Origin of the sequence: Cellulophaga sp. BC115SP (assembly GCF_009905545.1) — a bacterium.
In the GTDB taxonomy this organism is placed as follows: Bacteria; Bacteroidota; Bacteroidia; order Cytophagales; family Spirosomataceae; genus Flectobacillus; species Flectobacillus rivi.
Map to the genome: position 1 here is coordinate 230,686 of NZ_JAAALB010000001.1, position 57,671 is coordinate 288,356.

42 protein-coding genes (1 of these 42 running past the window's edge) are annotated in these 57,671 nt (G+C 37.4%); 31 read left to right on the top strand and 11 right to left on the bottom strand.

Translation table 11 applies throughout. The annotated features are described in order from the left end of the window. The 3 genes from GVN22_RS01005 to GVN22_RS01015 all read left to right on the top strand — a co-directional run. Positions 1-515 carry the 3' portion of a hypothetical protein gene (locus GVN22_RS01005; protein ID WP_166549201.1) on the top strand. It extends 25 nt beyond the left edge of the window, so 515 of the gene's 540 nt are visible here — the last part of the coding sequence; its start codon lies off the left edge, out of view; its stop codon occupies positions 513-515. Position 516: 1 nt separating this feature from the next. Continuing rightward, positions 517-1,080 (top strand): Crp/Fnr family transcriptional regulator, encoded by a 564-nt coding sequence (locus GVN22_RS01010; RefSeq protein WP_166549202.1) that lies wholly within the window; start codon positions 517-519, stop codon positions 1,078-1,080. A 78-nt stretch (positions 1,081-1,158) separates the two neighbouring features. Then, positions 1,159-1,485, top strand: a complete 327-nt coding sequence (locus GVN22_RS01015; RefSeq protein ID WP_166549203.1) for a multidrug efflux SMR transporter — start codon at positions 1,159-1,161, stop codon at positions 1,483-1,485. Positions 1,486-1,678: 193 nt separating this feature from the next. On the opposite strand, the gene GVN22_RS01020 is transcribed toward GVN22_RS01015, so the two are convergent. Further along, on the bottom strand, positions 1,679-1,966 hold the full coding sequence (locus GVN22_RS01020; RefSeq protein WP_166549204.1) for a hypothetical protein: 288 nt from the start codon (positions 1,964-1,966) through the stop codon (positions 1,679-1,681). Positions 1,967-2,015: 49 nt separating this feature from the next. Here GVN22_RS01020 and GVN22_RS01025 point away from each other — a divergent pair, with 49 nt between their 5' ends. From GVN22_RS01025 to GVN22_RS01085, 13 genes are all read left to right on the top strand, one after another. Continuing rightward, positions 2,016-2,399, top strand: coding sequence for a hypothetical protein (locus GVN22_RS01025; protein ID WP_166549205.1), 384 nt, complete (start codon positions 2,016-2,018; stop codon positions 2,397-2,399). A gap of 31 nt (positions 2,400-2,430) precedes the next feature. Beyond that, positions 2,431-2,895: a hypothetical protein gene (locus GVN22_RS01030; protein ID WP_166549206.1), complete on the top strand. Its 465-nt coding sequence runs from the start codon at positions 2,431-2,433 to the stop codon at positions 2,893-2,895. Positions 2,896-2,992: 97 nt separating this feature from the next. Continuing rightward, positions 2,993-3,346, top strand: coding sequence for a DUF2200 domain-containing protein (locus GVN22_RS01035; protein WP_166549207.1), 354 nt, complete (start codon positions 2,993-2,995; stop codon positions 3,344-3,346). A gap of 112 nt (positions 3,347-3,458) precedes the next feature. Further along, positions 3,459-3,830: a hypothetical protein gene (locus tag GVN22_RS01040; protein WP_166549208.1), complete on the top strand. Its 372-nt coding sequence runs from the start codon at positions 3,459-3,461 to the stop codon at positions 3,828-3,830. Positions 3,831-3,841: 11 nt separating this feature from the next. After that, a complete protein-coding gene (locus GVN22_RS01045) occupies positions 3,842-4,420 on the top strand; it encodes a Crp/Fnr family transcriptional regulator (protein ID WP_166549209.1) in 579 nt (192 codons plus the stop codon). Between the two features lie 65 nt (positions 4,421-4,485). After that, positions 4,486-4,851, top strand: a complete 366-nt coding sequence (locus GVN22_RS01050) for a DUF4260 domain-containing protein (protein ID WP_240915540.1) — start codon at positions 4,486-4,488, stop codon at positions 4,849-4,851. Positions 4,852-5,080: 229 nt separating this feature from the next. After that, positions 5,081-6,256, top strand: coding sequence for a DUF3667 domain-containing protein (locus GVN22_RS01055; protein ID WP_166549210.1), 1,176 nt, complete (start codon positions 5,081-5,083; stop codon positions 6,254-6,256). A 273-nt stretch (positions 6,257-6,529) separates the two neighbouring features. Further along, positions 6,530-6,967, top strand: coding sequence for a hypothetical protein (locus GVN22_RS01060; RefSeq protein ID WP_166549211.1), 438 nt, complete (start codon positions 6,530-6,532; stop codon positions 6,965-6,967). A gap of 151 nt (positions 6,968-7,118) precedes the next feature. Then, positions 7,119-7,748, top strand: coding sequence for a nicotinamide riboside transporter PnuC (pnuC, locus tag GVN22_RS28360; RefSeq protein WP_166549212.1), 630 nt, complete (start codon positions 7,119-7,121; stop codon positions 7,746-7,748). After that, positions 7,745-8,719, top strand: coding sequence for an AAA family ATPase (locus GVN22_RS01070; protein WP_166549213.1), 975 nt, complete (start codon positions 7,745-7,747; stop codon positions 8,717-8,719). The genes pnuC and GVN22_RS01070 overlap by 4 nt, the downstream gene beginning before the upstream one ends. A gap of 401 nt (positions 8,720-9,120) precedes the next feature. Beyond that, positions 9,121-10,029, top strand: coding sequence for an alpha/beta hydrolase (locus tag GVN22_RS01075; RefSeq protein ID WP_166549214.1), 909 nt, complete (start codon positions 9,121-9,123; stop codon positions 10,027-10,029). Positions 10,030-10,088: 59 nt separating this feature from the next. Next, positions 10,089-11,192, top strand: coding sequence for an acyltransferase (locus GVN22_RS01080; protein WP_166549215.1), 1,104 nt, complete (start codon positions 10,089-10,091; stop codon positions 11,190-11,192). A gap of 247 nt (positions 11,193-11,439) precedes the next feature. Further along, the gene (locus GVN22_RS01085) at positions 11,440-12,870 is read left to right on the top strand and encodes an amidohydrolase (RefSeq protein WP_166549216.1); all 1,431 of its coding nucleotides are present in this window, start codon (positions 11,440-11,442) and stop codon (positions 12,868-12,870) included. Positions 12,871-13,019: 149 nt separating this feature from the next. On the opposite strand, the gene GVN22_RS01090 is transcribed toward GVN22_RS01085, so the two are convergent. The 5 genes from GVN22_RS01090 to GVN22_RS01110 form a co-directional block, all read right to left on the bottom strand. Beyond that, positions 13,020-14,348: a DUF1593 domain-containing protein gene (locus tag GVN22_RS01090; RefSeq protein ID WP_166549217.1), complete on the bottom strand. Its 1,329-nt coding sequence runs from the start codon at positions 14,346-14,348 to the stop codon at positions 13,020-13,022. A 451-nt stretch (positions 14,349-14,799) separates the two neighbouring features. Further along, the gene (locus tag GVN22_RS01095; protein WP_166549218.1) at positions 14,800-15,837 is read right to left on the bottom strand and encodes a DUF11 domain-containing protein; all 1,038 of its coding nucleotides are present in this window, start codon (positions 15,835-15,837) and stop codon (positions 14,800-14,802) included. A 745-nt stretch (positions 15,838-16,582) separates the two neighbouring features. Next, on the bottom strand, positions 16,583-19,015 hold the full coding sequence (locus GVN22_RS01100; RefSeq protein ID WP_166549219.1) for an Ig-like domain-containing protein: 2,433 nt from the start codon (positions 19,013-19,015) through the stop codon (positions 16,583-16,585). Positions 19,016-19,033: 18 nt separating this feature from the next. After that, positions 19,034-25,333 carry a hypothetical protein gene (locus GVN22_RS01105; protein WP_166549220.1) on the bottom strand — a complete coding sequence of 2,100 codons (6,300 nt, stop codon included), beginning with the start codon at positions 25,331-25,333 and terminating at the stop codon, positions 19,034-19,036. Between the two features lie 1,064 nt (positions 25,334-26,397). Next, entirely contained in the window at positions 26,398-27,117 is a 720-nt protein-coding gene (locus GVN22_RS01110) for a LytTR family DNA-binding domain-containing protein (protein WP_166549221.1), read from the bottom strand. Between the two features lie 251 nt (positions 27,118-27,368). Here GVN22_RS01110 and GVN22_RS01115 point away from each other — a divergent pair, with 251 nt between their 5' ends. From GVN22_RS01115 to GVN22_RS01160, 10 genes are all read left to right on the top strand, one after another. Continuing rightward, positions 27,369-27,977, top strand: coding sequence for an RNA polymerase sigma factor (locus GVN22_RS01115; RefSeq protein WP_166549222.1), 609 nt, complete (start codon positions 27,369-27,371; stop codon positions 27,975-27,977). A gap of 449 nt (positions 27,978-28,426) precedes the next feature. Beyond that, entirely contained in the window at positions 28,427-29,524 is a 1,098-nt protein-coding gene (locus GVN22_RS01120) for a FecR family protein (protein ID WP_166549223.1), read from the top strand. Between the two features lie 184 nt (positions 29,525-29,708). Beyond that, complete coding sequence (locus tag GVN22_RS01125) at positions 29,709-33,218, top strand: TonB-dependent receptor (protein WP_205690740.1); 3,510 nt, start codon at positions 29,709-29,711, stop codon at positions 33,216-33,218. 35 nt (positions 33,219-33,253) lie between these two features. Then, the gene (locus GVN22_RS01130) at positions 33,254-34,678 is read left to right on the top strand and encodes a RagB/SusD family nutrient uptake outer membrane protein (protein ID WP_166549224.1); all 1,425 of its coding nucleotides are present in this window, start codon (positions 33,254-33,256) and stop codon (positions 34,676-34,678) included. A 354-nt stretch (positions 34,679-35,032) separates the two neighbouring features. Continuing rightward, positions 35,033-35,476 (top strand): aminoglycoside 6'-N-acetyltransferase, encoded by a 444-nt coding sequence (gene aac(6') / locus GVN22_RS01135; protein ID WP_166549225.1) that lies wholly within the window; start codon positions 35,033-35,035, stop codon positions 35,474-35,476. A 221-nt stretch (positions 35,477-35,697) separates the two neighbouring features. Continuing rightward, complete coding sequence (gene yiaA / locus GVN22_RS01140; RefSeq protein ID WP_166549226.1) at positions 35,698-36,087, top strand: inner membrane protein YiaA; 390 nt, start codon at positions 35,698-35,700, stop codon at positions 36,085-36,087. 115 nt (positions 36,088-36,202) lie between these two features. Next, the gene (locus GVN22_RS01145) at positions 36,203-36,682 is read left to right on the top strand and encodes an SRPBCC family protein (RefSeq protein ID WP_166549227.1); all 480 of its coding nucleotides are present in this window, start codon (positions 36,203-36,205) and stop codon (positions 36,680-36,682) included. A gap of 127 nt (positions 36,683-36,809) precedes the next feature. Further along, positions 36,810-37,646 (top strand): VOC family protein, encoded by an 837-nt coding sequence (locus GVN22_RS01150; RefSeq protein WP_166549228.1) that lies wholly within the window; start codon positions 36,810-36,812, stop codon positions 37,644-37,646. A 357-nt stretch (positions 37,647-38,003) separates the two neighbouring features. After that, positions 38,004-38,750, top strand: coding sequence for an FKBP-type peptidyl-prolyl cis-trans isomerase (locus tag GVN22_RS28060; RefSeq protein WP_166549229.1), 747 nt, complete (start codon positions 38,004-38,006; stop codon positions 38,748-38,750). 69 nt (positions 38,751-38,819) lie between these two features. Beyond that, positions 38,820-40,970, top strand: a complete 2,151-nt coding sequence (locus GVN22_RS01160) for a carboxy terminal-processing peptidase (RefSeq protein ID WP_166549230.1) — start codon at positions 38,820-38,822, stop codon at positions 40,968-40,970. A 313-nt stretch (positions 40,971-41,283) separates the two neighbouring features. Here GVN22_RS01160 and GVN22_RS01165 read toward each other — a convergent pair whose 3' ends face one another. From GVN22_RS01165 to GVN22_RS01180, 4 genes are all read right to left on the bottom strand, one after another. Further along, a complete protein-coding gene (locus GVN22_RS01165; protein ID WP_205690741.1) occupies positions 41,284-43,797 on the bottom strand; it encodes an endonuclease MutS2 in 2,514 nt (837 codons plus the stop codon). A gap of 254 nt (positions 43,798-44,051) precedes the next feature. Continuing rightward, on the bottom strand, positions 44,052-44,930 hold the full coding sequence (locus tag GVN22_RS01170; protein WP_166549231.1) for a hypothetical protein: 879 nt from the start codon (positions 44,928-44,930) through the stop codon (positions 44,052-44,054). Between the two features lie 34 nt (positions 44,931-44,964). Then, entirely contained in the window at positions 44,965-45,768 is an 804-nt protein-coding gene (locus tag GVN22_RS01175; RefSeq protein ID WP_166549232.1) for a hypothetical protein, read from the bottom strand. A 346-nt stretch (positions 45,769-46,114) separates the two neighbouring features. After that, positions 46,115-49,975, bottom strand: a complete 3,861-nt coding sequence (locus tag GVN22_RS01180; RefSeq protein WP_166549233.1) for a pyruvate carboxylase — start codon at positions 49,973-49,975, stop codon at positions 46,115-46,117. Between the two features lie 400 nt (positions 49,976-50,375). Between GVN22_RS01180 and GVN22_RS01185 the strand changes: the two genes are divergently transcribed. The 5 genes from GVN22_RS01185 to GVN22_RS01205 all read left to right on the top strand — a co-directional run bounded on the left by GVN22_RS01185 (position 50,376) and on the right by GVN22_RS01205 (position 56,218). After that, complete coding sequence (locus GVN22_RS01185; RefSeq protein ID WP_166549234.1) at positions 50,376-51,596, top strand: DUF418 domain-containing protein; 1,221 nt, start codon at positions 50,376-50,378, stop codon at positions 51,594-51,596. A 140-nt stretch (positions 51,597-51,736) separates the two neighbouring features. After that, a complete protein-coding gene (pdxA, locus tag GVN22_RS01190) occupies positions 51,737-52,765 on the top strand; it encodes a 4-hydroxythreonine-4-phosphate dehydrogenase PdxA (RefSeq protein WP_166549235.1) in 1,029 nt (342 codons plus the stop codon). Between the two features lie 140 nt (positions 52,766-52,905). After that, positions 52,906-53,787: a TIM barrel protein gene (locus tag GVN22_RS01195; protein ID WP_166549236.1), complete on the top strand. Its 882-nt coding sequence runs from the start codon at positions 52,906-52,908 to the stop codon at positions 53,785-53,787. Between the two features lie 553 nt (positions 53,788-54,340). Beyond that, positions 54,341-55,282, top strand: coding sequence for an NAD(P)-dependent oxidoreductase (locus GVN22_RS01200; protein WP_166549237.1), 942 nt, complete (start codon positions 54,341-54,343; stop codon positions 55,280-55,282). Between the two features lie 150 nt (positions 55,283-55,432). Further along, positions 55,433-56,218, top strand: coding sequence for a sterol desaturase family protein (locus tag GVN22_RS01205; RefSeq protein WP_205690742.1), 786 nt, complete (start codon positions 55,433-55,435; stop codon positions 56,216-56,218). 61 nt (positions 56,219-56,279) lie between these two features. On the opposite strand, the gene GVN22_RS01210 is transcribed toward GVN22_RS01205, so the two are convergent. Further along, positions 56,280-57,107 (bottom strand): septal ring lytic transglycosylase RlpA family protein, encoded by an 828-nt coding sequence (locus GVN22_RS01210; protein WP_166549238.1) that lies wholly within the window; start codon positions 57,105-57,107, stop codon positions 56,280-56,282. Positions 57,108-57,671: the final 564 nt, after the last annotated feature.

The following is a 57,671-nucleotide window of genomic DNA, read 5'->3' on the forward strand; positions in this document are numbered from 1 at the left end:
TGATATTATTTGTGGTTTCTTTATCCGCCATTCTTTTGATTACATGGTTCATAACAGGGAAAAACCATTGGGGGAAAACCATTGGTTTCTTGTGGTTAGGTCTTTTGGCGATGGCTATGTTTTTATCTGGTCTAAAGTGGATATTAGGAAAACCCAATCTAGAAAAAGATGATTACTATGGGCAGTACATTGTAGATAGAACCTATTTTTCGGGAAAACAAGCCGATTGGCAATACAATCATTTTCGATTTGAAATAAAGGATAACGACTCTCTCTATTTTTACCTTACCGAAAAAGAGAAAATCATGAGGACTTATGTGGGCAAAATCAAGGTTACTGAAAACTATATTTCTGAGCATTTACTGATAAACATGCCTCAACCAACACATCATATCCTTAGTTCTAATCCTACAACTTATCGTTATCCTTGGTACTTTCATTTAGTTTTTTACTCTCCTAAATTCAATAATCTCTATTTCAAAAAAGGAAAATGGGAGGCAATCGACTCCAACTGATATGATTCTATCACAAATTTCAAATACAATTTACCCTTTACCTGAGGCTTCCATGCAAAAGCTGGAAGAACATATTTCTGAGGTTAGTTTCCCAAAAGGTCATATTCTACTGCGAGCCAATAAAGTGGAAAGTAGTATTTATTTTATCAAAAAAGGAATTGCAAGACTCTATACTCAAACGCCTGACAATGAAATTACTTTTCTGTTTTGCAAAGAAGGGGATACTTTAATGTCTTTAAAAAGCTATGTCACTGGACAAAAAGGCTATGAAGATGTAGAGTTATTGGAAGACTGTGAACTGTACCAATTAAAGGCTGAAGTGTTGGAAAATCTTTATCAAAGTGATATTCATATCGCTAATTGGGGACGAAAATTGGCAGAACTAGAGCTCGTCAAAACGGAAGAAAGATTTATTGCCCGACAATTCAGAACCGCCAGCGAACGCTATCATGAACTTCTGCAATTACATCCTGACCTAATTCAGCGAGTCCAACTGGGGCATATTGCTTCGTACCTTGGCATAAGCCAAGTAAGTCTGAGTAGAATTAGAGCTGAGATTCGATAAAAAGTATTTTTTAACATTTGTAAAATTTATTTCCCTCTCCGATTCAGAACTTTGCTGGTGAATTTTAACACAAAAAATATGAATTGGATTGTATTGATTATCGCAGGATTGTTTGAAGTAGCCTTTACATTTTGTTTGGGCAAAGTAAAAGAAAGTACAGGAAACGAAGTATATCTTTGGTACGCAGGATTTATCATGGCTTTGATTATCAGCATGGGGCTTTTGATGAAAGCCATTGAATCGCTTCCTATTGCTACAGCTTATGCTGTTTGGACGGGCATTGGTGCCGTTGGAACGGTACTTTTGGGAATCCTTGTGTTCAATGAACCTGCTACTTTTTGGCGCTTATTCTTTATCAGCACCTTAATTGGCTCTATTATTGGATTGAAAATGATGTCACATTAGTATCGAATATCTAAAAAGCATTTATGACAGAAAGACCTTCCTTGATTTACCACCTATAGAAGTATTAAGCATTCCCGATGATTACGAATTTATGGATGTGGAGTTGAAGAAATACTTGAGGACAAAATCAATGCTATTTTCAATGAGGTTTTTGGGAATTAGTTTTTCTTGGGCACTCATTTACTCGTCCCGATTACCAAAATTTCCACCAAGGTTTTTTTTGCAAAACAGGCTCAAAGATTCCGCTTTGAATTGTTTTGATAATTTTTTTATTTTCATCATAAATACTAATCTCTATATTCGAATGAGTTGCTAAATACCTGGCAACTGTCTCCTCTACAGCTTCATAGCTTTCCAATTCGATATATGGATACTCCTGAAATTCTGTATTTGAATTATTGCAATAGAAAGTCTGTCCATCAGTATTTAAAATGATTCCCGTTGAAAGCTGATTAAGCAATAAATAGTATGTGTTTTTCATTTCAAAGTATAATTTGATAAGACGAATACCGAATAATTTCTTCAATATTATGAGAATACCCAAAGAGAGTTTAATCGAACTATTAGATGCCACAAAACAAGATAATATTTGTTCTGCACTCATTGCGTGTATTATAGATGAGCAGAGATTAAATTTACGTTTTGCCATCTCACTACAGGATTTTGGGCATCTAAGAAGAATCCTTGAGTTTCGTCCATTTGAGCATACAGGAGTTGGACCGTATAGATATTTTTTTACGCTTAGCTATACCGCCTCTATTAAAGAAGACCCTTTAATTTTAGCCTCAATAAGGGTAGAACAACTTGACAAGCACAAACATTTTAGCCATACCATTTCAAAAAAATTAATGGCAAATCTTTTCTGGTTTGAAAGCTTGGAAAGTACCCAACCTGTTGAATCAATGATTGAATAATTTCAAATATTCTGAACGAATACCTTAAGATATGCCCATCTCAGACAAAATATTATTGCAACATATAGAGGATTTACTTCAAGAATACCTTCCCAATGATCTACGCATTGAAAAAACAGAGGATCAGACTAGATTGACTATTGGAGAAACGAGGATTTGGATTGAATACAATGAGGATTTTGAGGAAGAAATATTAATTGGAGTTGAACATAGAGGTCGTCGGCATCTTGGGACCCAAAACGACTTGGTTAACACTTTCTTTAATTTACTTACTAAGAGAATCAGAATTTGTAGGAGTTTCAAAGGAACATTTTGTTTTTATGAAACACTCGATATTGAATTGTCCGACAATAGGTTTTATGAGTTTTGGAGCACAGGAGGGTTTTCAATCTATTTTTGGAAAACGACAACCGTTCAAATAGAGTTTTGGGAACCATATATCATAAATCCAGCATTTGAAAGAAGAATCTTAGACCTTAAAATAGCTATGAGATAGCTAGACTCATAACTGAAATCATAAATCATGCAGACATCTGTTTTTTAGGATTTTTATCATTAAATTCGAAAATAATAGTATTAACCCTCCTCCTAGCATGAATACGAATACCAGAGTTTTCAAAATGTCTTTTGCGAGTGTGTATCCTCACTATGTGCAGAAAGTTGAAAAGAAAGGACGCACTACAGATGAATTACATGAGGTGATTTGTTGGTTAACAGGCTATGATGTTACCAATATTCAACAAATTATAGAGCAAAAAATAGATTTTGAAAGCTTTTTTGCTAACGCTCCTCAAATAAACCCCAATGCCCATAAAATTACGGGTACCATCTGCGGTTATCGTATTGAAGAGATAGAAGACAAATTGATGCAACAAATTCGTTATCTTGACAAACTAGTCGATGAGCTAGCAAAAGGTAAAAAAATGGAGAAGATTTTGAGAACATAGCCTGCAATATTTCACTGCTACGCTAAGTTGGCGCACTCTTAACACTCCTAAACTCTACATTCAGTGATCAGACATATATCTTTGACACCTTTTATCCAAAAACCAAATCTAAATGACACAGGAGCAAGTTTTAAATGGCCTTCAAGCAGAAAAGGAGTCTTTTCTGGCGCAAGAATGTGCAGTCGCACTCCAACAAAATCCTGAGAGTATTCTAAAGGAAATAGTTCAAACGAGAGAGTATTTAACTGGATTATACACGACAAGGTTAAGAATTAACAAAAGTTTAAAAAGGTCATTTTTTGAAAATGAAGAAATAAGTTCTTGGGAAGAAGCGATTAAACAACTCTCAAGTTCCTCAGCAAAGGAAGTGTGTTTAAATACTTTTAGTACTGAGGAAAAAGCTTATATGATGTTTTGGGATACAGCAACAAACCAGCTCATTGCCATTTTCTACTTATATCCAGAAAATGCTCAAGATTTATAACAAATTTTTCCGTGCAAGACTTTAACCTTATTATTCAAGACAACTTCGGGCAACTTTCTGAGGCTGAGTTGGAACTCCTTCGCTCCTATTTTAAAGAAGAAAAACTTCCTAAAAATGCTTATTTTACCCAATCAGATAAAGTTTGTGATAAGCTGAGTCTCATCAAAAGTGGGATTCTAAGGGTTTATGCTGTTGTAGATGGCAAGGAAATTACCCAATGGATTTCGACCGAAAATTATCTTATTACCGAAATTGCAGGCTTTTTCTTCAACCAGCCTAATCGCTGGTCGATTCAAGCATTTACCGATGTTGAATTGTTGACCCTTTCGAAAAAAAATTATCTCAAACTCTGCCAGGAGTTTCCCAAATGGCTAGATATAGAAAAACGATTCATTGTCAAATGTTTTGCCATGATTGAAAATCGTGTGTTTTCACATTTGTCGATGACCGCCGAAGAGCGCTATGATGCGTACTTCGAACACAATAAAGAGCTTTTTAATCAAGTTCCGCTTCAATACATCGCTTCGGTATTGGGCATGAGCGCCGAAACATTTAGTCGTATCAGAAAACGTAAATCCGAGAGTTCTTGATTTTTGTCAAGAGTAAATACTTTTTAATGCTCGAATTTTGTGTCATCACAAAAACAAAAACGAACATGACAAAAGATATGAATTTCCTCCTCAAATTAGAAGAACTTGGACAGCTACTGCTTTCAATACTATTATTCCAGCAACTAGATTATGTTTGGTGGATATACCCAGCGAGTATTCTATTACCAGATGTTTCAATGTTAGGATACCTATTGAATACCAAAATTGGCGCTTGGGCATATAACTTATTTCATCACAAATTATTGGGTATCGCTGTAATTGGTCTTGGATATTGGCTCAATCATGACCTCATGACTCTATCAGGTATCATTTTGTTTGGTCATTCAGCTATGGACAGAGTCATGGGCTATGGACTAAAATATACCGATAGCTTTCAACATACGCATTTGGGATGGGTGGGAAAGAAGTGATATTTGCACTCACCAATCACAAAAATTCAATGTAGTAGGCAAGTTTATCTGAATATTTATGCAAGACAAACAGAAAATATTTGGACTAGAGGTGATAAACTTTACAAAAGGATAGAATCCTTAGAAAAAAAGGGTGCTGGATAGGAATCCAGCACCAGCGAGGGAGTTTTTCCTAAAACTATCTAAATTTGTATAACCTCATTTTCAATCCTACTACTACTATTTTATAATGCGAAAAAGAAAAGCACGTCGTAAAACCCATTTATGTCCAAATTGTGAAACTGTACTTGAACGCAATGAAAATTATTGCCACGATTGTGGACAAGAAAACCACAATTTGAATGCCCCCATGAAAGACCTGATTATGGAATTTATTGGAGGTATTACTTTTTTTGAAACCAAGTTTATCGAAACGGTAAAAGTTATATTCACGCATCCGGGTAAACTGCCTTTAGCTTTTAACTCAGGCAAAAGAGTTAAATATATGCACCCTGTAAGAATGTATTTTGGGGTTAGTGCTATCTTCTTTTTCATCATGAGTTCAGACCTATTTAAAAAAGAAAGTAACACCCAGCAACAGAGCAAAACTACCATTGATTCGCTGAGAAAAGCTGAAAATAGAGACTATAATAGCGGTAGAAACTTTGCTAGACAATTAAAAAAAGACCTTTCGCATAACCTCGAATCAGAGTCAGATACTGTCTCAAAAAGTAATCTGGATGAATTCAGAAAAGGTATGAAAGATGCTCAAAAAGAGTATAATGCTAGAAAAGATGGCTCCAAATTTTATTTGGGTCTTTTCAGAAAACTAATCATTCCAAAAGATTCTATCACCTACTATTTTCAATTAAATGACGAGGCATTGGATTCCGTTTTAACGGCTAGGGGCATATCAACATTCTTCCCAATAAGAAAAACCATCAAAAATAGTATCGTGAAGGAATACCATCGATATCTTGAAGAAAAGTACGGACTAAAATCCGAAATAAATGGAAGAACAATGCTATTCAATAGTTATTTGCCAACAATAATGTTTATTCTTCTACCATTTGCAGCATATATATTATGGTTTTTTGAGAGGCGTACCAAATGGAGGTATTACTTTCAACACCTTGTCTTTACATTATATACCCACTCCGCTATTTTTCTATTTTGGGCAATATGTGAATTTCTGAGTGATTTATACAAATACTTTTTCAATCAAGATTATTATGATTATTCAGGATACATTGTATTATTTGTAGTAATTCTGAGTCTAGTGTATTTCATGATTTCTATCAAAAACGTATACCAGCAAAGTTGGTTAAAAACGCTCGTAAAGTTTATCCTACTTATTACGTCTTATTCATTTTTATTCCTTTTAATTATCATTATTGGAATTTCATCAGGGTTAGTGACTACTTAAGATTTTAAATTAGGTATTCATTCAAGTTTGTGTTCAAATATATTACGATAGAATCCTTAGAACGAAGAGTGCTGGATAGGAATCCAGCACTAGCGAGCCCTTAAATAGCACTGACAAAATTCACATACTAATCGGAGAATGAAAAAGAAAAGAAAGCCTACTAAATATTTTCCTCCCTTGCCTCAAAAGAGTGTAAACATTTTACGAATACTTGATGGGCTAGCATTCATATTGGTTTTTATTACTATACTTACTTGTTTAGAAATCAAACAAATGGATCAGATTTTCTTTGGAGGCACCTTGTTTGTAATCTTCTTGGTAGTTGGATTGATTCTAGGCTATCAAACCATATACTATATAAAAGAAAGAACTCCCTTACTTAGTCATCCAATGGTCCAAAAGAACTTTTTTCTTAAAAGTCTATTTTTCCTCTTTCTGATAGGTACTCCTTCTTTGGCAAGTTTTTATAACCGAACATTTCCATTTAATTCACCAACGTGCGCCATTTTCCCTATTTTAGAAAAAGGACAAAGTTCAAGAACCCCTTCTTCGTACTTCATTTATTTTCAATACCAAAACCAAAAAGAACGGTTAAGCATCAATAAAGATATGTGGATGGCAATCAAAGAAAATCAACCTATGGAAATCTGTATTGCAAAAGGCGGATTAGGGTTTGAGTTTGTAAAAGAAATTTACTTTGTTCATGAGTAAAGCAACTCCTCTATTAACCTAGCGGAAGAATTAATACTTCTCTTTTAGTTTTTTAGGTTTTAGAAAAGGATAATTTTATTCTTCCTGATTCCCAGCGGCTAATAGCATATAGCGTTATAATTTATTACTTCATTAAAAGTAGAAATATAAAATGTATTATTTCGACATTAACACAACGTTTGCTAATTTTTGGGGCTATCCCTTGAGCTATATAGAATTTGTTGGGACGTTATTTGGTCTATTATCCGTATATTTTGCGACAAGACAAAATATTTTAACTTGGTCTACAGGGATTGTTAATGTCGTATGTTTTTTCCTCATTTTTTCCCAAGTCAGTCTATATTCTGATATGTTTTTACAAGTATATTTTTTTATAGTAAGTTTGTACGGCTGGTTCATTTGGAAAAGAAAAGAAGATAATACCCTTAAAATCACACAACTTTCGTCTCGTCAAAAGCAAACTATATTGATCATTCTAGTTTTGTCTACAGGCATTTTGGGCTATTTCATCGAACATATTCATTTGTTTTTTCCCAGCTTATTTACTAAGCCAGCCTCCTATCCTTATATTGATACATTTATTGCTATTTCGAGCATCATTGCCAATGTTCTATTAGCCAGAAAGATTCTTGAAAACTGGCTTCTTTGGATTCTAACTGACATATTATGTGTTTTTGTGTATTTTCAAAAAAACATATTATTCATTAGCATCGAGTACTTCATATTTCTATCTTTAGCCATTCATGGACTGTCGACTTGGAAAAAATCTCTTAAATCATGACAAAAGGGCTTACACTTGGCAAATTTTATCCCTTACACCTTGGACACTTAAAACTAATTGAGTTTGCGAAGACACAATGTGATATACTTTTCGTGTTGATTTGTGCTTCAGATACAGAAAGCATTGATGGGCAAACCAGATTAGAATGGATAAAAAAGTCATATAATAACTGCCCTAATATTAATCCAATACTTCTTGAATACCACGAGTCAGAGCTTCCTAATACTTCTGTTTCTTCCAGAGAAGTTTCGCAACTATGGGCAAATAAAATTCTGAGTCTTATTCCTGATTTAGATTATATTATTAGCTCCGAACCCTATGGCGCATATTTAGCAGAATACCTTCAATGTGAATCCATTTTTTACGATATTGCTCGTACAATCACAAACATCTCTGCTAGTTTGATTAGGCAACATCCATTAAGGTATTGGGATTATATTGCTGATTCAGCCAAGCCGTATTTTGTAAAAAAAATCTGTATTTATGGTTCTGAGAGTACTGGAAAATCGACTCTTACTATTAACCTTGCACAGTATTTCAAGACTAATTATGTCCCAGAAATGGCACGTGAGATAATTGAAAAAACAGAGGAATGTACGCTATCGCATCTTGAACAAATTGCTAGTTTACACGCCAAAACTATACTTAAAAAAACACCTTTGTCCAATAAGATATTAATTGTTGACACCGATGTGAACATCACAAATTCATACGCCAAGTTTTTATTCAACAAAGAATTATTAATAGACGATTGGGTTAAGCAAGCGAATACGTTTGATTTATATCTTTTCTTAGACATTGACGCCCCCTTCGTACAGGATGGGACTCGACTTGAAAAGGAAGATAGACTCAAGTTGCATTTTTCCCACAAACAAGAATTAGCATCTCAAAAAATCGACTATATCTTACTTTCTGGTGATTGGGATAGTCGTTTTCAACAAGCTGTAGATGCTATACAAAAACTATTATAAATATCCTGTTATTAGAATTTTCGTAATTTGTAACTATTTACTTCTGAAAAACAAAAGCTCCGTGGGTTGTTAACAGATTCACTGTTTTTGCATTATTCCTCTTATCATTACTTGCTTGTTAAGGGCAAAATAACCATTAATCAAAAGACTTAAACCTTTGTATTTTACACTCAAAAATGGCGAAAAGTCCATACAGTTGAGAAGTCAATTAGAAGCATTAGGCAAGACTAACAAAAAACAGTTGAGCTGGAAGTGAAGAAAACAATAAGAGTGTTTTATAAAATCCTTAGAAAAAAAGGGCTGGATAAGAATCAAACTCTAACGAGAGATTCTAGCACTAGTTTGGAAATTCCTCATCAATATTTTTCTTAAATATTTCGTTATTCCTCTAAACAACATTTATGAAAATCTTTATCCTATTTCTTTGTCTTATGGCTCAGTTTGGTACTAGTCACGGACAAACTATTCAAAAAGGGAAAGCCAAATCACTGGATAAATCTTTTTCTTATTTCTATCTAAAACCCCAAGAAGAAATCAAGGGCATCCTTTTGCTTATTCCTGCTTGGGGAGAAAAGCCCAAAAGTGTTTTTTACAAAAATAAACTCCCTTATTTACTACTAGAAAAAGGCTTTATGACAATTATTCCAGAGCTTACCCCATCATTTACCCCAGAACCAAACACTTTCGCTCAACTAGATGAGTTGATTCGTACATTCCAAAACACCTCCTCGACAAAACATATCCCATGTGTTTTGGGAGGCTTATCGATTGGAGGAACGATTGCTTTGCACTATGCTGAATACTTGGCATCGCAACAATTGCCTTCCAAAGTAGATGCTATTTTTACGATAGACCCACCTTTAGATTTAACTAGGCTATATATTTCTTCGGTGAGAAAAATAGAGTATGCTTGCTCCAGCAATCTTATTAAAAAAGAAGGATTATCAATCAAAAAGAACTTAGAGGATAAGTTAAAGGGTTCACCTGATGAACAACAAGAGGCATATATTCATAATTCCGTATTTTCAGCGAATCAGGCAGATGGTGGAAATGCCAAACTATTATCCAATATTCCAATTCGCTTATATGCCGAACCAGATTTGGCTTTTGTCCAAAAAACGTATTGTGAAGCCCTACAATTTGAAGACATAAATGCGGTAGATTCTGAAAAACTTCAACAGTTGCTACAAAGACTGGGAAATAAACATGTAGAATATATTACGACAAAAAACAGAGGCTTTCATATTTGGAATATCCTAGAGCCTCATGATTTTATCAAATGGATAGCTCCAATTTTACCATCTAATTAACAATAAACCAACCAGATACCAACGAACCTTATTATACTATTCTATAAATATTCAAAACCTTGAACAAACCTGTTACTCACAAATTTTATGGCTTAGACCACCTCCGTGGACTTGCCATTCTGATTGTATTCTTGTTTCATTATTATATTCTAAGTGGAGGTCAGCCCGAATGGTTACCTAAAGTGGCAAGCTTTGGCTGGACAGGAGTTGATTTATTTTTTGTATTGAGCGGCTTTTTGATTTCATCACAGTTGTTTGAACAAATTAAAATAGGTGAAAGTATTTCCTTCAGAACATTTTTCCTGAAACGTTTTTTCAGGATTATTCCCTCCTTTGGCTTTACGGTGATACTCTATTTTTGTGTACCTTTTTTTCGAGAAAAAGATAGCTTAGCTCCTCTATGGAAATATCTGACTTTTACCCAAAACTTAGGCTTAAATCTTAAATTAAATGGTGCTTTTTCACATGCTTGGTCACTGTGTGTAGAAGAGCATTTCTATTTATTTCTCCCTTTGGTATTGCTTTTATTACAAGCCAAATCAGTGTTTAAGTATTCCTATTGGTTATTAATTTTGCTGTTTTTGGGAGGATTTGCCATTCGTTATTATAGCTACACGTATTTATATCTGCCCAAAAGTACCGATGACTTAAGTTGGATGTATTGGTACAAATATCTCTACTATCCAACCTACACAAGGCTCGACGGACTGTTGGTAGGCGTTTCGATCGCAGGGTTTTATCAATTTTCACCCAAAGTATTGGGTCGTATATCGCAGTATGGCAACTTATTATTGGTGGCATCATTAGCAATTTTGTCCTTTGCTTATTTTTTGTGTGAAGATCAAACAACATTCAACGCCTCTGTATTTGGTTTTCCTATAATTGCCCTAGGTTATGGTTTGATGGTAGCAGGAGCTATTAGTCCAAACAGCTTTTTGTATCGAACTAAATCAATGGTTACTAGTCAAATAGCTAGCTTGTCTTATGGTTTATATCTTACCCACAAAGGCGTCATATATGTCACACACCAAATGTTATCTAAGTATATATCGAACCCTAATCTTATGTTGGTCATCTCGACGATTACTTGTATCGTATTCGCTTACTTTTTACAAATATTGATAGAAAAGCCCTTTATGAGACTGAGAAATCGGGTTTTGTAGTGGAGATTTTAGGTTGGATTAATTAAAACATAACCATGGAGGGATATGTAGGATAGAATCCTAAGAAAAAAGGGGTGCTGGGTGAGAATCCAGCACTAGCGAGGCTTTCATTTTATTTTCTTTGCTTGGGTATCATCAAAATAACATTCTGCTACTTGCTTGATTTAGATTTGCTCATGGGTTAAATTTGATATTGGCGCAAATACGTCAAAATATTGTTTTCCATTCATTCACCAAAACTAAAACCATGAAAAAACTACTGTATGTATGCCTTTGTCTTTGGGTAGGCGTTCCGTGTGCGCTGGCTCAACAAGAAATTACCCAAGAATTACAACAAAAGTCCATCCAATACGCTGCTTTGTCAGATAAAATTTGGCAATGGGCCGAACCGGGATATTTAGAAGACAAAACCGCCAACGCACTGATAGAAGAATTGCAAGCGGCTGGTTTTCAAGTACAAAAAGGTGTTGGAGCGATACAAACGGCTTTTATAGCTACCTACGGCACTGGCTCTCCAGTGATTGGTATTTTGGCAGAAATGGATGCCTTGCCCGGTTTATCACAAGAAGCAGTACCTTTTAGAAAAGCTAAATTTGTGAATGCCTATGGCCATGCTTGCGGACACAACTTGTTTGGTGTGGGCTCGGTTGCGGCAGCCATTGCCACCAAAAATTGGATGGCAAAAGCCCATATCAAAGGAACCATTCGTCTGATTGGCACACCAGCTGAAGAAGGTGCTGGCGGTGGCAAAACCTACTTGGTAAAAGAAGGCATTTTTAAAGATGTAGATGCTGTATTACACTGGCACCCAGGCGATAACAACAACGCTAGTCCGAACTCGTCTTTGGCGTATCGGGTAGCCAATTTTAGTTTTACGGGCTTAGCAGCTCATGCTTCGGCTAGTCCCGAAAAAGGTCGCTCGGCTTTAGATGCCGTTGAAGCCATGAACTATATGGTAAATTTGATGCGAGAACATATTTCTCCCGAAACACGTATTCATTATGTGATTAAAAACGGTGGACTTACCTCCAACATCGTCCCCGATTATGCGATGGTCGAATATACAATTCGTAACCCTACTGCACAGGGTTTAGAAGAAATTTGGCAACGCCTCCTCAAAACCGCAGAAGCGGCAGCTCATGGTACAGAAACGAAAATGAGCTACGAAATTTTGGCAGGATTATACAATTTACTCCCCAATGATATTTTGGCAAAAGAAATGCAAAAAAGCCTTGAAAAAGTCGGAGGCGTACCTTACACACCTGAAGAAATAGCTTTTGCCGAAAAAATTCGTCAGACGGTAAATGCCCAAACACTTGCCCCGATCAGTTCTGCCCAAACGGTACGTCCTTATACCACAGACTTGGCTTTTCCTGCTTCTACAGATGTGGGCGATGTGAGTTGGGTAACACCTACGGCTGGACTTTCTACGGCTACATGGGTGCCAGGCGTGCCCGCCCACAGCTGGCAAGCTGTTGCCTGCAATGGTATGAGTATTGGGCATAAAGGCATGATGAACGCCGCCCAAACGATTGCCCTTACGGCTCAAAACTTGTTTAAATCACCCAATTTGATTGAACAAGCCAAAGAGGAATTGTACCAAAGACGAGGAACAAAAATATTTGAATATAAATCCTTAGCAGGCGATAGAAAGCCTCCATTAGACTACAGAAAATGATAAACTCTTCAAATCATCCAAATTGGACTTTACTAAACTAAGAGTAGGAAACTATAGCTTTTTATAACATTGACACTTGCAGGATTCTATCCATTTTGGACAGCCTCCTGCAAGGATTTACAACACTAGCTGGGTACTGTAACTTATGATTATTCTACATTTATTACAATTCGTCTATACGCTGTCAATGCAGGGATACCTTTGTCGGTTATTTCTAAAATTAAATGTATTGCTTTACCTACGGCATCAGAAGGGATCAGTATTTTACATTTAGATGAAGAGCTCTCTTCTATCGTTATGGCACCTTTATAGATACTTGGTTCATTATAAACAAACCATTTGCAGTCTATTTGATTTGTATCAGAGTCTTTTGATTTAGAAGCATCTAACATCAAAGTACTTCCTGCTTTAGCTCTTTTATATAAACATTTCAAGGAATAATCACCATCTACAACGGCTATAGGGTGATGATTTACAGCAAAATAATCATCTGTAGTAGTCCATAACATACGGGCTGCAAAATTATTCCAGATATGTTGTCTCCATTTGTTTATAGCTCCAATACCTTCGTTTGTACTACCATACATGTAATAAGGATCATATTGGGTTTCATCTTTACCGCTTTTGGCAACGAAATCCATGCTACGTATTCCGCTTACTTTATTAGAGAGGAATCGTCCACCCCAACCTCCATAGTCTAGGTGATCTGGTACGTTTAAACCATTGGTATAAACATAAAGAAAAGAAGGTGTATCGCCTTCTGTTGCCCAAATTCTATTGGGGTAATGATTACCTAAAGGTATACTATTCTGCACGTTCTTCTTAGTCCAATCATCTGATGGTGCCCAACCATAAATTTCTTTGTTGCGTATATATATAAGGTCTGGAAAGTTTTTTGCAATCCATGCTCCCGCATCATCTTGTCCTAGCACATCATAGATTCGAATTTTCTTTACAAAGTCTCTTAATGCTTTTTCACTTCGCGTATTCTTTACTTTCCAGAGAGCTTGTGCCACAGTATTCATGCCTCCCCAACCAGCAATCCAAACCGGACGATTATCTCCTTTCTTATCCACTGCAGAAATAATCAAATCCGACCCTGGCGAATCTTTACCTTCACCCACACCAGACATATTAGATTTTGTCTGTCCTTGCTTTGTAATTGCCCTTAAATAGTCTGCTTCTGGATAACCGATTGCATGTTTTTTCAAATGGGGTAATACCTCTTGATACCAATTGATAACTTCAATTATCTTGGCAGTCTTGTCTGGGTCATCCATCCAAACCTGTGAACTTACAAGTCCTTCAATATCTATTGCATTGGCACAGACCAAAAGGTGAATCATGGATTGGGTATCGTCTGGGTCTGTACCACCAAGATCTGTTGTGACAATAAGCCGATGATTATCGCCGTTATTAGTTTGCGCAGAACAATATTCTACGTAAATAAGAAATGTAAAAAGAAGAATATATTTCATTCTATATATTGTATAAGTTTTACCTGCTCTCTAATTCGTATTTTATATTTATATCAAGATACGAAGTATCATTTTGTCATACTTGTTCACAACAAGCATATAATTACCATAACATTAATAATAATATATCCGTGAACTAAATTTGCTGTTCCATTCTGACTATAAGCTCCTTCAAATAAATGATATACGATTAACTAATATCGTCATGTAACTTAGTTTTGACACTTAAAACTATCCTTTTATCCTTTTATTGCCAATCACTCGACCAATCTCCCAAAAAAGAGGTTGGCAGATTATACCAACCTCTAGTACTGCTGAAGTATTGATTTTCGCTCGCAACGAAAAATAGTTACTCCTTATCTTATTGAATTTCTGCCAATAAAAGCGCTTTGCGGTGCTGTTATTGCTGTCCTCCTTAGGCTTATATTTCTTTTCTTTAATCAAAAATTGATTAAAGTCTGTTGATTCCTCCTGCGCTTACGCCACAACCTATACTGGTGGTATTACTTGTGGCATTGTTGTTATTGGTGTTGGTTTCTCCCCCACCCGATACTTGTGCGGTGATGGTAAAAGCACCCAGACTCGTTGGTGTTACCGTTAATGGAAAATTGATGCTTCCGCTTGCAGGCAAATTGGGTGCGGGATTAGTACAGGTGACTGTCGTTGTCCCTGAGAATGTGCCTGCAACGGCACAAGTCCAGCCGTTGCCTCCTCCACTATTGAATGTCAAACCTGCGGGCAAACTAAAACTTTCTGACACAATTCCTGAACTAAGGCCTGAGCCTACATTCATGACACTGACGGTATAGCTGTAAGCCGTATTGGGAGCACCAGAAGATGGTGCAGTCAATGACGTTATCAAGTCGGGGACGGGAGCTGTGAGACATACTGCGGGTCCACCATAATTATCTTTGTAGGCGTCGGAGAGACTTTCTTTAATCCTTGAAAGGTAGATAGAGCAATCAGTATTTAGCAAGGCTGTTCCCGTTCGGCTTGGTAAATCTATGCCATTTTGATACATGCGGATATTTCCTAAACAATTTTGCAGTCTAAAACGAAACAAGGGAATTTCAACATCTTTTGTGATCGTATTTGTAAGCCGTGGTGAGCCAGTCATTCCTATAAAAGCATACTCTGTATTAGCATCGTAGGTAGATCGCTGAATAGTCCACAAATATGAACCAAGATTGTCTGAAGGTACTAAATCTTCAATACTTCCTAGGAGGTTAAGTACCGTTGAGCCTGTATAAGAGATAGGAGAAAACGTTCCTATGGGGGCAACTACTGTAAATTGTATGGTAGAAATGTTGTTACTGGGACTTACTGAACTCAGCGTGGTATCCGACTTCATGGTTCCATAGTAGTAGCCATCTGAGCGTAACTCTATTTTAAAACTAATATGAGGATTCACTAATTTTTGAGCAAAAGTAGTATTGCAGCTTGCTATAAGTCCTATTAGAAGGAATAAATAATGTAGAAACGCTTTCATAAGATTTTATTAATTTGATGTTTTTTGAACTACACAAAACATGCCAAATACACTTTAATAGGTTTTTGGGTATCAGCCCTTTAAAAAAAGAAGCCAATACCCTAACCAATTTTTTTATTTAGCGATTTTATAAGTATTAATGCAAAATAAAATTGCATTAATACGCTTTAGGCTGTAAGCCGTAGGCATTAGGCAAAAAAGCATCTAATACTTCATAAAAAATACTATCTAACTTTTAGCCTACTGCATAAAGCCTAGAGCTTAGTGCGGGTAAAATTAATTATATTTTGCCCACTAACTTAGGTATTAGTACAACATAAAATTGAATTAATACGCTTCAGACCGTAAGCCGTAGGCATTAGGCAAAAAAGCATCTAATACTTCATAAAAAATACTATCTAACTTTTAACCTACTGCATAAAGCCTAGAGCTTAGTGCGGGTAAAATTAATTATATTTTGCCCACTAACTTAGGTATTAGTACAACATAAAATTGAATTAATACGCTTAAGACTGTAAGCCGTAGGCATTAGGCAAAAAAGCTTCTATTACTTCATGAGAAATACTATCTAACTTTTAACCTACTGCATAAAGCCCAGAGCTTAGTGCGGGTAAAATAATTTTAATTTTGACCGCTAACATATAATGTTGTAAATTTTTAAAGTTAACATACTTAAACAGACTACGTAAAGACTGCGTGGTTTTTAGAAAAAAGCTAAACGGCTTAGCTTTCATTGAATAGATATTTAAGGTAATTGCTGAAAAATAATAAAATTATTTAGCTTTTCAGCGTTTTCAGGGTGTGTAAATATTTCGTTGAATAATAAATTTATATCATTGTTCGGTCCTTGTAAAATGGTATTCCCATCCAGATTTAAGTCTGCTCGCAAATACCCAGTTACCATATAATTATTCAAATTTTCTGTATTATTAGGATCTGTCAAAATGACACTTCCCACAAAGGTTCTATCATTGTTTGGACCTTGATATATGACAAATCTATCAGGACTGGCATTACCTCCCCACAGCGCACGAATACCTCCAACATCCATCATCGGATAAGCACTAAATTCTGGATCTGTATTAGATTTTGTATATAAGCTCACACTTGGGCTGGTAAAATCAATCAAATTAAAACAAGCACCTGTCAGTGGATAACTCAAAGCACTCATGGCAGCCAAATGATTTCGGTGGCGAATAGCGATATAATAATTGTTGTTATTTACATTCATGAGCCTCAAACAACTTACCCCATCTACATCGACAATATCTCCATCTCGCTGTATGAGTCCTGAGCGGCTCGATAATATACTTGCGGGATTATTTTTATCTCGTAACTCTACCGAGACCCAATCTACAATAGCGTTGTTTCCTGTTACAGCCAGAACATCAGCAGTAGTAACTTCGTCTGGTCCAGAATGCGGAATATCTGCGTAAGCTCCTTTCCCGTAAGGTTGTACCAGCGGTATAAGCCCTAGTGATCGTAAATTGTCTTGCATTAGTCCATCGATAGGATTATACGCACCTTTGAGGAAAACTTTCAACGATACCCTTACAGAAAATTGCGACACAAATATAGTCGTAACATTTGATTGAGCCGCAGTGTTTCCATTAGTAGCAACGACATCTCCGCCTCCATATACACCTGCCTTGTTGTAAAAAGTGCCTGCTTGCAAGGCCGCCACAGTTATAGTAACAGCACTACTGCCTCCAGCAAGAATACTATTGGTACGAGTACAAGTAACCAATTGCCCCGAAGCACTACAACCCCAGCCTGTATTGACCGTTGCTGAAACCAAAGCCAAACCCATTTGGAGCGTATCTTTGATAATAATCATACCTGAGGTTGGTACTGATCCTGTATTATTTACAGTAAGGGTATAGGTAAAATTATCGAAAAGAGAATAAAACCCTGAAGAAACAGCTTTTGTAATGCTCAAACGTGGTGATGACCCTGTAACAGTGATATTCACCACCGCATTGGCACAAACACTAGGACTTACCGCCGTATTACAAACTTGATAATTCACCGAAACAGTTGTGCCTTGCTCAGAGGCTAGTGGCGAATACGTCATAAATCCAGTAGTCGGTGAAAAAGTAACGGTTCCTTGTGCAGTACCTCCAGAGCGAGTAATACTTAAAGTTATATTAGGTAAAAAATCGTCATTTGCTAATACATTAACGGATCCAATTGACCCAAAATTTGTAGTTAAAACATCATTGTTGGCTGTTGGAGTTTTAGGATTAGGATCTGTAAAATTTGAATTTCCATCCTTATCACAGTCACCCGTTCGCCAAGTCATACTTGTGTTAGCTATTACTTGGTCTATGGCATTGTAACTGCACAAATCAAGAGGATGAGTGTTATCAGCGACAGTAAGTGGATTTCTATCCAAACCATTAATTTCATCTTTATTGGTAACTCCATCTCCGTCACAATCGCCCGAACTTGTTGCCATAAGCGTTACTTGTGTAAGATTCAAACTACAAGCACTTTTAGGATCCGTATTATCGGCTATTGTCGATGGATTACCATCCAAGCCCGTTGCTTCAGCATAATTAGTTACCCCATCGCCATCACAGTCAGCATTACGCCATACTAGAGTAGTATTTGCAATCACTTGCCCTGTACCCCAGTTACATGGGTCATTAGGTGCTGGGTCAGAAATGTCAGGGTCGCCATCACCATCGCTATCAGTGCCACCCGCAGCAATTGTAATAGAGGTGGTGCTATTGTCATTCCCTGTTAAATTACCAACCGTTTGAGGACCGTTAAAACCCATTGTGCCTGTAACCGTGAGAGGTCCCCCGATGTTTACCCCAGTATATCCCAATACAATATGAGAACACTCGCCAGGGGCAATAGCCACCGTGTTTTCTAACCTAATAGATTGACCGTCATTTGTTAAGACATTCCATCCAGCGAAAGTAATAGGAACAACGGTATTTCCAACTAAACTACTCGGAAAGCTAATTAAAGGGCGAAGTTTTCCTGCTACTGCATTACGACTACCACCATCATTATTACAAATATCAACCATTACCCGACCCAAGGCAGAGCCTTGAGTCAGTGTAGCAGGTTGGTTAATGATATTGATACTAACATCCTGCGCCTTTATTTTTACACTAAAAAGTGTCAAGCAGGCTAAGAGAATTCGGATTTTCTTCAAAATATTCATGAGGCTTGCTTGGTTTTATTAGTTGGCAGTAACTTTTGTTTCAACAATATTATTGCTTACACGTTCTTCGCCTGCCGAACCATAGATGATAGTAACTGTGATATTTTGGCTTGTCATACTTGGTGTGCCTACTTTTCGAGTAATAGTAAACCCTACTACTTTTTTGGTATTTTGTAAGGTAACACTTCCTGCTTTGGCTGTGACAGTAATTGAGTTTTCATTTTCTGTAAAATCCCAATCACTATTAGTATTCGAAGTACCACCCAATACGTCAGACAAACCAGAGGTTGTAGAATAAGTAATGTCAAACCCAGAAATTTTGGCTACTCGGAAACTAATGGTTCTACCTGAAATATTGAGAATGTTATTTATTTCAAAAATATTTACGATAAAATCTCGACTATTAATAACATTCGTAAATTCCAAATTATCGATATCCGTCGTTGGGCTCAAATCAGGAAGTCCAGCATCCTTCCAAGTATTTGGCAAACCGTCTACAGGCGTCAAAATACCATCACCATCAGGATCACAATTGCTTGAGCAGTCTACAACACCGTTATTGTCTAGATCTAGATTCGCGTTTAGTCCATTTTCTACCAAATCAAACATTCCATCATTGTTGCCATCTAAATCATAAGGATTTGGCAAGGAATCCAAATCAATATCCAGAGCACTCAATACCAGACCTCCAAGAGCAGTGGCAGGAATACCATCCACAGATACAATGCCATCGGCCATACCGTCACGATTGAGGTCTATACCTAAACCTTCGTCTACATCATTGATACCATCATTATCGCTATCCAAGTCTAAACGGTTAGGAATTCCGTCACCATCAATATCAGCGCTCAACTGAGCATCTTCTACTGTATCCAAAATACCATCGTTATCATCATCCAAATCGAGGCTATCAGGGATACCATCCAAATCTGTATCAGCAGGCACAGCAATAGTCACCGTGGCAGACGCACATACGTTTGGTGTTGTAGCAGTATTACAAACCTGATAAATCACCGTTACCAATGTACCACGTTCTGACAGAAGTGGCGTGTAGGTCAATACACCTGTTGAGCCAACAATCGCAATAGTTCCTCCAGCAGTTCCACCAGTTTGAGTAATAGTTGTAGCTAGACCAGGAAGAAAATCGTCGTTTGTCAAAACATTAAATATAGTTGCACTTCCAAAGTTTGCTAAGAAACTATCATCGTTGGCAACTGCCAATTTGGGATTAGGGTCTGTACCATTCAGATTACCATCATTGTCACAATCTGCCAATTTCCACAATGGACTGGTCGCTAGCAATACTTGGTCAACAGTATTATAACTACAACCATCCAAAGGATCAGTATTATCGGCAGTAGTAGCTAAATTATCATCCGTTCCTGTGAGTTCTTTGTAGTTAGTCACTCCATCACCATCACAGTCACTATTTTTCCAAGCGGTAGTAGTATTGGCTAAAACTTGACTATTACTCCATACACATCCGTTTAACGGTTCTGGGTCTGTATTGTTAGGGTCACCATCACCATCTGTATCTCCAGCCAATGGCACACTGATATTGACTGTGGCAGTAGCACAAACACTTGGAATTGTGGCAGTATTACACACCTGATAAATCACAGTAACATTCGAGCCAGGCTCAGAAGCATTTGGCGTGTAACTCATGATACCTGTCAAAGCATTTAATAAAACTGTACCAGTTGCTGTGCCTCCTGCTCTTGTCAAACTTGTTGCAAGACCTCCGATAAAATCGTCATTTGCTAGGACATTGACCGTACCAGTTATACCGAAGCTAACATTCAAAACATCGTCTGCGACAAATGGTACTTTAGGATGATTATCGGTTCCATTGAGATTACCATCCTTATCACAATCAAGTGCTTTCCAATCTATTGAAGTATTTGCAAGTACTTGGTCTACATCGTTATAACTACAACCATCCAAAGGATTAGTATTATCAGCAATCGTAAGCGGATCATTGTCTGTACCAGTAGCTTCTTTATAATTGGAAACGCCATCTCCATCACAATCTGCATCGCGCCAAGTTGTCGTCGTATTCGCTAATACCTGATTTACACTCCATACACATGGGTCATTAGGTGCTGGGTCTGTCGTGTCAAAATCTCCATCACCATCGGTATCACAAGCATTCACTGTAACAACGACTCCTGTCGAAGCTGGACTATAACAACCCAAAACTGAATCGTAATAAAAGGCATAATACGTACCAGTCGCGGCTGTACTTGGGGTCGCATAAGCACTTCCTGAGTGGGTATTGTTTGTAAACCACTGTATCACTGCCCCTGATGGCGCACTACCGATGGCACTTGATAAGTTTCCTGTGGTAGCAGGACAAACATTGCTCACACTGCTACTCAATAAACTTGGCGCAACAAAACCTGCTGCATTTGCTAAGCGCAACACTGCACCATATACTCGCGTTGTACCAACATCTATTCCTACTAAATTCGCTATCGTAAAACGTACTTCATTAAATGTTTTGGTTGTTTTAAAGCCAACCACCTGACGGGTAGAACTTAACAATTCTAGCGAAATCAGTCCACCTGCATTACTTTCTTGTAAAACCCCATTCAGATAAGTACTGACGGTGGCATTACTCAAAAGACTCGCTCCAAGAATACTTGTGTTTTCTATATCAAATCCTGCAAATGTTCCGATAGGATACGTCGTCACTGCATCTTTTACCGATATTGATCCACTACTCAGCAAACCTGCTGTCAAAACTATATCTGCATAGTTTGAGGTACTTGTATCTACCACATTTTGACTATTATTAATGGCACAACCTGCACAAACAGCTCCACTGATACCTGTTAAACTACCATTCAAAACCGCTGGAAAACTTGGTGATACCAAATACGTATCAGTACAACTTAATGCTGGACCTGCACAGAAACTCTCTAAGACTACATTATAAACCTTCGTCGTACTTAATATTCCTAACAAATTGGTCAACTCTAATTTTACTTCATCAAACTCCTTCGTACTGATAAAGCCTACCAATTGTTCTCCTGTACCAGTCAAAAGTGAAGAATTAACAGACAATAAAGTTCCGACTCCCGAACTCTCTTGCAAAACCCCTGCTTTGTAGGTGCGAATGGTAATACCTGATAAAAGATTCGCATTGATTAAACTAGGATTCGAGATATTAAATCCTGCAAAAGTTCCGATGGGATAAGTCGTCAAAATATCTTTTACAGCTAAGGAAGCAATACTGCTTACTGAGGCTGTCATCGTGATGGTGGCATAATCACTCGTGCTTGAACTGATTACATTTTCGGCATTACTTATCGAACATCCAACACAGGCGACACCAGTAATACCTGTCTGACTATCATCTATTACTACGGGATAAGAAGGGTTCGATACATTCGTCTGAGTATTACAAACTAATGCCGAACCAGTACAGAATTTCTCTATTACGGGATAATATACTTGGCCACTAAATCCTATCCCTACCAAGGTATTGTAAACTATGCGTACCTCGTCAAAACCTTGTGTTGTGATAAAGCCCACGGTTGCCAAACCACTGCCATCCAACAAACTTGACTCTAAACCTATCGAGCTCGTTACAACGTCTTTCCCTTCTACAAAAACGCCATTGTTGTAAGTCTCGATTCGTACGGTTGAACCAATACTACCACTCAACAAGCTCGTTGAGGCAATCTTAAACCCTGCATAATAGCCCGCAGGATAAGTATCTGCCGCATCATTATCTTTGGCACTATAGGTCACATCACAGCCTAAACCCGTCACACTAAATCCTGCGTAATTATTCAAATCCGAGTCTACTAGATTGTTAGTCGAGGCTGTCGTCAAATTCACACAGCCTAATGAACTATTGGTCTTCGTAGCTGAAAGGTTCGTAAACAAACCATTCGTCAACGCAACCTTCGTGTTACACGTTGCGCCACTTGGGTCAAGACCTGTACAAGAGGTAATAAATACATCGATTCCTACGCTTGCTGCACTATAACAGCCTGTCGTGGCATTGTAATAAAATGCATAATAGGTACCATCTGTCGTTGCTGTTGGGGTTGAATATGCCGTACCTGTATGGGTAGTATTCGTAAACCATACCAAACTACTACCCGAAGGTGCTGTACTACTTATCGCAGTTGTCAAGTTCGCTGTCGTAGCAGGACAAATGTTATTAACGCTACTAACACTCACTGTTGGAACAACCAAAGCTGGGTCACAAGCATTTAATGGGTCTGTTCCTGCCAACTTCTCTGCATAGTTACTGATGCCATCTCCATCACAATCTGCGTTGCGCCAAGTTGTTGTAGTATTTGCTAATACCTGATTTACACTCCATACACATGGATCATTAGGCGATGGGTCTGTCGTGTCCAAATCACCATCGCCATCGGTATCACAAGCATTTACCGTAACAACTACTCCTGTCGAAGCTGGACTATAACATCCCAAAACTGAATCATAATAAAAGGCATAATACGTACCAGCCACGGCTGTACTTGGTGTACTGTAAGCTGTTCCTGTATGCGTATTGTTCGTAAACCACTGTATCACTGCCCCTGATGGTGCACTGCCGATGGCACTTGATAAGTTTCCTGTTGTGGCAGGACAAACATTGCTCACACTACTACTCAATAAACTTGGCGCAACAAAACCTGCTGCATTCGCTAAGCGCAACACTGCACCATATACTCGCGTTGTACCAACATCTACGCCAACCAAGTTACTAATCGTAAATCGTACTTCGTTAAATGGCTTCGTTGCAGCAAAACCTACTACCTGTCGAGTAGAACTTAGAATAGATAAGCTGATTAACCCACCTGCGTTACTCTCTTGTAAAACCCCATTCAGATAAGTACTGACAGTAGCATTACTCAGAAGACTTGCGCCAAGGATACTTGTATTTTCTATATCGAATCCTGCAAACGTTCCGATAGGATACGTCGTCACAGCATCTTTTACCGATATTGATCCACTACTCAATAAGCCTGCTGTCAAAACTATATCTGCATAGTTTGAAGTGCTAGCATCTACCACATTTTGACTATTATTGATTGTACAACCTGCACAAACAGCTCCACTAATTCCTGTTAAGCTACCATTCAAGACTGCTGGAAAACTTGGTGATACCAAATATGTATCAGTACAACTTAATGCTGGACCTGCACAGAAACTCTCTAATACTACATTATAGACCTTCGTCGTACTCAATACGCCTAATACATTCGTTATTTCTAGTTTTACTTCATCAAACTCCTTCGTACTGATAAAGCCTACCAATTGTTCTCCTGTACCTGTTAATAAAGAGGAATTCACCGAAAGCAAACTGCTAGCCGAAGACGTTTCTTGCAATACCCCTGCTTTATACGTTTTTAAGGTAATTCCTGATAATAAATTCGCATTGATTAAACTAGGATTGGAAATATTAAACCCGGCAAAAGTTCCGATGGGATAAGTCGTCAAGACATCCTTCACAGCTAAGGAAGCAATACTGCTTACTGAGGCTGTCATCGTGATGGTGGCATAATCACTCGTGCTTGAACTGATTACATTTTCAGGATTAGCTACCGAACATCCAGCACAAGCCACGCCTGTAATGCCAGTTTGTGTAGCATCGATATTAACTGGATAGGAAGGATTGGAAACATTTGTTTGAGTATTACAAACCAAGGCTGATCCTGCACAGAACTTTTCTATGACAGGATAATATACTTGACCAGCAAAAAGAACCCCCACTAAGGTTGTATATGTAATTCTAACTTCATCAAAAGCTGAAGTGGTAATAAAACCAACCGTTGTATTACCGCTCGCATCAACCAAGCTTGATTCGATTCCAAGCAAACTCGTTACCACATCTTTAGTCTCTACTTGAGTACCATTATTATAAGTGGTAACAGTAACTACTGCCCCAACACTTCCACTTAACAAACTACCAGATGAAATCTTATAACCTGCAAAATATCCAGCTGGATAAGTATCTGCAGCATCATTATCCTTTACACTAAAAGTAACTCCACAACCAGCACCTGTTATATTAAAGCCAGCATAGTTAGTTAAGTCAGAGTCAACTAAATTAGATTCAGGAGCCGTAGTAATATTTATACACAAAATACTACCATTGTTTTGACGATTTGCGACAAGATTTGTATACGAAGCATTCGTCCAAGGTGTTTTTGTGTTACAACTTGTATTACCTGGGTCGACGGGAATGAGGTTGGTTTTTGAGGGTATATCTGCACCTATCGCAATAGTATGGCTACCCCAAAGAAGAAAAAGACACAGGAAAGAGATTAGACATCTGACAAAATTCTTTATCATGATGAGGATTGTTTAATTATTTGCATATAGCCCAACAATTCCAAACCATCTTACTTAGGTACCACTTTCAAAAAATTTATCTATACAACTTTGGCGAAAAGTAGTTTGAGCAATTTGATAGAATTAAAATTATTAAGGCTTTCAGAGAAGGACACTATCTTAAAATCAAATCTTTTGTAGACGCATGGCAGTACGTTCCACAAACGAATAACACTTGCATATCAGTAATCCTAAAACTACTATTACCTGTAGTTTTAGCACTGTAGTATTTACTGCTTACCAGTAAACTAGCTTAAGCACCATAAAAAATACGATACATCTATCATACCACACACTCAGAGATATTGAGCAGACTAATTCTTACGAATTATTCAAAATCAAAATTATCATACAAGGTGGGCTGTAAAGAAGCGATATGAAAAGCGGACGATAGCCGTTTCCTCAAATTTGATTTGAAGAGAGCATAAACCTTAAGACTAACAAAGGCAAACTTCGGTTTATAAGGGCGAAGAATTAGTAATTTTTTGATCATAGCGGATATCAAAAGGAAAATTTGTACGATACTACTTCTTTTAAATCTTCTGGGATAAAACATACATTGTCATAGCTTCAGGGCGAATCTTTTTAAATCAATTTCATTAAAAAGGTATCAACTACAAACAGAGTATTACTCCAAATATTTAAAAATATTAATCATAGTTAAGGTAAATGAAAAATATACGTACGAAAAAGTTTTTTATAGAGCTAATTGTTCAACAGCGCGAACTAATAATTTACACATTAAAAAATATGCACTTGTTTAGAAAAATAATCACACATGTAAATTGAAAGTACAATTTTGAAACCAAAGCCTCCTTCTTTACCACATTATGGTGACAAAAAGCCATAAAAGGTGACAAAAAGCCAATTATTCAAGAAATCAACTGGCTTGTTTGATTAGAATCACCTCATTATATTAGAAATACAAAATATATTCTCCTATATATTCAATAAATCTCTGGTAAGTTTTTTCTATCTAACTACACGTTAAAGGCTATAAAATCATGAGCAAAAATTAACAAAAGTCAAGATAATGGGCAGATAAATGCATCTAAATCCGAACGGAAAGATCTTCCTATTTTTATTTCTTTGTTATTCAACACCAATAATCGCTTGCCTAACTCTAGTCTTTGAATAAAATCTGTATTAATTAAATGAGATTTATTTATTTGAATAAACTTCTCATCTAGCTCTTCTTTAAGATTCTTGAGAGGCTTTTTCCTAGCATAAACCTTATTTTGAATTGTATGAATAAAAGTGTAATTCCCATCTGCTTCTACATACACAATATCTGCCAATTGGATTTTTAATACCTGTTGATTTCGATCAATCACCTCCACGTATTTGTGTTGGATAGGTGGATAAGCCAATAACAACAGCTTTACCGAAGCCAGAAAGGTATAAGGATTGATGGGCTTTTCTAAAAGTAGACATCTAGCATGATTCAGACATACCCCAAATATCTCATCGTCAAGAACATGAGACAAAAAGACAAGTGGAGTATTGAGGTATTGTGGTGTTGTAATAAAATCAAAAACACCCACCCGATTGAGATCTGCCCCAGCAACAATAATGTTGGGAAGAAAAGCATCTAACAATAGATCAACCTTGACCATTGTGGGGGCAATAGTCAATAACTCGAAGTCATTTTGATTTAGTAATGTTTTTATAATTTCTAACGAAGACGGATCTTCTTCGATTACTAAAACTTTGACAGGCTGGCGATTCCTAATCAATTTTACCATAGTAGTAATGAAGGCATTTATATATTTATTGTTCAATAGCAATACAAAACAATTTTGCAAATCACAGTTGTCAATAAATGTTCATCAAGAATAATACCAATTTAAAATTATCAAGAAAAGGCTATATCCAATTTTTGGTAGCATCTTATCCAATTACTAACGTATCCTACCAAAGCAACTATTTTTTGAGTATAACACCCTTAGTTACAGTCTTTATGAATTATATTATTTACCTGATCTAAAACCTGATTATGTCCAATTCATCTCCTCGATATGATGAATTAACGCTATGGAATGATTTGCGCAATGGCGATGAAGCAGCACTTGCTACACTTCTCCGACTATATGCCAAATCCTTGATTAGCTATGGCCGCAAAATGGTCAATGACGACGCTTTGATTGAAGACTGTATTCAAGAAGTTTTTATTCAATTATGGCAATATCGTCAGAATCTCAAAATTGACGTAGGCTCAGTAAAAGCCTATTTGTTTGCGGCAGTACGAAGAAGAATCATTTCTGAAATCAAAAAAAATGAAACAATTTCTCTTGACGAACACTCAAGTTCTGAAAGCTATTTTGACATTGACTTTTCGATCGAAGAAAAAATCGTTAAAGACGAAACTGAACTTCAACGTGTACAGCTGATCAACGAACGCTTAAATCATCTTCCCAAAAGACAAAAAGAAGTTGTCTATCTCAAATTCTATAAAGAATTATCCAATCAAGAAATTGCCGAGACGATGGGAGTGAAATACCAATCTGTCAGCAATTTAGTCCATGAAGCCCTCACTCTACTACGCACCCTTTTCCCTGACGAAGCTATATGGTTTGGGTTGTTAGTCTGGTTTTTTGAGTGGTGAAGAAGTGGCAAAGGTACTGATTTTTAGGGGCTAGGGTATAGGGGTTAGTCAAGGAGTTTTTATTTAGACATAAGGCAGATGAATAAAGTGTATTTTAGTAGAATGTGGCAAAAGAATGAAGAAACAGAGTATATTTTTGGAGTGATAAGAAATGTAGGCACATGAGGTATTTTTTAGCAAAATCTTATTTCTGAATCACTTTGTACCTTTACGCTCTTGTTCATAAATAAAACTCCTTACATAATCCCTATACCATTTCCCCCCTACCACTTTATGCCTTTGTGCCTTTGTGCCTTTGTGCCTTTGTGCCTAGAAAAAACTCTCCTTCCCTAACCCCTAATCCCTCTTACCCTCCCTAAAACAATATTTTTTCATTTTTTTTTACAAAAAGCAGTATATAAAACCTATAACCCTTCTACTGTATATAGAAGACGACTTATTACTATTTTATGAAAAAATATGGTGATTACACGATAGAAGATTTTCTTTTGGATTTAACCTTTGTAGAATGGGTAAAATCTGAAGGGTATAAAGATATTTCGCACCCATGGACACAATGGTATCAAACGCATCAAAGTCAGCAGTACCTTGTCAAGCAAGCACGAGAGTTTATTTTGGCTTCTTATATCCATGAAAAACCCATTACTGACCAACAAGTAGAAAATATCATCACCAATACATTGAATCGAATTCAGCTGGAAGAGAACGCTGATATCGTTTTTGATGAACACCTACCATGGTACCAACATAACACTTGGAAATGGTCTATTGCCGCCACAATATTCCTATTGCTCAGTGTTGGTATTTGGTGGTATACCGACAAAAATGTGAATCCACAATTGTCACATCTTTCGCAAAAAGCGATTGAAGAGTTGGTCACAAAAACCAACAAAAGTACCTTGAAAATGCCAGTCAAATTACCTGATGGAAGTTCTTTGCTACTTGAACCCAATAGTACCATTCAGTTTCCTGAAAGTTTTGAGGATTCGCCCAACCGAGAGGTGTATTTGGATGGGCAGGCATTTTTTGAAGTCGTCAAAAATCCTCAACAACCTTTTTTGGTTCATGCCAAAACTACGGTCGTCAAGGTCTTAGGTACCAGTTTTACAGTACAGTCTTTTAACACTGAAAAAGAAGTAAAAGTAGTAGTAAAAACAGGTAAAGTAATGGTCTATGAAAAAGAAGAGGAAGACAATAATCGAGTGACTCTATTACCCAACCAGCAGGTCATTGTAGATGAGCAAAATCTGATGCAAGCCTCTGCAATTAGTGAAGAACAAGTAGTAGCAATTACCTCAAAAACCAGCACAGCACTAGAGTTTAACGAAAGTCCAGTTGCCCAGATTTTCAAGAAACTCGAAAATCTATACGGCGTACATATCTATTTTGACCAAAAGTTATTAGAAGATTGTTCGCTCACGACAACGCTAGGTGAAGAACCTTTATTTACCAAACTTCAAATCATTTGTGAGGCCATTGGACCCAATACCAAATTTGAAGTAGTCAACGAGAAAATTATTATTCAATCACTAGGGTGTAACCAATAAATAAAACAATCGCAATGAAAAACCTACTTAACTCCTTCCCTCCATAGCAATAAAAAAAGGTGTATGTCGTGGTGGCACACAACAAACACCTAGCATTTTTCCCCTTCCTGTCTGCTCAACATACCCTTTCAAAAAAGGGTAAGGGGATGTTTTTGTTTTACTTAACAGAAAACCATTCAAGTTTATGAAAAAAAATCGACAATCAAAGGCTTTTTGGCTTACTATTATGAGAATTACTGGAATGCAGTTTTTCATGATTCTATTCCTCACGAGTTTTGCTTGGGCAAAAACCTCTGCGCAAGAAGAACTCAATAAAAAGATTAGTATCTCTATTGACGGAATAGTCCTAAAATCAGCTTTACAAAAAATTGAAAAAACTGCTCAAATAAGAATCTCTTACAACTCGCAAGTGGTGCCTCTCAACAGAACAGTCACTCTTTTGGCAAGCAACGAGCGTGTAGGCGATGTATTAGAGCGTTTACTCAAACCTCTTTCGGTGACGTATGTAATGTTTAACAATCAAATTGTTTTACGTAAAATCGAAGCACCCAGTACTCCCAGCGCCCCCGAAACAGAGCGAGAAAACGTGGTGGCTTTACCAACTGTTTCAGGAACTATTACCGACGAAAAAGGAAAAGCTCTCCCAGGGGTAAATATTACCATCAAAGGCACAACCAAAGGTACTAATTCGGATGCGAGTGGTCACTTCAAAATTGAAGTACCCAACGAAAATACGACCTTGGTTTTTAGCTATGTGGGCTATGTCAAACAAGAAGTAGTGGTTGGTAATCGTACCGTTTTCAATATTTCTTTAGCGCTTGAGCTTCAATCTCTTGATGAAGTTGTGGTAGTAGGTTATGGTACACAAAGCAAAAGAGCGGTATCTGGTGCGGTATCATCAGTAGGTTTTAAGCAGTTCCAAGACCGTTCATTTAGCAATGTGACTCAAGCACTTTCTGGTCAGATTGCTGGTGTAAATATTAGCCAAAGTCAAGGTGCTCCAGGGGTATCTCCTATTATTCGTATTCGTGGTGTAAGCTCCATTACGGCTGGTACAAACCCACTTTTTGTGGTGGATGGCGTACCGCTCGAAAACTTCAACTTGAATATGGTAAACCCTCAGGATATTGAATCTGTGGAGGTATTGAAAGATGCCTCTTCGGCAGCAATTTATGGTTCAAGAGGTGCCAATGGCGTTATTTTGGTGACAACCAAATTAGGAAAAGCAGGCAAAACCACCTTCAGCGTTGGCTATGAATCGGGTGTACAAAGCGTAGAAAGACGCGTTAAAATGATGGATGCTCAGCAGTGGATTGACTATTACATCGATGCTCACAATAATGCTTGGGTTGATTTGAATCCAGCTAAAAACAAAGCTTCTGACCCTAACAGTTTGAGAGGCTCGGTTTACAAAATTCCTGATGAGTTTTTGACTAATCCTCAACAGTTTGGAAAGGGTACAGATTGGCAAGATGTAATGTTTAGAGTAGCTCCTTCGCAGAATGCACAGTTCTCGGCTTCGGGCGGTACAGACAAAACACAGTTTATGTTTTCGGCAGCGTATCTGAGTCAAGATGCCGTTTTGGACGAAAACTACTACAAGCGCCTTTCGTTACGTTCAAATATCAAGCATCAATTGAGTAATAAATTTACGATTGGCTTAAATCTTGGCGTTACAGGAATTTTTGATAGAACCGATGGTACTCAAGGAAAAAGTGACGTAGTAAGTTTGGCATTGCAGAGTGACCCTATTTTTCCAGTTTACAACGAAAATGGTAATATCGGTTATCGCGACCCTAACTCGGTTTGGAACAAATATGTAGCCTACAATGACCTCAATCTATGGCATCCATACTCGTTGACACGCTATATCCACAAGCAAAATAAGACCTTCAACACTTTGGCTACGGGCTTTTTGGAATATAAAATTTTGGATGATTTAAAATTCAAAACCAGTATTAGCGCCAATTTGTACAATACACGTTACAACTCTTATCGTGTCAACAAACAAGGCTATGGCTATTCTGGGATTCTCCCTGCTGAAGGTTATTCAACAAGCGGATATAGTTTAAACTGGCTAAGTGAGAATACCTTGAACTATGACAAAAGCTTTGGCGATCACAATTTGGCTTTACTCTTGGGCTATTCTGTTCAAAAACAACGCAATGAATTTGCTTCGATTACTTCTGGTAGTTTTCCAAATGACTTGGTTGAAACCCTCAATGCTGGGGTAGTATCAAGTGGCTTTACCAATGCTTCAGAATGGGCGATGATTTCATACTTAGCAAGAGCGCAGTATAATTATTTGAATAGATATTTCTTCACTGCCGCTATCCGTCGTGATGGTAGTTCAAGATTCGGTGCAAACAGCCGTTGGGGATATTTTCCTTCAGTATCTGGTGCGTGGGTAGTTTCAGACGAAAACTTCATGAAAGATATTCGAGCTATCAATAACCTGAAATTCAGAGTGAGTTATGGTATGTCGGGTAACAATCAAATCCCTAATTATGGCTCTACGAGTTTATTAAGTTCATCGAACTATGTTTCAGGCTCAACGCTAGCTTCTGGGTTAGCGATTTCGAATATTGCCAATACCAATTTACAATGGGAACGTACAACTCAATTTAACCTTGGACTAGACTTAAAATTGCTGAACAACCGTGTTGGTTTATCTGCTGAATATTACAATTCAACGACCAACGATATGTTGTTGAACGTGCCTGTTCCAGATATTACGGGCTTCTCTACGCAGTTGACAAATATCGGTAAAATGGAAAACAAGGGTGTTGAATTAAACTTGAATACACAGAACATTCAAACGCCTAAATTTAGCTGGTCAACTGATTTCAACTTTAGTTCAAACCGAAACAAGGTATTGCAATTAGGTCAAAACAATGCGCCTATTACTTACACAGACTTTGTGGTTACGGTAAAAACGGAAGTAGGACAACCGATTTCTAATTTCTTTGGCTATGTAGTAGATGGTGTTTTCAAAAACCAAGCACAGGTAGATGCAACACCGCATTATTCGACCACAAAACCTGGTGACCCAATCATCAGAGATGTCAATGGTGATGGAAAAATCACAGTTGACGACCGTTCAACCTTGGGGAATTATCAACCTGACTTTATGGCGGGTATCACCAACAATTTCTCTTATAAAGGCTTTGACTTGTCGTTTATGTTCCAAGGCTCATTCGGAGGCGAAATCGTCAACCAAAACTTCCGTTACTCTGGTTTTTGGAACAACGGACGTAATATGTACGCAGGTGTAGCCAATCGTTGGCGCTCAGAATCAGACCCAGGCGATGGCACACACTTCAGAGCTACCTTAGGTTTGACAGGTTTGCAAGACCAATTCACAAGTCTTTGGGTAGAAGATGCCTCATTTGTGAGATTGAAAAACATTCGAGTTTCGTACACTATCCCATCATCTATCACTCAAAAATTACATTTGAAAACGGCACGTGTGTACGTAAATGCCGAAAACGTGTATTTGTGGAGTAAGTACACCAATTACGACCCTGAAAATACTACTTATAACGCATCCAACTTTTCGGGTGAAGCCAATGGTAACTCTTCAAGTGGTTTGAACGCCTCAGGAAATGCGCCAAATGGTGCTTTTATAGGCGTAGACTATGGCTCATATCCAATTCCAAGAGTTATTACGATTGGTGCTAAGATAGATTTTTAATCAATGTTTTTTAAACTTCAAAAAACAGGATAGACATGAAAAAAATTGTAAAAATATACCTTCTCCTTGCCGCAAGTTTGCTTACTACCAGTTGTAGTGATTCATTTTTAGAACTTGCGCCTATTTCGAATGCAACGGCAGACAATTTCAAATCAACCGATGACTTTGAACTTGCCATCAATTCGGCATACGCTTCTTTATACACCGTTTATCACCCAGAGGGACCCGTTTCGTATTGTAATGAACAAATGAGCGACAACGCCATTATGTACAATATTTCAGGGATTCAGGCAGACAAATGGCAGTTTAAAGATTATAGCCTGATGACCACCAATACGATGGTGTATCAGTTCTGGCAAGACTATTACCGTGCTGTTTTTAGTACAAATATCGTTTTGGATAAAATCGAGACAGCCTCATTAAGTGAAGCCTACAAAAATGATGTTCGTTCGCAAATGCGTTTTTTGAGAGCCTTATTTTACTTTAATATGGTTCAAACTTGGGGCGATATTCCTTTGGTAACAAAGCCTCTTTCGGGTGACGAGGCCTATGCCGTACCTCGCTCACCACAAGCCGATGTGTATGATTTGATTAAGAAGGATTTAGGCTTTGCTATCGAAAATTTGCCTTTGGCTTCTGCCATTCCTAGTACTAAAATCGGTCGTGCCTCAAAAGGTGCTGCGCAAGCACTGTTAGGAAAAGTATATTTGACCTTGGGCGACAAAACCTCCGCAGCCAATGTATTGAAGGACGTGTATAATAGCAATCAATATGCTTTATTGAGCACCTACGCTAGTCTTTGGGGACCTAATGTAAAAAATACCAAAGAATCTATTTTCGAAATTCAGTTTTTGGGAGGTTCGGCATCTGCGCCTTACAGTCGTTACTATCAAACTTTTTATCCAAACAATAACTTCCTTGGATTTTATGGTAGTGGCATGAACCAAGTAACTGACGATTTGTACAACGAATACGAAGCTAATGACCCACGTAGAGACTTATCGATTGCTTTAGGATATAATAATGGTACAACCTTTATTGCGCAAAAATATCCTATCAAATGGACTCATACCAATGCACCAATTGGAAGCGGCAACCCTTTAGCCAATAACAACTTTATGGTATTACGCTATGCTGATGTGCTATTAATGCTGTCCGAAGCTACAGGCGATGCTACTTATCTGAACCAAGTAAGAACAAGAGCAGGGCTACCTAAATTTGGCGACGCAGGCTACCCAACTGCTTTTGCAGGTTCATTGAGTACTGCTATTGAGCACGAAAGAAGGGTAGAACTTGCCATAGAATTCCATCGTTGGTTTGATTTGAAACGTACCAACCGTGCCATTACAGTATTGCAACCAAAAGGAAAAGCCATTACGACAGACAAGCTATTGCTTCCTATTCCTCAAATTGTAAGGTCTCAAAATCCTGCAATTACGCAAAACAATGGATACAATTAAACGTTAGTGCTGAATGTAAGAATCAGGGCTGTAAGAAGGATTGCTAGAAGCATTTTTTTCGGATATTGGATGTTGGATTTCGGAAGTGTAATCTACCTTTTTATTTGTAGAAAATAAATGTATTTTTCTTTATTTCCGAAATCAGAAATCCCAAATCTGCAATAGTTTGAAATCCTTCGACAGTCCTAACATACAATTAGTGATTATTTGAAAATCCATTAATACTTAAGCTGATTCAAAGTAGATCATTATCTTTTTGAATCAGCTTTTTATTTTCAAGGAATATGATTTTTCTAAAACCTAGACTATTAATTAAGAATAATCCTTATTTTTAGGTAAAAAACCATACCTCTAATGACAAGCATTCAAGAAATATCGAGAGAAAACATCTCCATCCTAGCCCATTTAGCCACCCAACTTTGGACTGATACTCATTTCGACGAAATGTCAGAGCATTTTGAAGAAGTATTATTGGCAGAGCACCCAACAGCTTTTCTATTACTACAAGATCAAAAACCTATTGGATTTATTGAATTGAGTGTTCGTCAAGACTATGTAGAAGGTGCCGAAGATATGCCCGTAGCCTACGTCGAAGGAATTTACGTTGACAATGTTTTTCGTAAAAAAGGCTTAGCCATTCAACTCATCCACAAAGCTGAGCAATGGGCTCGCTCACAAGGATACACGCAACTTTGTTCAGACTCGGAACTTGCCAATTCAGGCAGTATTATATTCCATCAAAAAGCTGGTTTCGAAGAAGTTGGAAGGATTGTATGTTTTGTAAAAAACCTCAACTAGGATACAAGATGATATGGATTAACAATATCTGCGGTACATAGTGATAGTATCCTTCTGATTATGAGTTTATTCTGATAACTGACATACTGTTAACTAATAACTTCCTTTTACTTAGTTGAATAACATCGATTATCTCATAAAAAATAATACCATTCTATCAATTGACAAGATGCTTTGTATCTTGTCAACAAGTTCTAACTCAAATACAAAACCCTTTAAATATGAATCAACAACCCTCTAGTGCATTTGTGGCCGCTTCTTGGGTAGCACTCGGCATAGGAATCATTGGATACCTCATCGGTTTATGGAACGCCGAAATGGCACTTAACGAAAAAGGATACTATTTCACCGTTTTGATGTATGGTCTTTTCTCTGTGATTTCACTACAAAAAAGTGTTCGTGACAAACTAGAAAATATTCCCGTTACAGCTATTTATTACAGTCTAAGCTGGTTTTCAACCATTTTAACGATTGTTCTGTTAACCGTGGGCTTATGGAATGCAACGCTACTTCCGAGCGAAAAGGGATTCTATGCTTTTGCCTTTTTGCTAGCGCTTTTTGGCGCAATCGCCGTACAGAAAAATACAAGAGATAGTCAGAAGGGAAACTAGCCGTTAGCTAGAAAAATGGTTAATGGTAATATCTACTGGAGACGCAAGGCATTGCGTCTCTACCTACACAATTTTTAATTCACAATTCACTAAATCGCTCATTCACAATTTACAAATGCCTCTGATTAAACTTCAAACCGAGATAGAATCCAGTCTAGAAATCTGCTTTGATTTAGCTAGAAGCATTGATTTACATACTATCTCAACGGCTCATACTAAAGAAAAAGCCATCGAAGGGAAAACCACAGGGCTGATTGGCTTAGGTGAATATGTGACCTTCGAAGCAACACATTTTGGTATCAAACAACACCTGTCAGCACATATTACGGCGTATGAGCGTCCCTATTACTTTAAGGATGAATTGATTAAAGGAGCTTTCAAGTCGCTGACTCATATTCATCAATTTGAATATGATGGAGATAAGGTGCTTATGACAGATTGGTTTGAGTTTGAATCGCCATTGGGATTTCTTGGGAAGTTGGCAAATCACTTATTTTTAACTAAATACATGACAAAGCTCCTTTCTGAAAGAAACAGAATTATCAAAGAATTTGCAGAATCTGGGAGATATAAAGAAGTATTAAATCTGATGTAGGATAAGTTTGTGTAGATACCTAGTTCAAGATTTAGTATCGAAATAGCCTTTATTTCAATTTAAAACTATGTAAAAAATAGGTCCAAGACTAAGTCTTGAACTAGTACTTAAAAATTCAAAGACAATCATGCAAAAGCCCATTTATTCTTGTATTTGGTACAATCACCAAGCCACAGAGGCGGCTGATTTTTATACCAAACTATTTCCTAATTCGCATATTCTTCAACAGAACCCAATGGTAAGCTCCTTTGAGCTAATGGGTACTAAATTTATGGGATTAAATGGCGGTCCACGATATAAGCCAACTCCAGCTGTGTCTTACTATGTATATTGTGGCAATGAACAAGAAATAGAGCGATTATATGCAGCACTTTTGGAAGGAGGAAACGCCGTAATGCCATTAGGAGAATATGATTGGAGCAAGAAATACGCATGGCTCTGCGACAAGTTTGGCGTGTACTGGCAATTGGATATTCAAGCAATCGAAGCTCCTCAAAAAATCGTTCCTACCCTCCTTTTTGCTAATGATAAATTTCCAAAACTCAAGGAAGCGGTCAATCAGTACGTACAGATTTTTGACAATTCTAGTGTAAAAATAGAGTCCCCATACCCAGCTCACTTCAACTTTCCAGAAGAAAGACTTCTTTTTTGTCAGTACCAATTAGGCAGTATTTTGTTTAATGCCATCAGTAGTCACAATGCGCACGACTTTGATTTCTCTCCTGGCAATTCATTCGTTGTTGAATGTGATACTCAAGAGGAAATCGATTATTACTGGGAAAATTTAGGTAAAAATGGAAGATATGACCAATGCGGTTGGCTCGCAGATCAATATGGTGTTTCTTGGCAAATTGTACCAAGTATTTTGCCAAAGCTCATGAGTGACCCAGCAAAAAGTAAAAATGTGGTTCAAGCATTTATGAAAATGCAAAAATTTGATATTCAAACACTAGTCGATGCCTAATTCATAACTAGAAAACACTCGTTGACCAGTCACAATACATTTCAACCACTCATCGCAATTTGTTGCGGTGTTCTCTACACATTTCAATATATTGTAGTTAAAACTATTTGTAAGAAAGTATATGATTTATTTTTTGCATACTTTTTCATAAAATCTTGCGTTTTAACCAACAATAATTTATCAATCGCAAATACTACAATAAGTCCGTCAAATGTTTATTTTTGTAGTTCTTATCAAGTCTATTCTAACATTTTTTTGAACACAAGGCTTGATTCTACTCCATCATTCTAGCCTGCAAGAGCAGTATAGCATTTGGAATAAACTTTTGCAAAATTGCAGTAAACATTAAATCAAACCATGAATCTAAAACACATAGTACTCTGCTCGGGCGTAGCACTTACGTCATTTGCCACGCATGCACAAGTGAAAAAGTCAGCTACTCCAGCATCGAAAGCTGCCACTAAACCTGCCGTTGCAAAAGTAGCAACAGATACCAAAGAATTGAAATTGACAAACTTAGCTGACTCAGCAAGTTATAGTTTAGGAGTTTTAGTAGCTCAAAACTTCAAAATGCAAAATATTCCAATCAATTCAGAATTGATGGCAAAGGCTTTTGGAGAAGTAATGAAAGGTGCTAGTACGCAGATTTCTGATATGCAAGCCAATCAAGTCCTTCAAAAATTCATGATGGAGGCGCAAGCAGCTCAGTACAAGCCAATCAAAGAAGCAGGCGAAAAGTTTTTGGCTGAGAACAAAAAGAAAGAAGGCGTTGTTACTTTACCAAGCGGATTACAATACCAAATCTTGAAAGCAGGCGATGGTCCCAAACCAACAGCTAACGATAAAGTAAAAACACATTACCATGGTACTTTATTAGATGGAACTGTATTTGACAGTTCTGTTCAACGTAACGAACCTATCACTTTTCCAGTAACTGGTGTAATTCAGGGATGGATCGAAGCGTTACAATTAATGCCAGTAGGTTCTAAATGGAAATTGTTTATTCCTCAAGAATTGGCTTACGGTTCTCGCGGTAGCGGTCCTGTAATCAAACCATATTCAGCTTTAATTTTTGAAGTTGAATTACTAAGTATCGAAAAATAATAAAGCGAATCTAGGGTTGAGTGATTGGTTTTATAGTCAGTCACTCAATTACCTTCGCATCGAATCTCTATGAAGAAATATCTCATTGCACTTGTTCCTGTTACGCTATTGGCAGTTATGGGACTTCGCTCGACCTCACATAGTGCCGAGAAAAACCTTACTGTGGCTTACAAATTTAGTGAAGACGACCTCAAGCCCACCGAAACACAGAAAAAAGTAGAAGAATTAGTGACACAAATCCTGACGAATTATCATTACAGAAGGGTTCCTCTCAATGATTCTTTATCTTCTAAAATCCTTGATAATTACATCAAGGAGCTTGACGGTAATAAAATGAACTTCACAAAACAGGACATTCAAGATTTCGAACAGTTTCGTTATTCATTGGATGACCAGTTGCAAAAAGGTGACTTAACAGCCGCTTATCAAATCTATAATATTTATCGTAAAAGAGCCAAAGAACGTTTTACGTTCGTAAATCAGCTTTTGGCAAAACCGATGAATTTCAATGTAGACGAGGTTTATACGCCAGACAGAGAAAAAGCGGAATGGGCTTCGAACAAGCAAGAGCTTGATGAGATTTGGAGAAAAGCTATCAAAAGTACTTTGTTAGACTGGAAAATCAGCGGAAAAGCTGATACCTCAGCTGTCAAAGATTTGAAAGAGCGTTATTCTCGTAGCGAAAAGTATTTCGATAAAACAAAGAGTGAAGATGTATTCCAACAATACATGAACTCATTCACCGAAAGTATCGATCCGCATACGAACTACATGATTCCTAAAGCTGCTGCACAGTTCAACCAAGAAATGGCGCAGTCGTTTGAAGGTATTGGTGCAACGCTTCGTTTGGATGGTGATTATGTAACTATTATCGAGCTTATCACGGGTGGCCCTGCGTACAGAAGCAAAGCCCTAAAACCAAAAGATAGAATCGTAGCAGTAGCACAAGGCGAAAATGGAGCCTTTACTGATATTGTAGGTTGGATGACCGATGATGCAGTGAAATTGATTAAAGGTCCTAAAAATACCATTGTTCGTTTGAAAATTCTATCAGGTGATGCAGCTGTTGGTTCAGTACCTAAAGAGGTTCGTTTGGTTCGTGAAAAAATCAAATTAGAAGATGGTAGTGCGAAAAAGGATATTCTAGAATTTACTAACAATGGTCGTTCGTACAAATTAGGTCTAATTACCTTGCCTGTATTCTACCGTGATTTTGAAGGTGTAAGAAAAGGTGAAGGAGACTTCAAGAGTACAAGCGCAGATGTTAAGAAGTTTTTGACTGAACTAAAAGCTGAAAAAGTTGACGGTGTAATTCTTGACCTTCGTAACAACGGTGGTGGTTCTTTGGTAGAAGCAGTGAGTTTGACAGGCTTGTTTATTCCTCAAGGTCCTGTGGTACAACGCAAACATGCTGATGGTGAAATTTCAGCCGAATTCGACCGTGATCCTTCTGTAACTTATGATGGTCCACTGGGTGTTTTAGTAAACAGATTTAGTGCTTCGGCTTCAGAAATTTTTGCTGGAGCTATCCAAGACTATAAGCGTGGTATTGTTGTAGGTGAGCAAACTTATGGAAAAGGTACTGTTCAAACCTTAGTAGATTTAGGTCGTTTCTTAAAAGGTGAGCCTGACAACGTAGGTCAATTGAAAATCACCATGGAGAAATTCTACCGCATTACAGGTAGTAGTACACAACACAAAGGTGTAACGCCAGATATTCAATTACCTTCAGGCTTCTCGGCAGAAGAATACGGCGAAAGCTCACAACCAAGTGCTTTGCCTTGGGATATGATTGCGACAAGCAAATACACGCCATCTACAGATGTAAATGAACAGATTGTTGCGTCTTTAAACAAAAAATACCAAGAACACTTGAAATCAGAAACAGATTTGAAAAAATTAGTCGCTGATTTTGATTACTGGAAAAAAGCAAAAGAACGCAAAACAATCTCTTTGAAAGAAGACAAACGTCGTAAAGAAATTGAAGAGCAGAAAAAACGCAATAGCCAAGACCTTGCTGAAGAGTTAGCTGACGTTGAAAAACCAGAAGCTAAAACAGAAGTAAAAACTGACTCAGTAAGTATTGCACAAGCAAAACAAAAAGCAGCTAAAGAAAGACGTGAAAAAGACGCTTATTTGAAGGAAACAGAAAGATTACTAACAGATTATATCTTCCTCGCTCCTTCTAATGGTATCAAAATCACGCAGAATAAGAAATAAGAATACTAAATAAAAAAGCCGACTCTGTTATGAGTCGGCTTTTTTATTTAGCGCTTGTTTAAATTTTATAAGTTGTTAAAATGCTAAATTTTATATTTATTTTAGTGAAATCCTACTGTTTGAGCCGAAGGCGAGGTGGGTCGCCACTCCGATTAGAATTTCTTGACTTTCTTTTGCGGCCGCCGCTGCGGTTACTTTTCTTGTGTTAGACGGGCACGCCCAGTGAAGAAAAGTAAGGTGTGGCGAAGGGATATTTTGTTTATATCACTAGTGTCAAATAACATTTTAAAATATTCTCCAAATAAACATAATCTTACTTCATCTTCACAATCGTAACACCTGCACCGCCTCGGTCAGCATGTTCATCTACCATTTTATCGACTTGCTTATAGCCTCTTAAATGTTGGCGAATGAGTGTTCTTAAAATACCATCACCTTTCCCGTGTACAATTCTAATCTCGTCATATCCTACCATAATGGCGTCGTTCATAAAGCGGTCTACATCTACCAAAGCCTCCTCTCCTCTCTTTCCTCTTAAATCAAGGTTGAATGAGAAGTTTTGCATTTTCTCATTCATATCAATTCCCGTTAGCTTGGCTTTAGGAGAAGCTTTTTGACGAAACTCTTTTCTAGAAATTTTCTCCAAACGATTAAGTTTTACTGTCGTTTTCAAATCACCAATAGCAACTTCAATATCTTTACCACGAACACCTAATACTTCTCCAATGGCTTCCTGCCCTTTGATACGTACCAATGAACCTATCACAATATCGCCTCCAATTACTTCAATCACATCTTTTTCTTCTTCCTCTTTCTTTGGAGTTGGCTTATTTTTATTCTCAGGTACTTTTTCTATTACTAAAGATTCTTGAAAATCCTGTAAATCTTGGCGAAGCTCTTTTGTAGCCGACTTATCAGCCTCTTGCTCACGTATTTCCTTAATTGTTGCTTCGATTTTCTGATTAGCTGTTTTTACTAACTCTTTTGCTTGCAGTTTAGCGCTATTCAGAATGGTCTTTTTCTCTGAATCTAATAAGTTTTTCAGTGAGTTATACTGATCAAGTAACTGATCGAGATGACGTTGTTTTTGGGCATTTTCAACATTCTTATCAGCAAATACCTTCTTCTCAATTTCTAACTCTTTGACCAATTTCTCGAAGCTTACCTGTTGTTTACCCATCTTGTTTTTAGCACGATCGATTACATTTTTGGGTAAACCAATTTTGTAAGCAATTTCAACTGCAAAAGAACTCCCTGGTTTTCCGATTTCAAGCTCATAAAGTGGCTCTAAATGTTCTGCATCGTAACGCATCGCACCATTAACAAGCCCTTTGGTACGATCCGCAAATGTTTTCAAGTTGGTATAGTGGGTGTTAATCACACCATACGCTCCCGAACGATTCAAATCTTCAAGAATACTCTCAGCAATAGCTCCACCCAGTGCAGGCTCTGTACCTGTACCAAATTCATCAATCAAAAACAAAGTCTTTCTATCAGATTGAATCAAGAAATGTTTCATGTTCGTCAAGTGTGAACTATAAGTACTTAGGTCGTTCTCTAAGCTTTGTTCATCACCAATATCAATGAAGATATTTCTAAACAAACCAATAGTCGAGTACTCTGCCATTGGCACCAATAAACCGCATTGGTACATATACTGAATCAAACCAACAGTTTTGAGGGTAACCGACTTACCACCTGCGTTTGGTCCTGAAATCAACAAAATACGATTGTCTAATTCTAAGGTAATTGACAATGGCACTACACTTTTACCCATCTTCTTGAAAGAAGCATAAAGCAATGGGTGACGAGCATTTTTCCAATCCACCAATTGGGTATTCACACTTAAAGGCGCAATAGCTCCCAACTCGATAGCATAACAAGCTTTGGCACGAACAAAATCGATAATACCAAGGAAAGTATACGCACGCTTCAAGACAGGTACGTGCGGACGCAATCGTGTAGTCAAATCCATTAAAATTCGGATAATCTCACGGCGTTCGGCCGATTCTAACTCACGAATTTCGTTATTAGCTTCAAGTACTTCGGTTGGTTCAAGGAATACGGTTTTACCTGTATCTGATTCGTCGTGGATAAAACCTTTGATTTTACGTTTGTGCTCAGCTGCCAATGGAATCACCATACGACCATTACGCAAAGTCAATGAAAAATCGTCAGACACCCAGCCATTGCTTCTGGCATTGCGAAGAATGCTATCTAGTTTTTTACGTAAATCATTTTCTTGAGAAACTAACTGACGACGAATAGACTGTAATTCTGGGCTAGCGTTATCTTTCAAACGACCACGGTCATCAATTACTTTGTCTAAAGCATCCAGAATACCTCTTATTTCTAATTTAGCATCTTTATTGGTCTTTACTTCCTCTTGATTTTTATCGGTACGAGGCTGAAAAGCCATGCCCAACAATTCACGTAACTGTGGGTATTGCTCAGGTTCTTTGTTGTCAAAAAAACGAAGACATTCTTGAATAGTACGAAGAGAAAGTTTTACATCAAAAAACTCCGCTTCAGAAAGAAAAGCGCCTTCAATAGCCGCTTTGGTCAGTTGTTGATTAACATCGAGGTAATTTTGAGAAGGAAATGCCTGTGGTTCATATTGCATAATCTCACGCATTTCATCTACCTGACGAATCATTTTTTGGACTAAATCATAGTTATCCGAAAAGCGAACTTTCTCTACAAATGCTTTGCCGAGTGGACTAATACATAATTCACTAAGTCGTTCTCTAATTCGGTCAAATCCTAATTTTTGTTCTATATTTTGAGGGTATAACATCATAAAAAAATAACAAATTACGTAAGACATTTGTTCGCTGTCTTACCACAGATCATCAAAAAGGTATCTATGAGTATCTATTTTAACAAAATGTTATCCCCAAATCGATTTTTAGAAGCTCAAAGTCCTTGTTTTTACAAATTTCCACTCTTTTTTCTCGAAATCAAAACCTTCGTGAATATTGAGAAAAATGGTTATTGGATAGTTTTGGGAAAATAGGTTCTTTATTCACAAGAATAGCCCTCAGGTAATTCTGAGGGCTATTCTTGTGAAACCTTAACTTTCTATTGACAATCTTTCAATTTACGTTCTACAAAGTCCTGCTTTTTTTCATCATAAATAAAACAATGTTGCTCAAGTTTTACCATTTTGTTATTTGCTACTTTGTACAAAGTCGAGGTATATTGTGATCCCGCACAGCATTGGTTTACTTCGGTAATTCTTTTGGTTTTAGCATCAAATGTCAGTGAAACACCTTCAAAACCACTGTCTTTGTATTGTCCGTTTCCATCAACCAAAAAATATTTTGAAGAGGTATTTGCTCCAGCATAAGATGATTCAAACAAAGATATATCAGCTTGACCATCAAAATTAAAATCGCCCGTTTCTACGCTGTTAAAGCCCATTGGTTGACAATCTACCGCAATGGTTTGGAGCAATTTATCAGTCTTTTTTTCGTAAACTTTTAACGCTTTTACGCGTGCTTGATAATCATCTTTAGCTTTACTTAACACTATTTTAAAATATTGATTACCAGAAGTGGCTTTTTGTAATAATTCACGATTACTCCAAGCTACCCCTTCTCCATCATCAAGGTCGTATTTTTTTGTTAGTGTTATTTTAAAACTTTTTGTACCAGCAGGGTTCGTCCAAGTGCCTGATAATTGAGTAGCCTGAGCTGAAAACTTATCAATTACCATTTTACCCGTAACTTTTTCCTTGGCATCCTTTTCGAGAATAGAAAGCATTTTATTCTTGATAGAACCAGAAATATCGATTGGCTCATCGTTGCTGGTATAAACATAAATGCCTTGAATTTCGTCGTCAGAATAAATATTCAAAACCAACTCGATAGGATATTTGTCAATTGTACCTGTATAGACAGACTGAGCATAAGTTGCGCTACACCAAAGAGTACTTAATAGTAGTAATAGTTTTTTCATAATAAATGGATCTTCATAGAGTTTATTCAAAAAATCAATCTACACCAGCCGTAAATCCACCAGCAATTGTTACACCTTGTGTTCCTTTAGCGATTTTTGAAAGATATAAGGTGCTGTTGATATCATTGTAATACGTTGCAGCATCTAATACTAAATCCAATATACCATCGCCATCAATATCTCCTGCAAACTGAACTGTAGCGATTTTAGAATCAAAACGTGGCTGGCGAAGCAAGACATTAGTATAGTTTTTACCTTCTTTTGTAAACGAAATAGAGAGTGTATAATCAGTCACTAAAATCTGATTAGGATCGTCTTTGGAAATTTCTTTTTTACCAACAGCAAATAGTTTGTATTTCACCCCCAAATACTCAAACTCAATGGCATCATTGGGATAAAACTCTGTTTTGGATAAAGTCAATGGCGCAATGACATGGTCTTTCAAATAAGACTGCGATTCAATCAATAACAAACAAGTATCTTTTTGTGCAATATTGATTTGAATACCAGTTTTAGCATCAGGTTTCTCGTCAATCATTTCATCATGAACCATTTCTAAGGAAATACCCGTTGTTTTTAGTTCAAAGCCTTTCTCGGTTTGAAAAATTCCTACCCAAGATTTTTTATCTGAGTCTAAAGGTACTTGCCCTTCGTGGAATGTTCCGGGCATCTGAACGGTAATTTGATAGTCTGTTTCTTTAGGAAACATGTTTGTAGAATCAACCTTTACTTGTGCTAATGTGGAGTCTGTTGTGGTTTGTTGTTCTTGTGATTTTTGCTTGCAAGAGGCCATAGCAAGCAGGCCTAGCAAGGCGCTAGTCTTCAAAAGTGTGTGCATTTTGGTTCGGGTTTAAATGAGGTATCTAATATAGCAAAAACAGTAGACACTTTCGATTGCGGATTTCAGATTTTTGATTTCGGAGTTTGTGGGGGTAATTTTCTATATCAAAGACAAACGCAAATATGGCGTCTCTTCAGTTGATTGGCTATGTTAATCTTGTAGTTTATGAAGAATTATAAAAACTATTTATTTCGGATATCAGATATTGGATCTCCGAAATCAGAAATCCAACATCTGAAATGGCTCGAAATCCTGCGTGCACAACTAACACTAATTCAGTCACTCAATAAAAAAATCCCCCAAGGCAAGCCAAGGAGGATTTTTTTATAGTGTTTGATATTTCTTATTGATTCAAGAAATCACCTGAAGTAATTTGCGCCAAACCATCCAAAGGACGATTGTACAAATATCCATAAGTTGCGTAGTTGGTACCATCTACCTCAACTTGGATATCCTTACGCAAGAATACAGATTCTGATTCATTTTCTGGATAAAACTCTTCGTATTCATCCAAAATTTTCACCAAACGAAGCGGGTTTGTCAATTTGTATAACTCACCAACAACTTTGTCAGATGCATCATCAGAAGGAACAATACCAGGGTATTCTCCGATGTTGAACATCTTTCCTTGGTAATTAGCCAAACCGATAAACTCAGAATTACGAGCAATCAATTTATGCAATTCGTTACCGTATCCTTTACGTAATGTTCCGTATACGAATAAGAATTCTTCTTTGTTTGGCTCAGGAAGTTTTGCCTCCTCTACCGACAATACTAAGTCTTCTTGTTCAACTACGGTACCTTCGTTAAGTACAATACGAGAAACTACACCTTCGAATGGAGACGATACGATCGATTCCATTTTCATGGCCTCGATAACATACAATGGAGCGTTTTTCTTTACTTCATCGCCTGGTTTCACCAAGATTCGGCTCAAACGACCTTGTAATGGCGCACCGATATCTCCTTTGGCAGAAGCTTTAGCGTGCTGAGGACGTTCAATTTTGATATTTCTATCTAGAATTTTGATACGACGAGCCTGACCATTCAATTCGAAAGTAACAGTACGCAAACCTGATTCGTCTGGTTCTGAAGCATACAAGTATTTCACAATAATAGTTTTACCTTCGTCGATTGTGATTAAGATTTCTTCATCTTGCTTCAAGCCATAGAAGAATGCAGTCGTAGGAAGAGCTGATACATCGCCGTAATTTTGTTGAGCTTTGTAATAGTCTTCATATACTTTCGGATACATCTTATAAGAAAGATAATCCAAGAAACCTTCTTGATTTTCTGGGAACTTAGCTTGGAAATCAGCAAAATCCTTATCAAAATCAATTGGCGTAATATTATCGTTTGGACGACCTGTAATGGCAAGATCTCCTTTCAAGATAATTTCCTGTAATTGCTTAGGGAAACCACCATAAGGCTGACCAAGACCACCTTTGAAGAAGTCTTTTACAGATTCAGGGAAAGAAAGTGTAGCGCCACGAGCATATACATCCTCAGCAGTTAAGCTATTGGCAGTCATAAAGATAGCCATGTCTCCTACTACTTTTGAAGATGGTGTTACTTTTACGATGTCACCAAACAATTTGTTTGCCTCCACGTAGTTGCGCTTCATCAATTCAAATTTATCACCCACACCCAAGGCAATCGCCTGACCACGCAAGTTGGTGTACTGACCGCCAGGGATTTCGTTGTCATAAACCTCAGCAGTACCTGCTTTCAATTCAGATTCGAATGGATAATAGATTTGACGAATATCTTCCCAATAGTTAGAATATTGGTTCAATAAGCCTAAGTTCAACGGAAAATCACGCTCGTTGCCTTGCATCATTGCTACCACTGAGTTGAAGTTTGGTTGAGCAGTCAAACCAGACATTGCACCTAATGAACAGTCAACTACATCGACACCTGCTTCAATAGCTTTCAAGTACGTAGCCGCTTGAATTGATGCTGTATCGTGTGTATGCAAGTGTACAGGAATAGAAAGCGCCTTTTTCAACTCCGTAACCAAAGTTTGAGCTTGGTATGGTCTTAACAAACCAGCCATATCTTTGATACAAAGCATGTGAGCACCTTCGTCTTCCAACTGACGAGCCATGTCTAAGTAATACTGAAGTGTATATTTTTCGTTGTTGAAAATATCACCTGTATAACAAATAGAAGCTTCTGCGATAGAGTTGGTACGCTCACGAACGGCACGAATCGAAACTTTCATAGCCTCTACCCAGTTCAATGAGTCGAAGATACGAAACACGTCGATACCGTTTTCAGCAGATTTTTCTACAAATTTCTCAATCAAGTTGTCAGGATATGCTGAGTAACCAACGGCATTGGAGCCACGGAACAGCATCTGCAACAACATATTTGGCATAGCCTCACGGAAAGCCTGTAAGCGTTTCCAAGGCGATTCGTTCAAGAAACGCATCGATACGTCGAAGGTTGCACCACCCCATACTTCCATTGAGAATAGTTCTGGGAAGCTTTTGGCAAAACCTTCAGCCACAGCCAACATATCACGGGTACGAACACGAGTAGCCAAAAGCGACTGGTGACCATCACGGAAAGTGGTATCTGTATAAAGGATTTGTTTTTGATCTTTTACCCATTGTGCAAACTTGTCGGCACCCATCGAATCCAAACGTTGCTTATTACCCATTGGATATTCAGCATATTTGTCAAATGCAGGAACTACTGGCGTACGGAAAGTACGTTCGTTTTTCACTTTTACATCTGGGTTACCATTTACTACTACATCTCCTAAATAACGAAGAGCTTTTGTAGAACGGTCACGAGTCGGCGTAAAATTGAAAAGCTCAGGATGTGAGTCAATAAATTGTACCACACATTTTCCTTGTTGGAAAATAGGGTGCTGAATCACATTACGTAAGAATGGAATATTGGTTTTTACCCCACGAATACGGAATTCGGTAAGAGCACGCAACAAACGTTCAGAAGCGCCTTTCAAGGTACGACCTTTAGCCGAAACCTTTACGAGCATTGAATCGAAGTAAGGAGAAATTTTAACCCCTGGATACGACGAACCTTCATCCAAACGAATACCAAAACCAGCTGCATTGCGATATGCAATGATGGTACCAAAGTCAGGTTTGAAACCATTGGCAGGGTCTTCGGTCGTGATACGACACTGAATAGCATAACCTCTCAATGGAATATCCTCTTGGCGAAGGATATAAATATTCGGGTCAGAAAGGCGGTAGTTTTGAGCAATCAAAATTTGGGTACGCACAATGTCGATACCTGTTACCTCTTCTGTAATAGTATGTTCTACCTGAACGCGTGGGTTTACTTCGATAAAGTAGATATTCTCGTCTTTATCTACCAAGAACTCAACCGTACCAGCGTTGTAATAATTTACGGCTTTACCAATCGATAAGGCGTATTTGTACAACTTTTGTTTGGTTTCATCTTTCAAACCCACAGAAGGTGCTACTTCTACTACCTTTTGGAAACGACGTTGTACCGAACAATCGCGCTCATAAAGGTGTACTAAGTTGCCATGTTGGTCACCCAACAACTGCACCTCAATATGTTTTGGTTGGTCGATGAACTTCTCAATAAAGATCGTATCATCACCAAACGCATTTTTCGCTTCGTTTTTCGCTTCAGCGAAAGCTTTTTCTAAAGCTTCCTCTTCACGTACTACACGCATACCACGACCGCCACCACCGGCCGCAGCTTTTACCATTACAGGAAAACCAATACGACGAGCCTCTCTAAGTGCAATATCATACGATACTAGCTCCTCTTTCGAGTCTTCAATCATTGGTACTTCAGCCTTACGAGCAGCATCTTTGGCAGCTACCTTATCGCCCAAAGCATTCATTGCTTCTGGAGAAGGACCAACAAATTTGATTCCTTCTTCACGACAACGACGAGCCAATGTTACGTTTTCAGAAAGAAATCCATAACCTGGATGAATAGCGTCTATTTCTTTCTCCTTACATAACTTTATTAACCCCTCGATATCGAGATATGGTTTTAAAGGTTCGTCGTCCTTACCAATTTGATAAGCCTCATCCGCTTTGTATCTGTGAAGCGAATAACGATCTTCAAATGTGTAAACGGCAACCGTTCGGATACCTAACTCAGAGGCAGCACGCATAATACGGATAGCAATCTCACCACGGTTGGCGACAAGTAAGCTATTAATCGTTTGAACGTATGGTTGTGGCATTTTTTGAGTTTGTCAGTTTGGAGTTTAAAACAGTCAGGAATAAAAATAGATAAAAGGTACTCGTTGAACTACGCAAAATTCGCAATCGTGATTTCTTCTATCATTTACAAGATTAACAGAATAAAGAATTATTAATTCATACAAAAATCAAAAATAAATTGTGTATTTACCCAAACTTTCACAAGAAAATTTGGTCTATATTAGAAAGATGCAATTTTGTTTGGGTTAGATACAACTGATTGATTGTTATGCTAACTATTTCCATAACAAATCACCAATTTTTATCTTAAAAATAGTTAAATCGACAGGTCTACCTAAGTACTTCTCTCTATTTGTCTGCAACCTTTGGTTAAAATCTTGCATCTTAGGGTTAAAATCTAAAAATCTCTTTGAACCCACTATGAACTCAACATCCTCCTCTTCCAATCGAATTACCTTAGTAGATGGCTTACGTGGCATTGCTCTTTTAGGCATCGTAATTGCGCATGCTTTAGGTTGGTTTATTGCTGGCTTTATTCCAGAGTCGGTATGGCAGTCCTACCAAAATTCTTTGCCTACTACCATTGTTAATTATTTTGATGGCATTTTTATTTCAGGGAAATTTTACACCTTTTTTTCTCTATTATTCGGCTTAAGTTTTTCTCTACAATTTACCAATAGAAAGGCAGATGATAAGCACTTCGAATTAAGATTTCTTTGGCGACTCGCGTTGCTTTTTGTCATAGGCTTTATTCATCATATCCATTGGCGTGGCGATATATTGGGTATCTATGCTTTTTTAGGGATATTTCTATTACTGGCAAATTTACTTTCAAATCGAGTGGTACTGATTTTAGCTATTTTAATGAGCCTCAATACGCCTATTTTAGTCATTCGTACTGTCGAATACTGGCACCCTTCGCCAAAAGTTTCTGAAGTCGTAGCCCAAAAAGAGCAAGAAAAATCAAATAAAGAACAGCTAAAAAACTTCCAAACGCTCAAGGCTGGTAGTTATACCCAAATTATTCAACAAAACTTTAAGGATTTTGCTTTCAAAGCCGATTTTCAGTGGAACTCTGGACGCATTTTTGTCACCTTTGGTTTTTTCCTTTTAGGATTGCTGGTGGGGCGTCTTCGTTTATTTGATCATTTTCAAGAATATAAAAAACAATTTAAGAAGGCAGTCTGGGCTTGTTTTATACTCAATATTGTCATTGTTACTTTTTTCATTACCCTTCAAGCCACTATTCCTTGGGACAAATTACCCTCTTGGTTTGGTATCTTCTCTGAATTTTTATTTTCGATTCATTCTGCCACCATGACTCTAATGTATGTAGCAGGTTTCAGTTTATTATTGTCAAAAAGCTCATGGGAAGGTATCTTAAAACAACTTTCTTATGTAGGCAGAATGGCATTGACGAATTATTTACTCCAAAGTTTCGTAGGAATACTTCTTTTTTATGGTTTCGGATTGGGCTTGGCGGGGGACTTTAATCCTGCTTGGTGCTTATTAGGCGCTGTGGCAGTCTTTTTATTACAAATCTTACTGAGTAAATGGTGGTTGAGTCGCTACTATTATGGTCCAATAGAATGGCTTTGGCGTTCGGCAACGTACGGAAAGTGGCAAAAAATGCAACGCTAATAAATCGTAATAGGGCAATCTGTCAGCCAATCGGTTTTTATTTACCCATCTTTTAAGTAAACTTGCAGGAATTTATCGAATAGCGTATCCAAGGATACAATATCTTTTCGGCAAAACCGAATCAAGAATCTCAAAAGAATATGGAACATCAAAAACCTGTTATAGGTATTACCTTAGGTGACTACAATGGCGTAGGTCCAGAAGTAATACTAAAAGCCCTAGCCAGTAACCGCATCCTCAAAATCTGTACACCCGTAATCTATGGGTCGCAGCGTGTATTGAGCTATTACCGTAAAGTATTGGATTTGAAAGATTGGACTTTGCATAGTATCCCTGCCATCCAACAAATCAACTTCAAAGTAACTAATGTGATTACCTGTTGGGACGACAAACAAACAGATGTAGAGCCTGGAAAAGTAACTCCTGAAGCTGGCGCTGCTGCTTTGGCTTGCTTGCAAAAAGCTACACAGGACTTGAAAGACGGGCACATTCAAGCTATCGTTACGGCGCCTATCAACAAGTACAATATCCAGTCGGAGGAATTTAAGTTTCCTGGACATACTGAGTTTTTTACCAGTGCTTTCGAAGCAAAAGACTCATTAATGTTCTTGGTTTCTGAGCAAATCCGTGTTGGAGTAGTGACAGGACATATTCCATTAGGACGTGTGCGCTCACAGGTTACCCCAGAACGTATTACTCAAAAATTAACCATGATGATCGAATCATTGACCAATGATTTCGGGATTCAGAAACCTAAAGTTGCCGTATTAGGGCTCAACCCTCATGCTGGCGAAGATGGCTTGTTGGGTAGCGAAGAAAAAGACGTTATCTCTCCTGTTTTGGAGCAATTTAAACAAAACGGTAACTTGGTTTTTGGACCATTTCCTGCTGATGGTTTCTTTGGCAATATGCAACATCGTCATTTCGATGCCATTTTGGCCATGTACCACGACCAAGGTTTGATTCCATTCAAATATATTGCCTTCGAAAATGGTGTAAACTTCACCGCAGGATTACCAGTAGTTCGTACTTCACCCGACCACGGAACGGCTTATGGAATTGCTGGAAAAAATACAGCAAGCGAAAGTTCAATGCTTCAAGCGATTTATACAGCCATTGATGTTGTAAAAAACCGCAAAGAATCCGCTGTAGAAATAGAAGAAAAGTAAAACTTTTTCTTACTTTTGAAACAAAATTTAAAATACCCATGAACGTTAAGTTGATGGGTATTTAATTATGAAGAGGCTTAAACCTCAAACTATCTATCCAGTTATTACCAATAATCATTTAACTTAATCAATTTAGAGCAATGTTGAACGAACAAACATCTCGTCGTGACTTCCTCAGAACTAGTCTTTTGACAACTGCTGGCGCAGCACTTCTTTCGAACGATTTATTCGCAAATATTAAAAAAGGTGAAAAGAGCCACATTGGTGTCCAATTGTGGTCAGTACGTGAAGATGTTTCTAAAGACCCTAAAGCCGCTTTAGCTAAAATTGCTAAAATGGGTTATAAAAACGTAGAAGGTTTCGGATATTCAAATGGTAAATTCTTTGGCTTATCGGCAGACGAATATTTAAAAACCATGAATGACAATGGCTTAAAAATGCCATCTGCTCATAACATGATTACGTCAAAAGATGTCGTAAACGGTCAGCTTTCAGACAGCTACAAACGTATGTTGGAAGATGCAGCCAAAGTTGGTCAGAAATACACTATCGTTCCTTACATGCTCGACGATGACCGTAATCAAGGTAAATTGATGGCTGATATTTTCAACAAAGCAGCAGAATATGCTAAAACGTTGAACTTGAAATTTGGCTATCACAACCACGATTTCGAATTCAAATCGCCAAATGGTGAAATGCTTTATACTACTTTATTAGACAATACAGAAAAACATATCGTATTCGAAATGGACTTGTATTGGGCAGTAGTAGCAGGTCAAAAACCAGCAGATTGGTTCAACAAATACAAAGGACGCTTCACACACGTACACGTAAAAGACCACGATCCAGTGAAAAACGTAAGTGTTGAAGTAGGTGAAGGAGATATCAACTTCCAAGAAATTTTCAACAAAAAAGACGTAGCAGGTATCAAATACTTTATCGTTGAACTTGAAGCATACAAGCGCACGCCAATGGAAGGTATCGAAATTAGTTTGAACAATTTGAAAAAATTGAAATTCTAATTTCCGTTTTCCTTAAAGGAGAATCATTTTAAACTGAGTGAATGGTAGTTGAGTGAATGAGTGATTATTATTTCAATCAACATTTCAACGATAAAAGATGTAATACCTTGTATTCAAAGATGTGTCATTTACAATTTTAGCATCCTCAAAAGCGGTCGAGAAAATTTCGACCGCTTTTTTGATTTATGGAAGATGCTCAGTTGAACTTAACATGTATTCAGTATTAAAGTAGTTCTTAACCAAGGCTTCCATTTAGCGGGTGAACTTATTCACCCGTGACAAAAATATTTAAACTGCTTCATTTGCAGGCTAGGAGATTGTATCTGTTTTCTCTATTATTATCCCAAAACTCGAAATGACTTGCGCTTTTATTTAGCCCTTACCTAAAAGCCCAAAGCCGATACCCGAAAGCCCCTTACCCTCCAACATATACCTATTTACCTACAAATATTTCGTTCAGAATGAAACCCACCGTAACTTTGATTCGTTTTATAATAAACTTGATTACAGTACATTTTAAGTTCTTTCTTTCTGACAGGACAAAGTAGATTAGATGAAGAAAAATATTTTGATTGCCGACGAAATGCACCTTAGCATTCATACAATGCTAACAGAAATCGGAATGACTTATGATTATTTCCCAGAAATTTCTCGTGCAGAGTTGTTGGAAAAACTCAAAGACTACGATGGTTTGATTATTCGTAGTAAAACGAAGGTAGATATCGAAATGCTTGATACCGCACCTGAGTTGAAGTTTATTGGTAGAGCAGGCGCTGGTCTCGACCTTATCGACGTCGCAGAAGCCGAGCGCAGAGGAATTATTATTTTTGCCGCCAATGAAGGTAACCGTGATGCTGTGGGCGAACATGTTATTGGGATGCTTCTATGTCTTTTCAATCATATCAATACTGCTGATGTAGAGGTTCGTCACAAAATCTGGAAGCGAGAAGCCAATCGTGGCATCGAACTCATGGGTATGACTGTTGGATTGATTGGATATGGAAATATGGGCAGTTCGGTAGCAAAAAGATTATCAGGATTTGGGGTAAAGGTATTGGCTTATGACAAATACAAAAGCAATTTTAGTGACCAATATGCCCAAGAAGCCACATTGGAGGAATTGTTTGAGCAGGTAGATGTCTTAAGTCTTCACGTGCCATTAACCTCTGAAACCAAAATGATGGTGAATACAGACTTTATTAATTCGTTTCAGAAACCATTCTTTTTGGTAAATACAGCTCGTGGCGAGGTAGCTTCGGTTTGTAATATTGTAGAAGCCTTAAACTCTGGGAAGTTAAGAGGAGCTTGTTTGGATGTTTTGGAAAATGAAAAAATGTCTCAACTCAGTGCTGAGCAAGAAAGTTATTACGAAGCACTTTTCCAGAAAAAAAATGTCATTCTTACCCCTCATATTGGTGGGTGGACTCATGAGAGCTATGTGAAGATTAATGAGGTATTGATTGAAAAGATTAAAGAAGTCCATTCTCATAATTAGCACAACAATATTTTTTAAGTAAAAACCTAAAGTGTCGACTCAATTTTACTCAAGTCGACACTTCAGATTTCTATTTCGAATATTATTTTGTACGATTACACTATAGCGAATTTCCTTCAAACAATTTCGACTTAAATCAGTTAGTGAAGTATGAAAACTTCATTAGCTGATTTTGATTTTTTAGACCCTACTACATTTATCATTACCTGTATTGCTATGTTTTTTGTGGTAATGATTCGGTATTTTATTCTTTCAGGATTTTTCCATAGTTATTTCTATTTGTGGAAAAAAGAAGAATGGAAACTTCGCAAAATCAATGCAAAAGCCTATCCTCCAGAACAGTTTAAAAAAGAAATAACTTGGTCTACGCTAACAGCAGTCTTATTTTCTGTTATTGGAGCATTCACAGCCGTACTTTGGCAAAAAGGCTATACACAATTATATACAGACTTACATTGGTATGATGTAGTTTGGTTTCCATGTAGCATTGTCATCTCGATGCTTATTCATGAAACCTATTATTATTGGGTTCACAGATGGATGCATCATCCGAAAATCTACCATCTTGTCCACAAAATCCATCACGATAGTAAAATTACCTCTGCTTGGACAGCCTTTTCGTTTCATCCAATTGAAGGTTTATTAGAAGCACTTATTATGCCAGTCATTATTTGTATTATTCCTATGCATATTTATGCCGCAACGGTTCATCTAACCATTATGACGATTACGGCGGCTATCAATCACTTAGACATTGAGATTTATCCTAAAACAAAATGGGGAAATTGGTTGGGGAAAATCATGATTGGAGCTACTCACCACAGTCATCATCATAAGTATTATCGTTATAACTTTGGTTTGTATTTTACCTTTTGGGATAAAATTGGTAAAACCGAAAGCCCTAAATTTCAACAAGAGTTTGATGAAAGAGCATAAAAAAAGGAGACGATAAACGTCTCCTTTCACAGTGTGGTAATAATAATTGTAATATAAAATCTTAGTAGTTATAGTGAGTACGAACTAAGCCTCTATAGCCTCTTTCTTGTAACCACATAACTCTTTCTGATGCAGCTTCTTTTGTATGGAATTCACCGAAGAGAATACGATACACTTTACCCATTTCTTTTTGACCTACTTGAACAAAAATTTCTTCAGGTGACAAACCTAATTTCACAAGTTCGTCATACATATCATGAATTTTGTTTAAGCTTGTCAAAGCTGTTACTTGCACAGCAAAGCCTCTTGGAGATTTCACTGAACCATTTATATCATAAGTTCTATCTTCAGAAAATGCCGTAGAGTAGCTACTTGGAGAAGTTGCTGCTACTGAAGCTTGAGGCATCAATGAGGTAGGTTGTACAGGCACTCTATCTTGAGTACTTGCTGCAATATCATAATCTCTATAAATATTTACCTGAGAAGCAGGTCTAGCATTCAACACTTCAACTCTTACTTGAGCTTTACCACTTGCAATCATACCCAAACGAGAAGCAGCTTCTCTTGACAAATTCAACAATTTGCCTTCTTCTTCACAACGACAATAATCATTTACGCGTACATCAACCGTGCGGTTATTTTCGAGGTTTGTTACTCTCAAGACCGTGTTTAGAGGATACTTTGAATGCGAAGCTGTAAGCTGTGCATCATCATAGCGCTCTCCATAAGACGTTAAATTTCCAGTTAAATTTTTACCGTAATATTTTGCAATCCCTTCTTCTACTACATTATTTCCATAAGAACCACTATACTCAGAATTTTGAGCTTTTGTAACCATCAAACCACCTTGAACTAAAATAAGGAAAGCGGATGCGATTAATTTTTTCATAATTGTTATTCAGATTATGTGTTTATTTTCAGATGTGTTTTAAGAAACGTAGTGCTAATACTCGATGAAACCCTCGAAATTTGAAGCAAATGTATAAAATGTCTATTATAAAGTTTATACAATTTTTAACAAAAATCATGCCAGCGTTAATATATCTTAGCTAAGTTTAAGCACAATAAGGCTTTAATTCAAAATTAAACAGATAAAAGCCTCAAAAAACTTATGAATTGGAGATTTTATGAACCAATTCAAGGTTTCTCTGGTATTTCAAATTCTATGTTTTGTCCAACTTTCAGGCAAAACATTATACTTTATAAATGTGTGAAGTAAGGAGATATGAGATTTGAGTGGCTTACTAAAAAGAATTTGTCTTTTTCAAAGATTTATAATTACCTAGGCTTGATATTCAAACTCTTTCTATAAAATATTGTAAGTCCTTGTTTATTTACTAGCTTATATCGTGCCAAACTTTTGTAAAACTCAAAATTTTATTAAAAAAACTTGTTTTACTTTTAGATTTTAGATTTCGACAATTAGAAATATATTTGTATAGGCGCTATCAAG

Bases quoted from the DNA above. Each gene is read 5' to 3' on its own strand.
- GVN22_RS01170 (WP_166549231.1), bottom strand. From the start codon at position 44,930: ATGAAAAAACTATTACTACTATTAAGTACTCTTTGGTGTAGCGCAACT.
- GVN22_RS01015 (WP_166549203.1), top strand. From the start codon at position 1,159: ATGAATTGGATTGTATTGATTATCGCAGGATTGTTTGAAGTAGCCTTT.
- GVN22_RS01130 (WP_166549224.1), top strand. From the start codon at position 33,254: ATGAAAAAAATTGTAAAAATATACCTTCTCCTTGCCGCAAGTTTGCTT.
- GVN22_RS01035 (WP_166549207.1), top strand. From the start codon at position 2,993: ATGAATACGAATACCAGAGTTTTCAAAATGTCTTTTGCGAGTGTGTAT.
- pnuC (WP_166549212.1), top strand. From the start codon at position 7,119: ATGTATTATTTCGACATTAACACAACGTTTGCTAATTTTTGGGGCTAT.
- GVN22_RS01095 (WP_166549218.1), bottom strand. From the start codon at position 15,837: ATGAAAGCGTTTCTACATTATTTATTCCTTCTAATAGGACTTATAGCA.
- GVN22_RS01090 (WP_166549217.1), bottom strand. From the start codon at position 14,348: ATGAAATATATTCTTCTTTTTACATTTCTTATTTACGTAGAATATTGT.
- GVN22_RS01120 (WP_166549223.1), top strand. From the start codon at position 28,427: ATGAAAAAATATGGTGATTACACGATAGAAGATTTTCTTTTGGATTTA.
- GVN22_RS01050 (WP_240915540.1), top strand. From the start codon at position 4,486: ATGACAAAAGATATGAATTTCCTCCTCAAATTAGAAGAACTTGGACAG.
- GVN22_RS01055 (WP_166549210.1), top strand. From the start codon at position 5,081: ATGCGAAAAAGAAAAGCACGTCGTAAAACCCATTTATGTCCAAATTGT.
- GVN22_RS01100 (WP_166549219.1), bottom strand. From the start codon at position 19,015: ATGAATATTTTGAAGAAAATCCGAATTCTCTTAGCCTGCTTGACACTT.
- GVN22_RS01110 (WP_166549221.1), bottom strand. From the start codon at position 27,117: ATGGTAAAATTGATTAGGAATCGCCAGCCTGTCAAAGTTTTAGTAATC.
- GVN22_RS01075 (WP_166549214.1), top strand. From the start codon at position 9,121: ATGAAAATCTTTATCCTATTTCTTTGTCTTATGGCTCAGTTTGGTACT.
- GVN22_RS01105 (WP_166549220.1), bottom strand. From the start codon at position 25,333: ATGATAAAGAATTTTGTCAGATGTCTAATCTCTTTCCTGTGTCTTTTT.
- GVN22_RS01070 (WP_166549213.1), top strand. From the start codon at position 7,745: ATGACAAAAGGGCTTACACTTGGCAAATTTTATCCCTTACACCTTGGA.
- yiaA (WP_166549226.1), top strand. From the start codon at position 35,698: ATGAATCAACAACCCTCTAGTGCATTTGTGGCCGCTTCTTGGGTAGCA.
- GVN22_RS01165 (WP_205690741.1), bottom strand. From the start codon at position 43,797: ATGTCTTACGTAATTTGTTATTTTTTTATGATGTTATACCCTCAAAAT.
- GVN22_RS01030 (WP_166549206.1), top strand. From the start codon at position 2,431: ATGCCCATCTCAGACAAAATATTATTGCAACATATAGAGGATTTACTT.
- GVN22_RS01210 (WP_166549238.1), bottom strand. From the start codon at position 57,107: ATGAAAAAATTAATCGCATCCGCTTTCCTTATTTTAGTTCAAGGTGGT.
- GVN22_RS01160 (WP_166549230.1), top strand. From the start codon at position 38,820: ATGAAGAAATATCTCATTGCACTTGTTCCTGTTACGCTATTGGCAGTT.
- GVN22_RS01200 (WP_166549237.1), top strand. From the start codon at position 54,341: ATGAAGAAAAATATTTTGATTGCCGACGAAATGCACCTTAGCATTCAT.
- pdxA (WP_166549235.1), top strand. From the start codon at position 51,737: ATGGAACATCAAAAACCTGTTATAGGTATTACCTTAGGTGACTACAAT.
- GVN22_RS01025 (WP_166549205.1), top strand. From the start codon at position 2,016: ATGAGAATACCCAAAGAGAGTTTAATCGAACTATTAGATGCCACAAAA.
- GVN22_RS01040 (WP_166549208.1), top strand. From the start codon at position 3,459: ATGACACAGGAGCAAGTTTTAAATGGCCTTCAAGCAGAAAAGGAGTCT.
- GVN22_RS01115 (WP_166549222.1), top strand. From the start codon at position 27,369: ATGTCCAATTCATCTCCTCGATATGATGAATTAACGCTATGGAATGAT.
- GVN22_RS01180 (WP_166549233.1), bottom strand. From the start codon at position 49,975: ATGCCACAACCATACGTTCAAACGATTAATAGCTTACTTGTCGCCAAC.
- GVN22_RS01145 (WP_166549227.1), top strand. From the start codon at position 36,203: ATGCCTCTGATTAAACTTCAAACCGAGATAGAATCCAGTCTAGAAATC.
- GVN22_RS01185 (WP_166549234.1), top strand. From the start codon at position 50,376: ATGAACTCAACATCCTCCTCTTCCAATCGAATTACCTTAGTAGATGGC.
- GVN22_RS01175 (WP_166549232.1), bottom strand. From the start codon at position 45,768: ATGCACACACTTTTGAAGACTAGCGCCTTGCTAGGCCTGCTTGCTATG.
- GVN22_RS28060 (WP_166549229.1), top strand. From the start codon at position 38,004: ATGAATCTAAAACACATAGTACTCTGCTCGGGCGTAGCACTTACGTCA.
- GVN22_RS01060 (WP_166549211.1), top strand. From the start codon at position 6,530: ATGGATCAGATTTTCTTTGGAGGCACCTTGTTTGTAATCTTCTTGGTA.
- GVN22_RS01010 (WP_166549202.1), top strand. From the start codon at position 517: ATGATTCTATCACAAATTTCAAATACAATTTACCCTTTACCTGAGGCT.
- GVN22_RS01195 (WP_166549236.1), top strand. From the start codon at position 52,906: ATGTTGAACGAACAAACATCTCGTCGTGACTTCCTCAGAACTAGTCTT.
- GVN22_RS01125 (WP_205690740.1), top strand. From the start codon at position 29,709: ATGAAAAAAAATCGACAATCAAAGGCTTTTTGGCTTACTATTATGAGA.
- GVN22_RS01020 (WP_166549204.1), bottom strand. From the start codon at position 1,966: ATGAAAAACACATACTATTTATTGCTTAATCAGCTTTCAACGGGAATC.
- GVN22_RS01205 (WP_205690742.1), top strand. From the start codon at position 55,433: ATGAAAACTTCATTAGCTGATTTTGATTTTTTAGACCCTACTACATTT.
- GVN22_RS01085 (WP_166549216.1), top strand. From the start codon at position 11,440: ATGAAAAAACTACTGTATGTATGCCTTTGTCTTTGGGTAGGCGTTCCG.
- GVN22_RS01150 (WP_166549228.1), top strand. From the start codon at position 36,810: ATGCAAAAGCCCATTTATTCTTGTATTTGGTACAATCACCAAGCCACA.